Source organism: Arthrobacter sp. MDT1-48-3, assembly GCF_054511015.1.
The window spans coordinates 1-56,245 of record NZ_JBTNDL010000006.1 but is presented as its reverse complement, the minus strand read 5'-3'; the positions used below and the strand labels follow the sequence as shown (position 1 = coordinate 56,245).

Annotated in this window: 49 protein-coding genes, 4 tRNA genes and 1 pseudogene; 33 read left to right on the top strand and 21 right to left on the bottom strand. The window is 70.4% G+C overall.

Features of this window, described 5'->3' with window-relative positions:
- Positions 1 to 56: 56 nt before the first annotated feature.
- From ACX80L_RS13390 to bcp, 3 genes are all read right to left on the bottom strand, one after another.
- On the bottom strand, positions 57 to 764 hold the full coding sequence (locus tag ACX80L_RS13390; RefSeq protein WP_459290221.1) for a fasciclin domain-containing protein: 708 nt from the start codon (positions 762 to 764) through the stop codon (positions 57 to 59).
- 225 nt (positions 765 to 989) lie between these two features.
- Positions 990 to 1,071 (bottom strand) — tRNA-Leu (locus ACX80L_RS13385).
- Positions 1,072 to 1,138: 67 nt separating this feature from the next.
- Positions 1,139 to 1,612, bottom strand: a complete 474-nt coding sequence (gene bcp, locus ACX80L_RS13380) for a thioredoxin-dependent thiol peroxidase (RefSeq protein ID WP_133080793.1) — start codon at positions 1,610 to 1,612, stop codon at positions 1,139 to 1,141.
- A gap of 166 nt (positions 1,613 to 1,778) precedes the next feature.
- On the opposite strand from bcp, the gene ACX80L_RS13375 reads away from it, so the two are divergent.
- Positions 1,779 to 2,288, top strand: coding sequence for a MarR family winged helix-turn-helix transcriptional regulator (locus ACX80L_RS13375; protein WP_459290219.1), 510 nt, complete (start codon positions 1,779 to 1,781; stop codon positions 2,286 to 2,288).
- Between the two features lie 234 nt (positions 2,289 to 2,522).
- Entirely contained in the window at positions 2,523 to 3,332 is an 810-nt protein-coding gene (locus tag ACX80L_RS13370; RefSeq protein ID WP_133080791.1) for a sigma-70 family RNA polymerase sigma factor, read from the top strand.
- A 35-nt stretch (positions 3,333 to 3,367) separates the two neighbouring features.
- Here ACX80L_RS13370 and ACX80L_RS13365 read toward each other — a convergent pair whose 3' ends face one another.
- On the bottom strand, positions 3,368 to 4,405 hold the full coding sequence (locus ACX80L_RS13365) for a glycosyltransferase family 9 protein (protein WP_459290216.1): 1,038 nt from the start codon (positions 4,403 to 4,405) through the stop codon (positions 3,368 to 3,370).
- Between the two features lie 140 nt (positions 4,406 to 4,545).
- Here ACX80L_RS13365 and ACX80L_RS13360 point away from each other — a divergent pair, with 140 nt between their 5' ends.
- The 7 genes from ACX80L_RS13360 to ACX80L_RS13330 all read left to right on the top strand — a co-directional run bounded on the left by ACX80L_RS13360 (position 4,546) and on the right by ACX80L_RS13330 (position 11,328).
- On the top strand, positions 4,546 to 5,094 hold the full coding sequence (locus ACX80L_RS13360) for an HAD-IIIA family hydrolase (RefSeq protein WP_133080789.1): 549 nt from the start codon (positions 4,546 to 4,548) through the stop codon (positions 5,092 to 5,094).
- Positions 5,091 to 6,194 (top strand): glycosyltransferase family 9 protein, encoded by a 1,104-nt coding sequence (locus ACX80L_RS13355; RefSeq protein ID WP_459290214.1) that lies wholly within the window; start codon positions 5,091 to 5,093, stop codon positions 6,192 to 6,194. The genes ACX80L_RS13360 and ACX80L_RS13355 overlap by 4 nt, the downstream gene beginning before the upstream one ends.
- The gene (locus tag ACX80L_RS13350; RefSeq protein ID WP_459290212.1) at positions 6,191 to 7,192 is read left to right on the top strand and encodes a glycosyltransferase; all 1,002 of its coding nucleotides are present in this window, start codon (positions 6,191 to 6,193) and stop codon (positions 7,190 to 7,192) included. The genes ACX80L_RS13355 and ACX80L_RS13350 overlap by 4 nt, the downstream gene beginning before the upstream one ends.
- Positions 7,189 to 8,481 (top strand): glycosyltransferase, encoded by a 1,293-nt coding sequence (locus ACX80L_RS13345; RefSeq protein WP_459268661.1) that lies wholly within the window; start codon positions 7,189 to 7,191, stop codon positions 8,479 to 8,481. The genes ACX80L_RS13350 and ACX80L_RS13345 overlap by 4 nt, the downstream gene beginning before the upstream one ends.
- Positions 8,482 to 8,576: 95 nt before the next feature.
- Entirely contained in the window at positions 8,577 to 9,179 is a 603-nt protein-coding gene (locus ACX80L_RS13340; protein WP_133081028.1) for a D-sedoheptulose-7-phosphate isomerase, read from the top strand.
- Positions 9,176 to 10,543: a D-glycero-beta-D-manno-heptose 1-phosphate adenylyltransferase gene (rfaE2, locus tag ACX80L_RS13335; protein WP_459290211.1), complete on the top strand. Its 1,368-nt coding sequence runs from the start codon at positions 9,176 to 9,178 to the stop codon at positions 10,541 to 10,543. Before ACX80L_RS13340 ends, rfaE2 begins: the two co-directional genes overlap by 4 nt.
- 59 nt (positions 10,544 to 10,602) lie before the next feature.
- Positions 10,603 to 11,328, top strand: coding sequence for an SDR family oxidoreductase (locus tag ACX80L_RS13330; RefSeq protein ID WP_459268663.1), 726 nt, complete (start codon positions 10,603 to 10,605; stop codon positions 11,326 to 11,328).
- Here ACX80L_RS13330 and ACX80L_RS13325 read toward each other — a convergent pair.
- Positions 11,294 to 12,445: a glycosyltransferase family 9 protein gene (locus ACX80L_RS13325; RefSeq protein ID WP_459290209.1), complete on the bottom strand. Its 1,152-nt coding sequence runs from the start codon at positions 12,443 to 12,445 to the stop codon at positions 11,294 to 11,296. The genes ACX80L_RS13330 and ACX80L_RS13325 overlap by 35 nt on opposite strands.
- A 294-nt stretch (positions 12,446 to 12,739) precedes the next feature.
- On the opposite strand from ACX80L_RS13325, the gene ACX80L_RS13320 reads away from it, so the two are divergent.
- The 5 genes from ACX80L_RS13320 to ACX80L_RS13300 all read left to right on the top strand — a co-directional run bounded on the left by ACX80L_RS13320 (position 12,740) and on the right by ACX80L_RS13300 (position 17,882).
- A complete protein-coding gene (locus tag ACX80L_RS13320; protein ID WP_459290207.1) occupies positions 12,740 to 14,152 on the top strand; it encodes an aldehyde dehydrogenase family protein in 1,413 nt (470 codons plus the stop codon).
- On the top strand, positions 14,152 to 15,696 hold the full coding sequence (locus ACX80L_RS13315; protein ID WP_459290205.1) for a PfkB family carbohydrate kinase: 1,545 nt from the start codon (positions 14,152 to 14,154) through the stop codon (positions 15,694 to 15,696). The genes ACX80L_RS13320 and ACX80L_RS13315 overlap by 1 nt, the downstream gene beginning before the upstream one ends.
- On the top strand, positions 15,693 to 16,556 hold the full coding sequence (locus ACX80L_RS13310; RefSeq protein ID WP_459268667.1) for a glycosyltransferase family 2 protein: 864 nt from the start codon (positions 15,693 to 15,695) through the stop codon (positions 16,554 to 16,556). The genes ACX80L_RS13315 and ACX80L_RS13310 overlap by 4 nt, the downstream gene beginning before the upstream one ends.
- A 59-nt stretch (positions 16,557 to 16,615) precedes the next feature.
- On the top strand, positions 16,616 to 16,804 hold the full coding sequence (locus ACX80L_RS13305; RefSeq protein ID WP_133080780.1) for a DUF2795 domain-containing protein: 189 nt from the start codon (positions 16,616 to 16,618) through the stop codon (positions 16,802 to 16,804).
- A 64-nt stretch (positions 16,805 to 16,868) separates the two neighbouring features.
- The gene (locus ACX80L_RS13300) at positions 16,869 to 17,882 is read left to right on the top strand and encodes a cation diffusion facilitator family transporter (protein ID WP_459290203.1); all 1,014 of its coding nucleotides are present in this window, start codon (positions 16,869 to 16,871) and stop codon (positions 17,880 to 17,882) included.
- 2 nt (positions 17,883 to 17,884) lie between these two features.
- On the opposite strand, the gene ACX80L_RS13295 is transcribed toward ACX80L_RS13300, so the two are convergent.
- The 3 genes from ACX80L_RS13295 to ACX80L_RS13285 all read right to left on the bottom strand — a co-directional run bounded on the left by ACX80L_RS13295 (position 17,885) and on the right by ACX80L_RS13285 (position 19,456).
- On the bottom strand, positions 17,885 to 18,370 hold the full coding sequence (locus ACX80L_RS13295) for a VOC family protein (RefSeq protein ID WP_459290359.1): 486 nt from the start codon (positions 18,368 to 18,370) through the stop codon (positions 17,885 to 17,887).
- Positions 18,371 to 18,466: 96 nt separating this feature from the next.
- Entirely contained in the window at positions 18,467 to 19,174 is a 708-nt protein-coding gene (locus ACX80L_RS13290; protein WP_459290202.1) for a hypothetical protein, read from the bottom strand.
- Between the two features lie 39 nt (positions 19,175 to 19,213).
- Positions 19,214 to 19,456, bottom strand: a complete 243-nt coding sequence (locus ACX80L_RS13285; protein WP_133080777.1) for a hypothetical protein — start codon at positions 19,454 to 19,456, stop codon at positions 19,214 to 19,216.
- A 295-nt stretch (positions 19,457 to 19,751) separates the two neighbouring features.
- Here ACX80L_RS13285 and ACX80L_RS13280 point away from each other — a divergent pair, with 295 nt between their 5' ends.
- Entirely contained in the window at positions 19,752 to 19,889 is a 138-nt protein-coding gene (locus ACX80L_RS13280; RefSeq protein WP_208741437.1) for a hypothetical protein, read from the top strand.
- A 364-nt stretch (positions 19,890 to 20,253) separates the two neighbouring features.
- Here the strand turns inward: ACX80L_RS13280 and ACX80L_RS13275 are convergent.
- Positions 20,254 to 20,326 (bottom strand) — tRNA-Lys (locus ACX80L_RS13275).
- A gap of 105 nt (positions 20,327 to 20,431) precedes the next feature.
- Complete coding sequence (locus ACX80L_RS13270; RefSeq protein WP_459290200.1) at positions 20,432 to 21,559, bottom strand: PQQ-dependent sugar dehydrogenase; 1,128 nt, start codon at positions 21,557 to 21,559, stop codon at positions 20,432 to 20,434.
- A gap of 85 nt (positions 21,560 to 21,644) precedes the next feature.
- On the opposite strand from ACX80L_RS13270, the gene ACX80L_RS13265 reads away from it, so the two are divergent.
- Complete coding sequence (locus tag ACX80L_RS13265; protein ID WP_459290198.1) at positions 21,645 to 22,619, top strand: 2-hydroxyacid dehydrogenase; 975 nt, start codon at positions 21,645 to 21,647, stop codon at positions 22,617 to 22,619.
- A 5-nt stretch (positions 22,620 to 22,624) separates the two neighbouring features.
- Here ACX80L_RS13265 and ACX80L_RS13260 read toward each other — a convergent pair whose 3' ends face one another.
- Complete coding sequence (locus ACX80L_RS13260) at positions 22,625 to 23,092, bottom strand: hypothetical protein (protein ID WP_459268671.1); 468 nt, start codon at positions 23,090 to 23,092, stop codon at positions 22,625 to 22,627.
- A gap of 222 nt (positions 23,093 to 23,314) precedes the next feature.
- On the opposite strand from ACX80L_RS13260, the gene ilvD reads away from it, so the two are divergent.
- From ilvD to metG, 7 genes are all read left to right on the top strand, one after another.
- On the top strand, positions 23,315 to 25,018 hold the full coding sequence (gene ilvD / locus ACX80L_RS13255) for a dihydroxy-acid dehydratase (protein WP_459290196.1): 1,704 nt from the start codon (positions 23,315 to 23,317) through the stop codon (positions 25,016 to 25,018).
- Between the two features lie 362 nt (positions 25,019 to 25,380).
- On the top strand, positions 25,381 to 27,261 hold the full coding sequence (locus ACX80L_RS13250) for an acetolactate synthase large subunit (RefSeq protein WP_459268672.1): 1,881 nt from the start codon (positions 25,381 to 25,383) through the stop codon (positions 27,259 to 27,261).
- 1 nt (position 27,262) lies between these two features.
- Positions 27,263 to 27,775, top strand: a complete 513-nt coding sequence (ilvN, locus tag ACX80L_RS13245) for an acetolactate synthase small subunit (protein WP_133080771.1) — start codon at positions 27,263 to 27,265, stop codon at positions 27,773 to 27,775.
- A gap of 50 nt (positions 27,776 to 27,825) precedes the next feature.
- Positions 27,826 to 28,851 (top strand): ketol-acid reductoisomerase, encoded by a 1,026-nt coding sequence (gene ilvC / locus ACX80L_RS13240; RefSeq protein ID WP_208741431.1) that lies wholly within the window; start codon positions 27,826 to 27,828, stop codon positions 28,849 to 28,851.
- Positions 28,852 to 28,987: 136 nt separating this feature from the next.
- The gene (gene serA / locus ACX80L_RS13235; protein WP_459290194.1) at positions 28,988 to 30,580 is read left to right on the top strand and encodes a phosphoglycerate dehydrogenase; all 1,593 of its coding nucleotides are present in this window, start codon (positions 28,988 to 28,990) and stop codon (positions 30,578 to 30,580) included.
- Positions 30,581 to 30,591: 11 nt separating this feature from the next.
- Positions 30,592 to 31,521 (top strand): acetamidase/formamidase family protein, encoded by a 930-nt coding sequence (locus tag ACX80L_RS13230; protein WP_459290192.1) that lies wholly within the window; start codon positions 30,592 to 30,594, stop codon positions 31,519 to 31,521.
- Between the two features lie 45 nt (positions 31,522 to 31,566).
- Positions 31,567 to 33,141, top strand: a complete 1,575-nt coding sequence (gene metG, locus ACX80L_RS13225) for a methionine--tRNA ligase (RefSeq protein ID WP_133080767.1) — start codon at positions 31,567 to 31,569, stop codon at positions 33,139 to 33,141.
- 27 nt (positions 33,142 to 33,168) lie between these two features.
- Here the strand turns inward: metG and ACX80L_RS13220 are convergent, their stop codons facing one another.
- From ACX80L_RS13220 to ACX80L_RS13195, 6 genes are all read right to left on the bottom strand, one after another.
- Complete coding sequence (locus tag ACX80L_RS13220; RefSeq protein ID WP_133080766.1) at positions 33,169 to 33,708, bottom strand: hypothetical protein; 540 nt, start codon at positions 33,706 to 33,708, stop codon at positions 33,169 to 33,171.
- A 31-nt stretch (positions 33,709 to 33,739) separates the two neighbouring features.
- Positions 33,740 to 35,458: an ATP-binding protein gene (locus tag ACX80L_RS13215; protein ID WP_459290190.1), complete on the bottom strand. Its 1,719-nt coding sequence runs from the start codon at positions 35,456 to 35,458 to the stop codon at positions 33,740 to 33,742.
- Positions 35,459 to 35,516: 58 nt separating this feature from the next.
- Positions 35,517 to 38,075, bottom strand: a complete 2,559-nt coding sequence (locus ACX80L_RS13210; RefSeq protein ID WP_459290189.1) for an ABC transporter permease — start codon at positions 38,073 to 38,075, stop codon at positions 35,517 to 35,519.
- 1 nt (position 38,076) lies between these two features.
- Positions 38,077 to 38,862, bottom strand: a complete 786-nt coding sequence (locus tag ACX80L_RS13205) for an ABC transporter ATP-binding protein (RefSeq protein ID WP_459290187.1) — start codon at positions 38,860 to 38,862, stop codon at positions 38,077 to 38,079.
- Between the two features lie 161 nt (positions 38,863 to 39,023).
- Entirely contained in the window at positions 39,024 to 39,677 is a 654-nt protein-coding gene (locus tag ACX80L_RS13200) for a LuxR C-terminal-related transcriptional regulator (protein WP_459290357.1), read from the bottom strand.
- Positions 39,678 to 39,849: 172 nt separating this feature from the next.
- Positions 39,850 to 41,055: a sensor histidine kinase gene (locus ACX80L_RS13195; protein WP_459290185.1), complete on the bottom strand. Its 1,206-nt coding sequence runs from the start codon at positions 41,053 to 41,055 to the stop codon at positions 39,850 to 39,852.
- A 110-nt stretch (positions 41,056 to 41,165) separates the two neighbouring features.
- Between ACX80L_RS13195 and ACX80L_RS13190 the strand changes: the two genes are divergently transcribed.
- Both ACX80L_RS13190 and ACX80L_RS13185 read left to right on the top strand, forming a co-directional pair.
- Positions 41,166 to 42,218, top strand: a complete 1,053-nt coding sequence (locus ACX80L_RS13190; RefSeq protein ID WP_133080761.1) for a 3-isopropylmalate dehydrogenase — start codon at positions 41,166 to 41,168, stop codon at positions 42,216 to 42,218.
- Between the two features lie 97 nt (positions 42,219 to 42,315).
- On the top strand, positions 42,316 to 43,422 hold the full coding sequence (locus ACX80L_RS13185) for a branched-chain amino acid aminotransferase (RefSeq protein WP_208741415.1): 1,107 nt from the start codon (positions 42,316 to 42,318) through the stop codon (positions 43,420 to 43,422).
- A gap of 121 nt (positions 43,423 to 43,543) precedes the next feature.
- Here the strand turns inward: ACX80L_RS13185 and ACX80L_RS13180 are convergent, their stop codons facing one another.
- Positions 43,544 to 45,118 carry a putative bifunctional diguanylate cyclase/phosphodiesterase gene (locus ACX80L_RS13180; protein ID WP_459290183.1) on the bottom strand — a complete coding sequence of 525 codons (1,575 nt, stop codon included), beginning with the start codon at positions 45,116 to 45,118 and terminating at the stop codon, positions 43,544 to 43,546.
- Between the two features lie 436 nt (positions 45,119 to 45,554).
- Complete coding sequence (locus ACX80L_RS13175) at positions 45,555 to 46,595, bottom strand: hypothetical protein (protein WP_208740184.1); 1,041 nt, start codon at positions 46,593 to 46,595, stop codon at positions 45,555 to 45,557.
- A gap of 209 nt (positions 46,596 to 46,804) precedes the next feature.
- Between ACX80L_RS13175 and ACX80L_RS13170 the strand changes: the two genes are divergently transcribed.
- From ACX80L_RS13170 to ACX80L_RS13135, 8 genes are all read left to right on the top strand, one after another.
- Positions 46,805 to 46,942 (top strand): hypothetical protein, encoded by a 138-nt coding sequence (locus ACX80L_RS13170; RefSeq protein WP_208740183.1) that lies wholly within the window; start codon positions 46,805 to 46,807, stop codon positions 46,940 to 46,942.
- 220 nt (positions 46,943 to 47,162) lie between these two features.
- Positions 47,163 to 47,936 carry a fumarylacetoacetate hydrolase family protein gene (locus ACX80L_RS13165; protein ID WP_133080757.1) on the top strand — a complete coding sequence of 258 codons (774 nt, stop codon included), beginning with the start codon at positions 47,163 to 47,165 and terminating at the stop codon, positions 47,934 to 47,936.
- A gap of 119 nt (positions 47,937 to 48,055) precedes the next feature.
- Entirely contained in the window at positions 48,056 to 49,564 is a 1,509-nt protein-coding gene (gene gltX, locus ACX80L_RS13160; protein WP_459290180.1) for a glutamate--tRNA ligase, read from the top strand.
- Positions 49,565 to 49,567: 3 nt separating this feature from the next.
- Entirely contained in the window at positions 49,568 to 50,398 is an 831-nt protein-coding gene (locus ACX80L_RS13155; RefSeq protein WP_459290178.1) for an HAD family hydrolase, read from the top strand.
- Between the two features lie 69 nt (positions 50,399 to 50,467).
- Positions 50,468 to 50,539 (top strand) — tRNA-Gln (locus ACX80L_RS13150).
- A gap of 67 nt (positions 50,540 to 50,606) precedes the next feature.
- A tRNA-Glu gene (locus tag ACX80L_RS13145) sits at positions 50,607 to 50,679 on the top strand.
- A gap of 103 nt (positions 50,680 to 50,782) precedes the next feature.
- Entirely contained in the window at positions 50,783 to 52,585 is a 1,803-nt protein-coding gene (locus tag ACX80L_RS13140) for a dynamin family protein (protein WP_459290176.1), read from the top strand.
- Entirely contained in the window at positions 52,582 to 54,444 is a 1,863-nt protein-coding gene (locus ACX80L_RS13135) for a GTPase (protein ID WP_459290174.1), read from the top strand. Before ACX80L_RS13140 ends, ACX80L_RS13135 begins: the two co-directional genes overlap by 4 nt.
- A 105-nt stretch (positions 54,445 to 54,549) precedes the next feature.
- On the opposite strand, the gene ACX80L_RS13130 is transcribed toward ACX80L_RS13135, so the two are convergent.
- Both ACX80L_RS13130 and ACX80L_RS13125 read right to left on the bottom strand, forming a co-directional pair.
- Positions 54,550 to 55,197, bottom strand: a complete 648-nt coding sequence (locus ACX80L_RS13130) for an MBL fold metallo-hydrolase (RefSeq protein ID WP_208741401.1) — start codon at positions 55,195 to 55,197, stop codon at positions 54,550 to 54,552.
- A gap of 294 nt (positions 55,198 to 55,491) precedes the next feature.
- Positions 55,492 to 56,245 (bottom strand): annotated as a pseudogene (locus tag ACX80L_RS13125) (carboxypeptidase regulatory-like domain-containing protein); the annotation flags it as partial.

Below are 56,245 nucleotides of genomic sequence, written 5' to 3'. Positions count from 1 at the left end.
CGTCCGTAGTCCCTGGATCACGTTAGAGGACGACACCAGGGAGGTCTGCGTGGTCCTTAGCCGGCGGGGGGTGTGAGGACGGTGTCGATGAGGTAGACGACGGCGTTGGCGGTCTGGACGCCGCCGCAGACGACGTTGGCGTCGTTGACCTTGAGGTCCTGGCCGGAGCCGGTGACTTCGAGGTCGGCGCCCTGGACGGTGGTCTGGGTGGTGCCTTCGAGGTCGGCGGGCTGGATCTTGCCGGGGACGACGTGGTAGGTGAGGATGCTGCTCAGGCCCTCGGTGTCGGTCTTGAGTCCTTCGACGGTCTCGGGGGGCAGGGCGCCGAAGGCTTCGTCGACGGGTGCGAAGACGGTGAATTCGCCGCCGTTGAGGGTGTCGACGAGGTCGACGTCGGGGTTGATGCCGCCGGAGACGGCGGCGGTGAGCTGGGTGAGGATGGGGTTGTTGGAGGCGGCGGTGACGACGGGGTCCAGGGCCATGCCGGCGACGGATCCTGCGCCGTCGGGGACGGTCTCGGCGTAGCCGGCGCAGCCGGGGCCGACGAGGTTCGCGGCGGGGTCCATCATGGCGTCGGCCGAGGCGGAGGGGGCCATGCTGGCTTCGGGGGAAGCGGACTCGGCGGCCATGCTGGTCTCGCTGGCCTCACTGCTGGGAGTGGCCTCGGCGGCGGATTCGTCGCCACCGCCACAGGCCGCGAGACCGAACATCGAGACTGCTGCGATCCCGAGGATCGAGAGGTTCCTGCGCTTGGTGATTTCCATGAGATGTCCTCCGTTGATGAGACCCGGCGGGTGCCCGTGGTCTGGAACTGTTTGCTGAAACACATCGTGTCGATGTCTCGGAGGTACTTCGGGCGACGCGTAGGAGTGGATGGGTGGCATCTGCAGGAAAGGTACGCACACGGTCGTCGCCGGACATGGAAGGGCCCCGCCGGGCGTGCGGCCCGGCGGGGCCTGGAGGTCGGTCCGGAGACCGGTGCTGCTCTGTGCGCAAGAGGGGACTTGAACCCCTACGTCCGAAGACACTGGAACCTAAATCCAGCGCGTCTGCCAATTCCGCCACTCGCGCTCGGGCTGCTCCGCTGGAAGCGGCCCGTCCTTTCACTGTAACGCGAAAGCTGGCACCCTCCCGAGCCCTACCGGTCGATGCCGAGGTCCCGCCTGAGCTTCGCCACGTGGCCGGTGGCCTTGACGTTGTACTGCGCGAGGGCCACCTTCCCGTCGGGGTCGACGACCACGGTGGAACGGATGAGCCCGTCGTAGGTCTTGCCGTAGTTCTTCTTCTCACCCCAGGCGCCGTAGGCGTCCGCGACCGCGTGGTCCGCGTCGGACAGGAGGGGGAACGTGAGGGACTCCTGCTCGGCGAAGGACGCCAGCTTGGCGACAGGGTCCGGCGAGATCCCGAGCACGCGGTACCCGGCCGCGCCGAGCGACGCGAGATTGTCGCGGAAGTCGCAGGCCTGGGTGGTGCAGCCGGGCGTGGCAGCAGCGGGGTAGAAGTACACGACGACGCTGCTGCCCCGCTGCGAGGACAGGGTCACCTCGTTGCCTTCGGCGTCGTTGAGCGTAAAGTCGGGGGCACTATCACCCGCGGCGAGTCGTTGCGACATGAATACTCCTTCAGGTTCGTTACTCGGCCGGAGCGGGATGCGCCCCCCGGATCGGCCTGTCCGGCCGGCTGGGAGGAATGGACCAACCCGCCTAGCTATCATAGGTGGAAGATCCGACGCCGACGGTGGCAGCCGGTCCTGCAAGCGAGAGGAAGTGCACTGTTTTATGCCCGATCTGGATCAATGGCCCACCGGTCGCCTGCTGACCACGGCAGCCCGCCTCGTCGAGCACGCCTGGAACGAGCGCCTGGTCGACATCGGGGTGACCCATGCCGGCGTGATCGCCCTGGGGGTCCTCGCGAACCAGGGCGCGATGACGCAGGCGAGCCTGGCGCAGATCGTGCGCGTGCAGGCGCAGACCATGGGCAAGACCCTCTCCCGCCTCGAATCCCGGGGACATGTGAGCCGCGTGCGCAATGACCTCGATCGCCGCTCCCATCTGGTCTCCATCTCGCCCGACGGACGGAAGGTGCTCGATGCCGCGGACGATATCGAGCGCACCCTGGTCGCGGGCGGTGGACTCGTCTCCGACGAACTGCGGAACCACCTCCAGACGGTCATCCGGCAGCTGGGCGCTCCGCGATGGAACTGGGTGGCGTCGGATGCCGCCGTGCAGGAGGACGTGGCGCTCGGTGAGTCCGGCGCTCCGGGCCCCGCTGCGACCGTCCTCGGCTGAACTGCCCCGGCGGACGGCCGGCCACTCAGGCCCTGGATCGAAGCCCCTTGCCATCCGGCGGGGGGCTTTTTGCGCGCATCGGGAGCGCTCCGGCGAGCTGCTGCCACTACTCCTCTCCTGAAGAAAAGGGAAGGCATTGCCCGGAATCGGACATTTCGGGACGATGGGTTGCGTACTAAGCAGGCTGATGTTTTGTTGGGAACCGTGAGTGCCCAACGCCAGACGGAGAACAGCATGCAGACGACCGCCGAGCACGAGGTGTCCGACGGAGGCCCCCGACGGGACGTCGCGGGGCAGGCGACCGCCACGTATCCGGAGCGGCCCCTGGCGGCGGCCCTGCAGGACGACATCGCCCTGCGGCACATGGACATCGCGGAATCGGTGGCACGGTCCTTCGCGGCCTCCGGTCCGGAGGCGTCCGACATCCGTCAGGTGGCCTACCTCGGACTCATCAAGGCCGTGCAGCGCTTCAACCCGGCGCGGGGCGTTCCGTTCGCGTCGTTCGCCGTACCGACGATCAACGGGGAGATCAAGCGCTACCTGCGGGACTCCTGCTGGGTGGTCCGGCCGCCGCGCGAGGTCCAGGACCTCCGGACGGAGATCGCCCGGGCAGCTCCCGCCATGGCCCAGCGGCTCGGCCGCGAGGCGACGGCACGCGAACTCGGGCTGGAACTGGGCTGGTCCGAGGACAAGATCCTCGAGGCGCAGGCGTCGCATTCCAGCCTGCGCCCCGACTCGCTCGATGCGCCCTTCGAGGGGCGCAGCTGGGCCGACACGCTCGCGAGCGACTCCAACGGCATGGAACGCAGTGACGACATGATCTCCCTGCGCAGCGCGGTCAACGAACTTGACAGCAGCGAGAAGGAACTCCTCTACCGCCGCTACTTCATGGAGCAGACGCAGCAGGGCATCGGGGACGAGCTCGGGATGTCCCAGATGCAGGTCTCGCGGACCCTCGCGCGGATCCTGGTGAAGCTGCAGAAGAGGCTCCTCGCCGCGCCGGCGGCCCCGGAGCAGCGGCCCTCGCGGTCCGGTATCGCCTAGCAGAAGCGCCGGGCAGGCGCGCCGGGGGGACGCTCCTAGGCGATGCCGTGGTCGGCGGCGGCGGCCAGGACCTGCTCCACGGTGACGGCCATCAGGGCCGGATCCGGGGTGGGGGAGAAGGTTTCGCCGACGCGGAGCGATGCATCCGTCAGGACGGTGTGGGGTCCGGGCGGTGGCCCCCAGGAGGACACCGGCGCCGGCCCGAAGAGGATGACCGACGGTCTCGCATAGGCCGACGCGAGGTGGGCCGCCCCCGTGTCCGCGGAGATGACGAGGGACGCACCCGCGATCAGTCGTGCGAAGCGGTCGAGTGGGAGCTCCCCTGCCGCGACGGACTCCTCGGGCAGCCCTGCGGCGTCGGCGACCGCGAGGGCGCGTGGACGTTCCTTTCCGCTTCCCGTGAACACCACCCGGTGACCGGCGGCGGCCAGGGAATGCGCCACCGCGGCGAACCGCTCCACGGGCCAGAGGCGGCTGCCGTAGGCCGCCCCGACATGGATGACGACGGCGTCCGGGGCGGGACTCTCGCCGTCGGGTACCCGGAGGCGGCAGTCCAGCGGATCGGCAGGGACGCCGTGCCAGCTGACGAGCGAGGCCCAGCGCTCGCGTTCGAGGGCGTCGTTGTCCCACTCGGGACCGTCCCAGCCCGGTGAACGGTGTCCCATGCGGCGCCGTGCCCCGATCTCCTCGAGGCGTCCCCTGCTCTCCGCACCGTTGCCGTGCAGGTTGACGGCCAGGTCGATCCGGCCGTGCTCGATCGGCAGCGGGTCGTCGAGACCGTGCGTGGGCAGCAGGTCGTCGACGGCGTCGGTGAGCGCCACGACAGGGCGGAGCCACTCCTGTGCCGCGTAGAGGATGCGGTGCTCGGGGAAGGCTCGGCGCAGTCCCCGGAGAGCCGGCACCGCGACGAGGAGGTCCCCGAGCTTCAGCGCCCGCAGGGCCAGGATCTCGGGGCGCCCGTCGGGCGGCGGTGTCGTGGCGGGGACCGTCGTGGCGGACGCCGCAGGGGTGGCTGGTGGGTGCTGCTGCGATGCGCGCTCGGCGCTCGTGGCACGGGTGCCCTCGGAAGTCATGCGAATCATCCTGCCAGAGGCAGGCGGGTGCCCGTCGTCGTTGCCCCGTCCAGGGCGCGTCCGGCGGTGCGGGGATCCCCGAGGAGAAGAAGTTCGGTGCGAAGTGTTTAGTACTGCTCCTTCCCGGGAACTAAGCCTGTATGCATACTTCGGCCGAACGATCGCGGACAGCCCCCCGGGCGGTCCTGTTCGACCGCGACGGGACCATCGTCGTGGACGTCCCGTACAACGGGGACCCGACCCTCGTGCGACCCATGCCGGGTGCCCGGGAGGTCCTCGACGGCCTCCGGTCGCGGGGGATCCCGGTCGGCGTCGTCACGAACCAGTCCGGCATCGCGCGCGGCTTCGTGACGCGCGGGCAGGTGGACGCCGTCAACGCCCGCGTGGAGGAACTGCTCGGGCCGTTCGACGTGTGGGAGGTCTGCCCGCACGGGGCGGCGGACGGATGCGCCTGCCGCAAGCCGGGCCCCGGCATGATCGTGTCGGCCAGCGAGCGCCTCGGGCTCGACCCGTCCGACGTGGCCGTCATCGGGGACATCGGAGCGGACATGGGCGCGGCAGCGGCCGCCGGCGCACGCGCAGTGCTGGTGCCGACCGACATCACGCTCGAGGACGAGATCCGCGCGGCCCCGGCCGTCGCGGGCGACCTGGCCGGGGCTGTCGCCTCCCTCTGGGCGGGTACCCCGTGAGGCGCCGCGTCCTGGTCGCCCGCCTCGACAGCGCCGGCGACGTGCTCCTGGCCGGGCCGGCCGTCCGCGCCATCGCGGCGGGTGACCACGGCGACTCGCCGAACGACGTCGTCATGCTGTGCGGACCGCAGGGCGCGGCAGCCGCACGGCTGCTGCCCGGCGTCGTCGACGTCGTCACCTGGTCCGCGCCCTGGATCGTGGATCCCGCCCCCGACCCGACGCCCGACCTCATCGGTGAGCTCCACGACCGGGTCGTGGCGCTCGGTGTCGACGAGGCCGTGATCCTGACCTCGTTCCACCAGTCGCCCCTGCCGCTCGCGCTGCTGCTCCGCCTCGCCGGCGTGCGGCGCATCGCCGGAGCATCCGTCGACTACGCGGGATCGCTCCTCGACGTGCGGCTCAAGCCGGGGGAGGACTTCCCGGAGGACCAGCCGGAGGCCGAGCGTGCCCTCGGCATCGCGGAGGCCGCGGGGTACGCCCTGGCTCCCGGCGACGACGGCCGGCTCCAGGTCACCGACCTGGTCGACGCCGCGGACCTCGTGGGCCGCGGACCCTACGTCGTCGTCCACCCGGGGGCGTCCGTGCCCGCCCGGGCCTGGCCGCCCCTGCACCACGCGGCCGCCGTCGAACTCCTCACCGCCGCCGGGTTCCGGGTGGTCGTGACCGGCGGCCCGGACGAGACGGACCTGACCTCGACCGTCGCCGGCCCGGAGGCCCTGGACCTCGGCGGCCGGACGGACCTGGCCACACTGGGCTCCGTGCTCGCCGGGGCCACCGTCGTGATCACCGGCAACACCGGCCCTGCCCACCTCGCAGCCGCCGTCGGGACACCGGTGGTGAGCCTGTTCTCGCCCGTGGTGCCCGCGATCCGCTGGGCCCCGTACCGCGTGCCCGTCGAACTGCTCGGTGACCAGGACGCGGCCTGCGCCCTCAGCCGCGCCCGCATCTGTCCCGTCCAGGGCCATCCCTGCCTGTCCAACGTCTCGCCGGAGGACGTCGTCGACGCCGTCCTCCGGCTCAGTTCCGGAATATCGTCGCTCGGCTCGCGCCGCAGCATCGGCCGCACCGACGGCCGCAGAACAACGAGGGGAAACCGATGAGGATCCTGCTATGGCACGTCCACGGAGGATGGACCGACGCCTTTGTGAGGGGCACGCACACCTACCTGCTGCCCACCACGCCCGACGGCGGAGCATGGGGGCTGGGCCGCGCCGGCCGTGACTGGCCGGCCTCCGTCGTCGAGGTGGCCCCGCACGACCTGCGGGACGCCGACATCGACGTCGTGGTGCTGCAGCGGGTCGAGGAGATCGCCGAATGCGAGCGGCTCCTCGGACGGACGCCGGGCCGGGACCTCCCCGCCGTCTTCCTCGAGCACAACACACCCCGGCGCGACATCGTCGGCACGGTGCATCCGCTGGCGGACCGCACGGACATACCGATCGTCCACGTCACGCACTTCAACGAGCTCTTCTGGGACAGCGGGATCGCGCGGACCCGGGTCATCGAGCACGGCATCGTCGATCCGGGCTACCTGTACACGGGTGAACTCGAGCAGCTCGCAGCGGTCATCAACGAACCCGTCCGGCGCGGCAGGATCACCGGCACGGACCTGCTCCCGCGGTTCGCGGGCGTGGCTCCGCTCGAGGTCTTCGGCATGGGGACGGACCGGCTCGCCGCCGCCCTCGACCTCGGTCCGGCGGAACTGCGGATCGGCGGGGACCTGGGCATGGCGGACCTGCACGCCCGGCTCGGCCGGTCGCGGGCCTACGTGCACCCGCTGCGGTGGACGTCCCTCGGACTCTCCCTCCTGGAAGCCATGCATGTCGGGCTGCCCGTGCTGGCGCTGGCGACCACGGAGGCGGCGCGCGCCGTGCCGCCCGAGGCAGGGGCGATCTCGACCAGCATCGACGACCTCGTGCGCATGGCGGCACGACTCATCGCGGACCCGGACGAGGCCCGCACACGGGGACTTGCTGCACGGGAAGCGGCACTCGCGCGGTACGGGCTCGCCCGGTTCCTCGCCGACTGGGACGACGTCCTGGCGCAGGAACCGACGCGGCACCCGGTCCTGGCGGTAACAGAAAGGAAAGCGCAGTGAGGATATCGATGGTGTCTGAGCATGCAAGTCCACTCGCGGCCCTGGGGGGCGTGGACGCCGGCGGACAGAACGTGCACGTGGCCGAACTGTCCCTCGCGCTCGCCCGCCGCGGACACGAGGTCACGGTGTACACGCGCCGCGACGACCCTGCGCTGCCGGATCGCGTCCGGACCGACCCGAGGCTCGAGGTCGTGCACATCACGGCAGGCCCGGTGCGGAGCGTCCCGAAGGACATGCTCCTGCCCTACATGGGCGAGCTCGCCGACGGCATCGTGGCGGACTGGGGCACCGAACCGCCGGATATCGTGCACGGACACTTCTGGATGTCGGGACTGGCCGCCCTGAACGCCGCCGGGCAGTCGCGTGCCGCCGGCCGGCCGGTGCAGGTCCTCCAGACCTTCCATGCGCTCGGCACGGTCAAGCGCCGCCACCAGGGGGCCGAGGACACCAGCCCCTCCGAGCGGCTCATGCTCGAGACGATGGTGGGCCGCAGCGCCGACCGGATCGTCGCGACCTGCTCGGACGAGGTCTTCGAGCTCAAGGCGATGGGCGTGCCCGGCAGCCGCGTGTCGATCGCCCCCTGCGGCGTGGACCTCGAACTGTTCACCCCGCACGGACCCGTCGAGGACCGCGGGCAGCCGCACAGGATCGTCAGCGTGGGCAGGCTCGTCCCGCGCAAGGGCATGGACCTCGCCATCCGCTCCCTGCGTGAACTCGCCGTGATGGGCCGCGACGACGTCGAACTCGTCATCGTCGGTGGAGCGGGCAACTCGACCGGACTCGAGGACGACCCCGAGGCGCAGCGGCTCCGCGCGCTCGCCGTCGAACTCGGCGTCGCCGACCGGGTGGTGCTCCGGGGCCAGGTCTCCCGCGCCGAGATGCCCGCGGTCCTCCGGAGCGCCGATGCCGTCGTGTGCGCGCCGTGGTACGAGCCGTTCGGCATCGTCCCGCTCGAGGCGATGGCGTGCGGCGTCCCGGTCATCGCGGCTGCCGTCGGGGGCCTGGTGGACACCGTGGTGGACGGCAAGACCGGTCTCCATGTCCCCCCGCAGGACCCGGCGGCCATCGCCGCCGCCATCGCCGACATGGTGGGCGATCCCGAGTGGGCGCGTGAACTGGGCGACAACGGCTACCGCCGCGTGAAGGCCCGCTACTCGTGGAGCCGGATCGCCGCCGACACCGAGAAGGCCTACCAGACGGCCCTGGGCGCCGCAGCACCCGTCCAGCAGACCCCAGCGCGGCGGAGTGCCGCGCGTCGACTCGAAAGCACGGGAGGCAGGGCACTGTGACCACGCATTTCTCCGACGTATACACCGGCGCGCGCACCGATCCGGGAGTACCGGCCCGGGGTGCGGGTACTCCCGCCCCGACCGCCGCAGGCACACTGGACCAGGTCCAGGTGGACTCCCGGCGCCTCGTCCTGGACCACCTGCGGGCGGTCACCCCGGCCGTGGAATCCCTCGTCCAGAACGCGGGCACGCTCGCCGGCTGGGGCGTGGAGATGGCCGGCCGCCTGCTGGCCGGACAACGCCTCCTCGCAGCCGGCAACGGCGGCTCGGCCGCCGAGGCGCAGCACCTCACCGCGGAACTGGTGGGCCGGTTCGACGGCGAGCGCGAGCCGTTCTCGGCGATCTCCCTGCACGCCGAGAGCTCGGCCGTCACGGCCATCGCGAACGACTACGGTTTCGACCGGATGTTCGCCCGGCAGGTGAGCGCCCATGGCCGCCCCGGCGACATCCTGATGCTCCTGAGCACGAGCGGCAAGAGCCCCAACCTGCTGCACGCCGTGGAGGCCGCGAGATCGGCCGGCATCACGACCTGGGCCCTCACGGGGGTGGGCCCCAACCCGTTGACCGAGTGCGTGGACGACTACGTGGCGATCGATGCGGCGTCGGCCAATGCGCAGGAGGGCCACCTGATCGCGCTGCACGCCATCTGCCGGGCCTTCGACGCCGAGGTCCGCCGCTACCGGGAGGCCCAGCGATGAGGATCGTGGTGGTCGGGGACGTCCTGCTCGACACGGACCTCTCGGGCGGCGCCGGCCGGCTCTCACCCGACGCGCCCGTCCCCGTCGTCGACGTCGACGCGGTCCAGCGCCGTGCGGGAGGAGCGGGCCTCGTGGCCCGCATGCTGCAGGCGGACGGGCACGACGCCGTCCTGGTCACCGTCCTCGGCGAGGACGACGCCGCAGGCCTGCTGCGCGCCGAACTCGACGGCGTGACCGTTGTCGCCGGCCCCTCCGGGGCGCCCACGCCGGTGAAGACACGCGTGCGCGCCTCGGGCCAGCCCGTGGTGCGTTTCGACGAGGGCTGCGCTAAGCCACCCCTCCCGGGCTGCACGGCGGACATGCTCGCGGCGCTCGACGGCGCCGACGCGATCATCGCGGCGGACTACGGCCGCGGGCTCCTCGCCAACGACACACTGCGCGCCCGCCTCGAGGCGCTGGCCGCCTCGGTGCCCGTCGTGTGGGACCCGCATCCCGCCGGCGCGCGACCGGTCCCGGGAGTCGCCGCGGTGACGCCGAACATCGGGGAGGCACTCCACTTCGCCGAGGTCGAGGGCTCCGGCACGCAGGCCGCCGCCGCGGCCGCCGACGTCCTGCTCCGGACCTGGGGGAGCCGGGCGGTCCTCGTCACGATGGGGGAGCACGGCGCCCTCGTGGCGGCGGCCGGCCTGCTGCCCCAGGTGGTGCCCGCACCGCGCGTCACCGCGTCCGACCCGTGCGGGGCGGGTGACCGCTTCGCGTCCGCGCTCGCCGTCGGGCTCGCAGGCGGAGCCGCGATCGACGTCGGCGCACAGCAGGCGACCGAAGCAGCGGCACACTTCCTCGCCTCGGGAGGTGTCGGCGCGATGGGCCGCAGCCGCGAGGAGGCGCCCGAGCAGTTGCCCGTCGACGGCCTCGACGCACTCATGGTGGCCCGCCGGACGCGGGAATCGGGTGGCACGGTGGTCGCGACCGGCGGGTGCTTCGATCTCCTGCACGCCGGCCACGCCCGCACACTCGCGGCGGCCCGACGGCTCGGGGACTGCCTGATCGTCTGCCTCAACTCCGACGAGTCGGTGCGGGGGCTGAAGGGCGAGCACCGGCCGATCATCAAGCAGGAGGACCGCGCCGAGCTGCTCGCCGCACTCGAGTGCGTCGACGCCGTGCTCGTCTTCGGTGAGTCCACACCGGAGAACGCCATCTCGCGCCTCCAGCCGGACATCTGGGTCAAGGGCGGCGACTACGCGGCGGAGGACCTCCCCGAGGCCGCCCTCGTGAGCAGTTGGGGCGGCAGGACGGTCACCGTCCCGTACATCCCGGCACGCTCCACCACCAAACTTGCAGCCGCGCTGGCACGCGTCGGCTGACGGGCTGCAGATCCGTGCCCGGCCTGATTGCGCCGGGCGCACGCAACGAAAGGAACAGCATGACTGAGAACGCAACCACCACTCCGGGGACCAGCGGCTACAACCCGGGACGGGTCCTGGTGACGGGCGGGGGCTCGGGCCTCGGCGCGGCCATCGTCCAGGGCGTCATCGCCGCCGGCGGCACCCCGGTGGTGCTCGACCGCGACATCAGCCGCGTCACGGGCGTCAAGGCCTTCGAGGTCGACGTCGCGGATCGTGCGGCCGTCGAGGCAGCCGTCCGGGAGGCCGCCGAGACGATGGACGGCCTGGACGCCGTCGTCACCGCGGCGGGCATCGACCGGTGCGGGGCGCTCGACACCGTCCCGGCCGACCAGTGGGAGAAGGTGATCGGCGTGAACCTGATGGGCACGGCCTCCACTGCCCGCGCCGCCCTGCCGTACCTGAAGGAGTCGCACGGCCGCGTGGTCACTATCGCCTCGACGCTCGGCATCAAGGCCGTGGGCGACGCGACGGCCTACTGCGCCTCCAAGTTCGGGGTGATGGGCTTCTCGCAGGCCCTCGCCGCCGAGACCGCCGGCCAGATCGGCGTCACGACGATCATCCCCGGCGGCATGAAGACGCGTTTCTTCGACGACCGCGACGAGCAGTACAAGCCGCAGGACGATTCACGCCTCAACGACCCCGAGCGGGTCGCCGAGGCGATCCTCTTCGCGCTCTCGCAGCCCAAGAGCTGCGAGATCCGCGAGATGGTCATCGCCCACGCAGAAGAAGGCTCGTGGCCCTGAGTTCGGCCACGTCCGGATAGACGACGGCGGGCTGGACGGCCGCGACGAACGAGTCATCGTGCTCGCATCGCTCGGCCGTCCAGCCCACCTGCGTGACGTCCACGCCGCACACCGGGCACCGCGTCACCCAGGAGAAGTGGACGCGGTGCAGGGTGCGTCCCATCGCCCCCGCGTTGATGACGTTACCGATCCAGTAGACGCCGACGGTCGGCGTGCCGACGGCCTGCGCGAGGTGCCGGGGGCCGCTGTCGTTGCCGACCATCACGGCGCTGCGATCCAGGACCCCGGTCAGCTCGCCCAGCGACAGCTGTCCGGCGAGCGACCTCACATCGGCCGCCGGGTCCTGCTCGAGCGCCAGGCGTACGATCTCCTCGGCCGCCGGGACGTCCGTCCCGTCACCCACGACCAGCACCTCGCAGCCGTCCGCCGCTGCGCGCACCGCGACCTCGGCGAACGACGACGACGGCCACCTCCTGCGCGGGTCGGTGGCACCCGGGTGCAGTGCGACCACGGTGCCCTCCCCGGTCAGCCGGGCCGCCCGTTCGACCTCCTGCGGCAGCACCTGGATCCTCGGTTCCAGATCGGTCGGCACCGCCCCGGCCAGGCCGACGACCTCGAGGGCGCGGAACACCTCGTGCTGGTAGTAGACGTACGGGATCGTGCGTTCCAGCCCGACGGCGTCGGGCGTCCGGGTACCGACGGTGTGCCGTGCCTGAAGGCGCAGCAGGAACGGATTGGAGTTGCGCCCGCCGCCGTGGAGCTGGACCGCCAGGTCGAAGGACCCGCGGACCCCGTCGAAGAACCGCTCGACCGCGTCCGGATCCTCGGCACCGGGACGGACCCCGGGGAAGACCGGCAGCTCCAGGACCGCGGACACCGGTCCCGGCCTGCCCTCGAGCAGCGCGGCGTGACCGGGCATGCCCAGCACCGTGATCTCGGCCTCCGGATAGCGGTTCTTGAGCGCGGCGATGGCCGGCATCGCGAACATGAGATCGCCGAGGCCGCCACCCCGCAGGACGGCGATCCGCCGGATGTCCCGGAACGGGGCGAGCACGGGGCCCACCGACCTCGCCGTGTCGTGCCGTCCGCCGAAATCCGCCGTCGTGTCCTGCTGCATCGGATTCTTCCCCGTTCCTGTCCCTGCCGGCCCATGGCCGTCCGCTTCCGTGGCAGCGCGGGCGCGCGCCGGCTGTTCCCCACCTCTACACAGCGCTGCTCCCGCTGTCCATCGGCCGGTGCCGGGAAGCGCGGCCCGCCGCTGCTTCTCCCGCCACATTATGCTAAGCGTGCTGATGGATGCGCCGGGCGCAGAAATCGGCCGACGGCGTGTGTGAACACGCGGGAGCGGGGTACGGGACCACTAGCCGCGTGGTGGAACGAGCTGCGGCGGTACACGACATCAAGGAGCGCAATGTCCATCAACTCCCAGGCACACATCGTGCTTGATGTGCAGGACGACACGTCCCTCACCATCCTCGATCCCCGGGACGGCAGCGAGGTGGGGACCCTGCCCTGCGCCGTCCGCGAGCAGGTCTCCCTCGCGGTCTCGCTGGCCCGCTCCGTGCAGCCCGAATGGGCGGCCACGAGCCCGGCCGATCGCGGTGCGGCCCTGCGCCGTGCGGCCTCCGCGCTGCGGGACGGCGCGCAGGAACTGGCGGAACTGAACACCCGGGAGACTGGCAAGCCGCTGGCGGATGCGCTCGGCGGCATCGAGGCCGGCATCTCCACCCTCGAGCAGTACGCGGAACTCGGCCCGGTCCACCGTGGCCTGAGCCTGCGGGGAGCTGTGACGGCCACGGACTACACCGTCGCGGAACCGCGCGGCGTCGCGGCGCTCCTGACTCCCTGGAACGACCCGGTGGCGGTTGCCGCCGGACTCATCGGCGCTGCCCTCGTGACGGGCAACACGGTTCTCCACAAGCCCAGCGAACGGTGCCCGCACGTGGGTGAGCTGCTCGGGCGGCTGCTGCAGCCGGCCTTCCCGGACGGTGTCCTCACGACGTTGACCGGTGGCGCCGAGGTGGGCCAGATGATCACGATGGAGGCGGACGTGGACGTCTTCGCCCACGTCGGCTCGAGCGCCACCGGCTCCCGGATCGCCCGCGCCGCGGTCCTCACGGGCGCGCACGTGATCCGCGAGAACGGCGGCAACGACCCGCTGATCGTGGACGCCGACGTCGACCCGGTCTGGGCGGCGGGCCAGGCGGCGCTCGGAGCCTTCGCCAACGCGGGCCAGATCTGCACCTCGGTGGAGCGCATCTACGTCCATCGGGCCATCGCGGAACCCTTCCTGGCGGCCCTCACCCTCGAGGCCCGGCAGCGCAACGGGAGCGGGACCTTCCCGCCGCTCGTGGACCGGCGCATGCGCGAGTCCGTCGACGCGCAGGTCGGCGAGGCCGTCAGCCTCGGTGCGGAGTGCCTCGAGGGTGGAGTCGTGCCGGCCGGCGCCGGATCGCACTACCCCGCGACGGTGCTCGCGGGCTGCACGGAGACCATGACGATCATGGCGGAGGAGACCTTCGGACCCGTTGCGCCCGTGACCGTGGTGGACAGCTTCGACGAGGGGCTGCGCCTCGCGGCGGCGGGTCCCTACGGGCTCGCCGCATCGGTCCTCACCGGCAGCATCGCGCACGCGCAGCGGGCGATCGCCGGGCTGTCGGTCGGCACCGTCAAGGTGAATGCGGTGTTCGGCGGTGCACCCGGCGGCTCCGCGCAGCCCCGCGGCATCAGTGGGGCCGGCTTCGGCTACGGACCCGAACTGCTCGACGAATTCGCCCTCGTGAAGGTGGTCCACATCAGCGCTCCGCCGCAGGACGGCGCCTGATGGGTGACGGGCTGCAGGACCATCCCGAGGGCGGCCGCGACGGGGCCGACCTCTCGGACGTGCGCGGGCTTGCTGCGTGGGTGCCCGCCGCGATCGCCGACCGTGCCCCGCACGTCACCGTGGTCGGGGACGCGATGCTCGACGGCTGGTGGAGTGGCACGATCGAACGCTTCTGCCGTGAGGCCCCTGCGCCCGTCGTGGACATCACCCGACGGGACTACGCCGCCGGCGGTGCCGCCAACACGGCGATGAATCTCGCCGCACTCGGGGCGAGGGTGCGGATGTGCGGGCTGATCGGCACGGACGACGCCGGGCGACGCCTCCGCGCGATCCTGGACGACGCCGGGGTGGACACCACCGACCTCATGCAGGACCCCCGCGTCGGCACCACCACGAAGTACCGGATCCTCGGCGGTGACCAGGTCATGCTCAGGATCGACGACACCCCCGAGCAGCTGTCCGCGGCAGCCGTCACCGCGTTCGCCGCACGGATCCCCGGCGCCGTCGCCGGGGCGGACGCCGTCGTCGTCTGCGACTACGGGTCCGGCGCCCTCGGCGAGGAGGTGCGCGCGGCGCTCGGCCGTGCGTCGAGCATCGACCCGGGGACCCTCGTGGTCGTGGACGCCCATGACACCGCGAGCTGGGCCGTACTCGGACCGGACATCGTCACGCCCAACGCCCAGGAGGCCGCGCAGGTCCTGGCGACGCGCCTCGATCCGCGGTCCGACAGGGCCGCGACGGTGACGGAGCGGCGCCGGGAGCTCCTCGCGGCGACGAACGCGGCAGCCGTCGTCGTGACCCTCGACCGCGACGGCACGGTACTGCTCGGGCAGGACGGCGAGGAGCACCGGACGTGGGCCAAACCCGCGACCGAGAAGCAGGCGTCCGGCGCGGGCGACACCTTCGTCGCCAGCCTCACCGCCGCCCGCGCGGCAGGCCTGCCGCTCACCACCAGCCTGGACCTGGCCCAGGCCGCGGCCGACGTCGTCGTCCACCGGCCCGGTACCTCCGTGTGCACGACCGCAGACCTCACCGGGCACCTGCATCAGTTCGCGGACACCGCGCTGGCCACCGCGGACCTGCTCAGGAAGGTGGAGGAGGACCGCGCCGCCGGCCGCCGCATCGTCCTGACCAACGGCTGCTTCGACGTGCTGCACCGCGGACACACGCGCTACCTCAACCAGGCGAAGCAACTCGGCGACGTCCTTGTGGTCGCACTCAACGACGACGACGGCGTCCGTCGGCTCAAGGGTCCCGACCGGCCGATCAACCCCATCGCCGACCGGGCGGGCATCATCGCGTCCCTGAGCTGCGTCGACTACGTCACCGTGTTCGGGACGGACACGCTGGTCCCCCTGATCGAGCTGCTGAAGCCCGACGTGTACGCGAAGGGCGGCGACTACACCGCCCAGATGCTCGAGGAGACCCCGGCCGTGGAGGCCTGCGGCGGACGGGTCAGCATCCTGGACTACGTGCCGGAACGGTCCACCGCCGCCATGGTGCGGAAGATCCGGTCCACCCCGCTCGCGGGGGATGTGCCGTGACCAGGCGCTGGTCGGGGGAGTGGGCGATGGATGCTCCGGGAGACGATCCCGTCGTCGACGTGCTCATCCCCTCCTTCGGCCGGCCCGCGGAACTGGCCGTCACGCTGTCGGGGCTCGCCGCGCAGGAGGGTGTGCCGTTCCGCGTGATCGTGAGCGACCAGACCGAGGGAGAGGCGGAGTCCTTCCTCCAGCCCGCCGTGAGCGCGATGGTCCGGGTGCTCCGGGCGCAGGGGCGGGAAGTGCACCTCGAACGCCACCTGCCGCGCAGGGGGCTGGCGGAGCACCGGCACTACCTGCTGGACCTGGCCGGCGCTCCGTTCGTCCTGTTCCTCGACAACGATGTCTGGCTCGAGCCCGGCTCGCTGGACCGTATGTACCGGGCGCTGCGGGCGGCCGGGTGCGGATTCGTCGGATCAGCGGTCCAGGGCCTGTCCTACCTCCCGGACTCCAGGCCGCACGAGCGCTCCGGGCTGTCCCTGTGGCCGGGCGACGAGGTGTCGCCCGAGCGCATCCGCCCGGGCTCGGAGGGCTTTGCCCGCTGGCCGCTGCACAACGCCGCGAACCTGGCGCACGCCGCAGCCGAGCTCGCGATCCCGCCGGGCGAATGGCGCCTCTACCGCGTCGCCTGGGTCGGAGGATGCGTGCTGTTCGACCGCGCGGCACTCGTCGAGTGCGGGGGATTCGACTTCTGGGACCAGCTCCCACCCGGGCACGCGGGCGAGGACGTCGCCGCCCAGTGGCGCGTCATGGAACGCTACGGCGGAGCAGGCATCATCCCCTCGGGGGCCGTACACCTCGAGGCCCCCACCACGGTGACCGACCGTGCCATAGACGCTGCCCACGTGATCCTGGGCCAGTGACGGTGCTCCCGCACCGGGAGCACGTGCAAGGGAACCGAACCGATACGAAGGAGCGCACCATGGCAGATCCGAGTCCGATCGACATCCAGAAGGCACTGGGCGGCATGGACTACCCCGCCTCGAAGGAGGACCTCGTCAAGCACGCAGAGGACAAGGGGGCCGACGACGCGGTCCTCGAGACGCTCAGGAACCTTCCCGACCGCGAGTTCGACTCGCCGACGGATGTGAACAAGGAAGCATCCAAGTAGCACCCGACCGCCGGCGGTACTCCTGCAGGAGTGCCGCCGGCACCGGGCGTCCCGGAAGGACGGCATGAAGAACCAAGCATCCCCCGCAGGGCAGGGGACACGGACCGGCGAGAACGGACCGCGGAAGGAGTCACCGGGTGGCGAGGGCCCGCTGACCGTCGTCATCGCCTTCGTGGCCAACTTCCTCGTCGCTGCTGCGAAGACGGTGGCAGCGGTCATCACCGGGTCGGCCTCGATGACCGCCGAGGCGGCCCACTCGTGGGCGGACACCGGCAATCAGATCTTCCTCCTGATCGCCGAGCGCAAGTCCAGGCGCCGACGGGACCCCTCCCATTCCCTGGGCTACGGGCGCGAGGCGTACGTCTGGTCCATGTTCGCGGCGTTCGGGCTGTTCACGGCCGGCGCCGTCGTGTCCATCACGCACGGGGTCCAGCAACTGATCGAGCCCGAGCCGGCCGCGGACTACGGCATCGCCTACATCGTCCTCGCGCTGGCCTTCGTCCTCGAGGGAGTCTCCTTCACGCAGGCCTTCCGCCAGGCGAGGAAGACGGGCCAGGAGCGGGGCACCAGCACGCTGGAGAGCGTCTCCACGACGTCGAACCCCACCCTGCGCGCCGTCTTCGCCGAGGACTCCGCGGCGCTGATCGGGCTCGTCATCGCGTTCCTCGGGATCCTGCTGCACCAGCTCACCGGCTCTCCCGTGCCCGATGCGGTCGGCTCCATCCTGGTCGGCGTGCTGCTCGGCGTGATCGCCGTGATCCTGATCGACCGCAACCGCCGCTTCCTCGTCGGCCAGGCCGTCTCGCCGGCCCTGCTCGAGTCGGTCGCGCAGCGGTTGGGAGCGCACGACAGCATCGAGCGCGTGACGTACCTGCACCTCGAGTACGTCGGGCCGGAACGCCTGTACCTCGTCGCTGCCGTGGACCTGGTGGGAGACCACCCGGAGCACGACGTCGCCGTCGTACTCCGCGCGGTGGAGCGCGACATCGAGGATCACGAGCGGATCGAGGAGGCCGTCCTCACGCTCTCCACGCCGGACGAGCCCACACTGCGCTTCGAGGCGGGCGCGGCCTCCTGACCTCAGACGCCGCTCGGCTCGTCCACCGCGTCGGACCGGGCGCCGGTGCTCCCGTCCTCCGACGGACCGGCGGCAGCCGGAGCGCCGGCGATGTTGACCATCCACGTGACACCGAAGCCGTCGATGCACATGCCGAAGCTGTCGCCCCAGGGCGACTGCGCCAGCGGCACGATCTCGCTGCCGCTTCCGGCGAGTGCCTCCCAGTAGCCCCGGAGTTCCGCCTCGTCGTCGCCGCTGACCGACAGCGAGTGCCCGGCGGGAGCGCTGTACTCCATGCTGTTCGGTGTATCCGCGGCCATCAGGACCTGACCCGACGGCGTCGTCAGCATGGAGTGCATGATCTTGTCCTGCTCCGCCGGGTCCTCGCTCACCTGGTACTCGGCGAACGTGCTCCGCTGCAGCTCACCGCCGAAGACGGACTGGTAGAAATCCATCGCCTGTGCGGCGGTGTCCTTGAAGTTGAGGTAGGTGTTGATCGTCGCTGCCATGGTGTCCGCCTCCTGCCGGGTGGCTTCCGCCACGCCCCTGTCATGATGCTGGAATTATTGTCCAGCACGGGCAGGGAGGGAAGGGTGCCGCTGGGCTCACGACGGTGAGGGCTCGGGGCGCGGACCGATCGCTCCGGCCACCTTCTCCTCGAGCGAGGTGATCGTGGCATCGGGCAGCACGATCAGTCCGTCGAGCTCCCGGCGGGCACGGCGGTAGGCGGTCTGGCGTTCCGCGGCCGTGGCGGCGTCGTCGACGGCAACCGTCACGAGCTTCCGGGCCGTGTCCAGACGCTGGCGCTCCTGCACGCTGAAGCCGCTCGCGCGGACACGCCGGGCCTCGGTCTCGGCGATCTGGAACGCGACATCGTAGGACGTGACGGCGGATCGGTAGGCGGCGAGGTCCTCCGCCGAGACCGTCGAGGGGTCCTCGGGACGGAGGGCGTCGGCTTCGCGCTTCGCCCGGAGGAACGCCACCGTGAGCGGTTCCCGGACGTCGGTCATCATGGGGTAGTCGATGAGCTTCGCCGCATCGAGTTCGTAGGACAGCCATCTCCTGTCGACCTCGTCGTGCATGCGCTCGACGTGCTGCACGTCGCGCTCGGGGCGGCGCACAGGTTCGGATTGCCCGGCCTGCACGTGCGCGCCGTGCAGGACGCCCGGATGCTTCAGGCGGTACAGCTCCATCTTGCGCTGGTGCCGTCGCTCGCTCGCCTCCGACCAGTGCCGCCCCCAGACGGCGAACACGCCGGACAGTGGGAAGACGAGCCACCAGTAGCTGCCTGCGAAGGACAGGATTTCGTTCACGCGTCCATCGTAGGCCCGCGCAGGGCGGGGCCGGGGGAGTCAGTCGTTCGCGTCCTCGCGGTGGGAGTGCTGCCTGCGGGCCCGTCGGAAGAACGAGACGAGGACCAGCACGCTGACGAGGAAGTGCAGGAAGGACAGGGAGGGCAGGACCGTCAGGAGGAGGATCATCACCAGCGTGAGCAGCGCCGCGACCTGCAGGAACGCGAGGTACTGCGCCGGGATCGGTCGCGGCCAGGGATGGAATTCGATGGTGGGCGGTCGATCCGCCGCGTTCCTGAACATGGTGGTCCTCCGGGAGTGGGATACCAGCCATCGTGCACGCGCCCGGAAAGCCGGTGCAACGCGCGGTGGAACCGGAGAGGGCCCTTGACGGGCGGCAGGGCGGCGTCCCGCGGGTCGACGGCAATTGCGGTGGGGGCCGCCGTGGGGACCGCCGTGGCGATGCAGCGCGTCCTTACGCACCCGGAAACTCCGACGGGGCTCCGGTGTGCTGCGTGCCGATCGCTGTACAGTTCCTCCAACGGCTCTCGCAGCCGGTGCCGGTCTCCTCTTTCTCCTCGCACGATGGGTCTCAGCCATGAAGGAATTCGCCACCCTCGCCCAGTTCCGCCTGTCCTCCCCGGGCGGCAACGATCTCGACCACAAGGCGGCCCTGCTCCTGTTGCTCGCGCTTCCCCGCGCCATGGGGGAGGACGGCTGGCAGAACCAGCCGTAAGGGGCGCGTCCCGGCGCGGTGGCGGTCATGCACGGCGCGGCCCGGAGGTCGAGCAGTGCGTTCCCAGCGGGCGCCGAGGTTCTTCCGCTATAAAAGACAGGGGGCTTACTGTCGGTACCGGGAGAGGTTGGTCGAGAACGATGAAGTTTCTGAGAAGGGGCACTATCGCCCTCAAGCGGTGGATCCGTGGAGTGCGGAACAACGCCGTGGTCCTCGCAGGACCCGACGAACCGCTGTACTGATCCGGCCCGTCCTGTCGAGCACGAACGCGCCTCATCGTCCGCGGAGGATGGGGCGCATTCGTGCTGGGCAAGACAAAACCCCGCATCCCAGGCGGCGAGACCTGGAACGCGGGGTCCTGTTGTGCACCCCCCGGGACTTGAACCCGGAACCCATTGATTAAGAGTCAATTGCTCTGCCAATTGAGCTAGAGGTGCGTGGCGTTTTCCCTCCCGATTTCACCGGTTCAGGTCATCCGCAACAGCATGAAACTCTACCAGCACTTCGGCGGAAACATGAAACCGAGCCGCTCGGCCCCGATCTCAGCCGGTCCGGACGCGCAGGATCCTCGCGTTGCCGGGCTCGTTCGTCGCGACCAGCAGGGAGCCGTCGCTGCCGGCCACCACGTCCCGCAGCCGCCCGTAGGATCCGTCGAAGTGGCTCACCGGCTCGCCCGCCGTCCCGGCGACCAGGGGGACCTGCCACAGGCGCTGCCCCCGCAGGCCGCCGATGTACGCCACGTCGTCGACGATCGCCATACCGCTCGGCGAGGACGACGCCGTCGACGGCCACACCACCTGCGCATCGACGAAGCGGGAATCATGCGGCGCCCCCGTGACGTCCGGCCAGCCGTAGTCGGCCCCGGGTTCGATGAGATTCAGCTCGTCGTCGACCTCCGGCCCGAACTCCGTGGCCCAGAGCCTGCCCGCCGAGTCCCACGCGAGCCCCTGCACATTGCGGTGGCCGACGCTGTAGACCGGGGAACCGGGCGTCGGGTTGTCGGCGGGTACCGCGCCGTCGGCCGTGATGCGGAGGATCTTGCCGCCCAGGCTCGACGGGTCCCGGGCGTTCCCGCGCACTCCCGCATCGCCCGTGCCGATGTACAGGTGGCCGTCAGGACCGAAGGCGAGCCGGCCACCGTTGTGGATGTCGCCTGCAGGGATTCCGGTCAGGACCGGTTCGGGCGCTCCGAGCCGTCCGTCGGACCATGGCAGCCGGACCACGCGGTTGTCGGCGGCCGACGTGTAGTACGCGTAGATCGCCCCGGGAACCGGACCGGGCTCGACGGCGAGACCGAGGAGGCCGCCCTCACCGCCCGCCGAGGCTGCCTCCGGGATGCTGCCGATGACCTCTCCGGCCGTGCCGTCGTAGCGTTCGATCTCTCCGGTTTCGCGTTCGGCGACGAGGAGGGCGCCGTCGTCGAGCACCACGACGGACCAGGGCAGGTCGAGGCCCGTCACGGCGTCGCCTGCGTAGGACAGGGCGGGCAGGGCCGGAGGCTGCTTCGTACCCGCGGTGGTGGACGCCCCGGCGTACACCGGTTCCTCCCCGGCCGGGTCCGAGCAGCCGGGGACGACGAGCAGGATCAGCAGGACGGCGCCGGCCGGGGAGAAGGCGCGGATGTGCGCGCGGGATGCGGCCCGGGCGGATCGCCGTGCTGCGGCTGACATGGTCCGACCCTAGGCCGGGGTGGAGGGGGTGTCCACCGATCGCCGACCGGGCGGGAGGGCGACGCCGCGACACTAGGCTGGCGCCATGACGAATTCCGCACCGGCCGCCCCTGTCCAGACCGTCCGCACCCTCAGCGTCCCGTCCGCCGAGCTGCGGGACGCACTGACCGACGCCTCGCCGGGCGTCGAGATCGTGCTCTGGGACTTCGCGACGCCGCCCGAGGACTTCGACCTGGCGGACCTCGACGCCGCCGTCCTGCCCTACACCGGGCGCGCCCATCTGGACGGCGCCCTCGATGCCGCTCCGAACCTCCGGCTCGTGCACACCCAGTCGACGGGGTACGACGGCGTCGCGGACCTCGTGGGGCCGGACGTCGCGATCGCGACGGCCGCCGGCGTGCATGCAGCGGCGACCGCCGAACTCGCGGTCGGCCTCGCCCTGGCCTCGCTGCGCGGGATCGACGACGCCGTGCGGCAGCAGGCCGAGGGACGGTGGCACAGCGCCCGCTATCCGGGCCTGGCGGACCGCCGCGTGCTCCTGGTGGGCGTCGGGGGGATCGGTGAGGAGATCCGCAAGCGGCTCGCCACCTTCGAGGCGGTGGTCACGAGGGTTGGCAGTACCGCACGCGAGGACGACCTGGGGCAGGTCCACGGCAGCGACGAGCTGGTGGACCTGGCTCCGCACCACGACGTCGTGATCGTGATCACGCCGCTCACCGATGCGACGCGGGGACTCGTGGGACGCGAGGTGCTGGCAGCCCTGCCGGACGGGGCACTCGTGGTCAACGTCGCGCGCGGCGCGGTCGTGGACACGGAGGCACTGACCCGCGAGGCCATGGCCGGGCGCCTGAAGGCCGCGCTCGACGTGGTCGATCCGGAGCCGCTACCCGAGGGCCATCCGTTGTGGAGCGCTCCCGGGGTGATCATCACTCCGCACGTCGGAGGCAACACCGGAGCCTTCCCGCCGAGGATCCTCGCGCTGCTGCGGCGCCAGGTGGAACTGCTCGGCAGCGGACAGGAGCCGACCAACCTCGTGCGGCGCGGGGCCTGGGGGCACTAGGCGGGTCACGCCATCGCGATGAAGGCGTCCATGAACGAGGTGAAGTCGATCAGGTCCTCGTCCTGCGCCAGCCGCAGGGGGGTGCCCGGGCCGATGTCGAGGACGGGAGCGGCCAGCACGCCGAAGCGGAAGATCCGGCCGGTGCTCGTGCCCACCTCGTAGGAGGTGTCGTCCCACTGCAGGGCGTGGGCGAGGTTCGTCATGTTGACCTCCACGGGCACGCCGGCACCGGTGATCGCCGTCAGGTCCACCGGCGCGATCATCAGTTCCGCGGGCTTCCATCGGTAGCCGACCACGTAGCCGACGGCCGCCGTCCCCGCATCGCGGACGCCGCGGGACTGCTGGGCCGCGAAGACGAGGTTGTAGTCGCCGTAGTTCGGGATCTGCCCGTCGAAGACACGGCGCAGGGCGTTCTTCAGTCCCTGTCCGCCGTCGAGCGGTCGGGTGGCTGCAGGAGTCTCATCGGGAGTCATATCACGCCGTTGCGGTAGGGGCTGTCGGTCGGGTCCCCGCGGGGAGTTCGTGGTGCGGCCTGGCCGTTTCCCGCCCACGAGATCCACACTGTACCGGAGCGGAATCGGGCAGCACGAGGAGTCACGCCGCACCGCGCAGGGTCTTCCGCGGACTCCGCAGGAGGCTGTAACAGCGGGGTCACATGGCGAAACCCGCCTGCAACACGGGCTTAGGCTTTGACCATGACCGTGGAAACAACTCCAGACATCAAGCCAAGAAGCCGCGTCGTCACGGACGGCATCCACGCGGCACCGTCCCGCGGGATGTTGCGTGCCGTGGGCATGGGCGACGAGGATTTCGCCAAGCCCCAGATCGGCGTCGCCAGCTCCTGGAACGAGATCACCCCCTGCAACCTGTCCCTCAACCGCCTCGCGGAGGGAGCCAAGGAGGGCGTGCACGACGGCGGCGGGTTCCCCATGCAGTTCGGCACGATCTCGGTGTCCGACGGCATCTCGATGGGCCACGAGGGGATGCACTTCTCGCTCGTCTCCCGTGAGGTCATCGCGGATTCGGTGGAGACGGTGATGCAGGCCGAACGCATCGACGGCTCCGTCCTCCTCGCGGGCTGCGACAAGTCCCTGCCGGGCATGCTCATGGCTGCTGCCCGCCTCGACCTCGCCTCCGTGTTCCTGTATGCGGGAACGATCATGCCGGGCTTCGCGAAGCTCGAGGACGGCACCGAGAAGGAGGTCACCCTCATCGACGCCTTCGAGGCGGTCGGCGCCTGCGCCGCGGGCAAGATGAGCCTGAAGGACCTCGACAGCATCGAACGCGCCGTCTGCCCGGGTGAGGGCGCCTGCGGCGGGATGTACACGGCGAACACCATGGCCTGCATCGGTGAGGCCCTCGGGATGTCCCTGCCCGGCTCGGCAGCACCGCCCTCGGTCGACCGCCGCCGCGACATGTACGCGCGGAAGTCCGGCGAGGCGGTCGTGAATCTGCTGCGCCTCGGCATCACGGCTCGCGACATCATGACGAAGAAGGCCTTCGAGAACGCCATCGCGGTCACCATGGCCTTCGGCGGCTCGACGAACGCCGTCCTCCACCTCCTGGCGATCGCCCGCGAGGCCGAGGTGGACCTCACGCTCGACGACTTCACCCGCATCGGCGACCGGATCCCGCACCTCGGCGACCTCAAGCCCTTCGGCCGCTACGTCATGTTCGACGTCGACAAGGTGGGCGGCGTGCCGGTCATCATGAAGGCGCTCCTGGACGCAGGACTGCTGCACGGGGACTGCCTGACCGTGACCGGCAAGACGCTCGCGGAGAACCTCGCGGAGATCGACCCGCCGGACCTCGACGGCAAGATCCTTCGCGCGCTCGACAACCCGCTGCACAGGACCGGTGGCATCACCATCCTGCACGGCTCCCTCGCCCCCGAGGGTGCCGTCGTCAAGAGCGCCGGCTTCGACGCCGACGTCTTCGAGGGCTCCGCCCGCGTGTTCGAGCGTGAGCAGGGCGCCCTCGACGCGCTCGATGCCGGCGAGATCCAGGCCGGTGACGTCCTCGTCATCCGCTACGAGGGGCCCAAGGGCGGCCCGGGTATGCGCGAGATGCTCGCCATCACCGGCGCCATCAAGGGTGCCGGGCTCGGCAAGGACGTCCTCCTGCTGACCGACGGCCGGTTCTCCGGAGGCACCACCGGTCTGTGCATCGGGCACGTGGCGCCCGAGGCGGTCGACGGCGGCCCCATCGCCTTCGTGCGCGACGGCGACCGCATCCGCGTCGACATCGCGGCGAAGAGCTTCGACCTCCTCGTGGACGAAGCGGAGCTCCAGCAGCGCAGGGTGGGGTGGGAGCCGCTCCCGGCCCGCTACACGAAGGGTGTCCTGGCGAAGTACGCGAAACTCGTGCACTCCGCCTCCATGGGCGCGTACACGGGCTAGGGGGCGTCGCCGGCGAGGTCCGGGCCGGAGGCGATCTCCGGCCCGGGCGCCGCTCGCGTTAATGTCCACTAACTGGACGCTGTGTCCATCATGTGAGACGGGAAGGGGAGCGTTTGACACCCTTTCACGGGGGCGTGGAAACTACAGGTATGCAGCTCCAACCCGTAGTCGTCGTCCTTACCCAGCGCGTGGCCTGAAGCCCGTCCGGTAGACGACTGCAGTCACGCGCAACCCCTCGCAGAGCCCGACAAGGCTGAGGGGTTTTTTTGTCGACACACCCTGTCAGCGAGGAAGAAGCGCGCGGAAGTCCGTCCGCAGTCAGAACTGCAGCAGTGCAGCGAACGCTCCAAAGGAAGTCGAAGATGTCCAAGGGATCGCCCATCAGTCCAGCGTTGCTGGCAGCAAGGCCAGCACCTCCCGCAGCACCCGCGCGCGAGACTCCGCCCGCCGTACCGGCGAGTGCGGTCCGCGGGCCCAACCGTGTCGTGGGCCCCGTCGAGATGCTCGGCTCCGCGGCGATCGTCCGGTCGCTCGAGGAACTCGGCGTCGACGACGTCTTCGGCCTTCCCGGCGGCGCGATCCTCCCGACGTACGACCCGCTGATGGCCTCCACGAAGCTCCGGCACATCCTGGTGCGGCACGAGCAGGGCGCGGGACACGCGGCCCAGGGTTACGCCATGGTGACGGGCCGGCCGGGCGTCTGCATCGCGACCTCGGGCCCCGGGGCCACCAACCTCGTGACCGCCATCGCGGACGCCCACATGGACTCCGTTCCCATGGTGGCCATCACGGGCCAGGTCTCCAGCGCCTTCATCGGCTCCGACGCCTTCCAGGAAGCGGACATCGTCGGCATCACCATGCCGATCACCAAGCACTCCTACCTCGTCACGAACGCCCAGGACATCCCGCGCGTCCTCGCCGAGGCGTTCCACATCGCCACCACGGGACGCCCCGGCCCGGTGCTGGTCGACGTCGCCAAGGACGCCCAGCAGTCGAAGATGAGCTTTTCCTGGCCGCCGAAGGTGGACATCCCCGGCTACCGGCCGGTGGTCCGCGGGCACTCCAAGCAGGTGCGCGAGGCCGCACGCCTGATCAGCGCCTCGCAGCGCCCGGTCTTCTACGTGGGCGGCGGCGTCGTCAAGGCCCATGCCGCGGCCGAACTGAAGGAACTCGCCGAACTCGTCGGCGCGCCCGTGGTCACCACGCTGATGGCCCGCGGCGTCTTCCCCGACTCCCACGACCAGCACGTGGGCATGCCCGGCATGCACGGCTCGGTGTCGGCCGTCACGGCCCTGCAGCAGGCGGACCTCCTGATCACGCTCGGCGCACGCTTCGACGACCGCGTCACCGGCGTGCTCTCCAGCTTCGCCCCGAACGCGAAGGTCATCCACGCGGACATCGATCCCGCAGAGATCTCCAAGAACCGTACGGCGGACGTCCCGATCGTCGGCTCGGTCAAGGAGATCATCCCCGAGTTGACCGCCGCGGTCCGTGACTCGTTCGAGGCGCAGGAGCGCCCGGACATCTCGGCCTGGTGGAAGACCATCCGCCACCTGCGCGAGACCTACCCGGTGGGCTTCACCCAGCCCGACGACGGCCTGTCGGCTCCGCAGCAGGTCATCAAGCGCATCGGCGAGCTCACGGGGCCCGAGGGCGTCTTCGTCTCCGGCGTGGGCCAGCACCAGATGTGGGCGGCGCAGTTCATCCAGTACGAGCGCCCGCACGCCTGGCTCAACTCCGGCGGCCTCGGCACCATGGGGTACTCCGTGCCGGCCGCGATGGGCGCCAAGGTCGGCAACCCGGACCGCGTGGTCTGGGCGATCGACGGCGACGGCTGCTTCCAGATGACCAACCAGGAACTGGCCACCTGCGTCATCAACAACATCCCGATCAAGGTCGCAGTCATCAACAACTCGTCCCTCGGCATGGTGCGGCAGTGGCAGACCCTCTTCTACGAGGGCCGGTACTCGAACACCGACCTGAACACGGGGCACGACACCGTCCGCGTCCCCGACTTCGTGAAGCTCGCGGACGCCTACGGCTGCGTGGGCCTGCGCTGCGAGCGCGACGAGGACATCGACGCCACCATCGAGCAGGCCCTGGCGATCAACGACCGCCCCGTCGTCATCGACTTCGTGGTGAGCCGCGATTCCATGGTGTGGCCGATGGTCCCCTCCGGCGTCAGCAACGACCTCATCCAGATCGCCCGCAACATGACCCCGACCTGGGAGCAGGAGGACTGACATGGCACGACACACCCTTTCCGTGCTCGTCGAGGACGTACCCGGCGTCCTGACCCGCGTGGCCAGCCTGTTCGCTCGGCGCGCGTTCAACATCAACTCGCTTGCGGTCGGACCGACCGAGGTCGCGGGCATGTCCCGCATCACCGTTGTGGTGGAAGCCGAGGGAGACCTCCTCGAGCAGGTCACCAAGCAGCTGAACAAGCTCATCAACGTCATCAAGATCGTCGAACTGACCACCGAGCAGTCGGTGCAGCGCGACCACGTCCTGATCAAGGTCCGGGCCGACGCGGCCACGCGCCTGCAGGTGACCCAGGCCGCGGACCTGTTCCGCGCGTCCGTCGTCGACGTGGCGATCGACTCGCTGATCATCGAGGCGACGGGAACGCCCGAGAAGCTCTCGGCGCTCCTGTCCGTCCTCGAGCCCTTCGGCATCCGCGAGATCGTGCAGTCGGGCACCCTGGCGATCGGCCGCGGCGCCAAGTCGATGAGCGACCGCGCCCTGCGCAGCGCCTGACGATCCGTTCCACACCTTTCCAGCAGCACCCACCCCAAGGAGAAATACCCGTGACCGAGTTGTTCTATGACGACGATGCAGACCTTTCCATCATCCAGGGCCGCACCGTGGCCGTCATCGGCTACGGCAGCCAGGGCCACGCCCACGCGCTGAGCCTGCGTGACTCCGGCGTCGACGTGCGCGTCGGGCTGAAGGAAGGATCCGCGTCGCGCGCCAAGGCCGAGGCCGAGGGGCTCCGGGTGCTCTCGGTCGCCGAGGCGACCGCGGAGGCCGACCTCATCATGGTGCTCACGCCCGACCAGGTGCAGCGCCACGTGTACAAGGACGACATCGCGCCGAACCTGCAGGCCGGCGACGCGCTCTTCTTCGGGCACGGCTTCAACATCCGCTACGGCTACATCCAGCCCCCGTCCGACGTCGACGTCGCCCTCGTGGCACCCAAGGGACCTGGACACATCGTCCGCCGCGAGTTCGAGGCCGGCCGCGGCGTCCCCGATCTGATCGCCGTCGAGCAGGACGCGTCCGGCACCGCACGCGACCTGGCCCTGTCCTACGCCAAGGCGATCGGCGGCACCCGCGCGGGCGTCATCGAGACGACGTTCACGGAGGAGACCGAGACCGACCTGTTCGGTGAGCAGGCCGTCCTCTGCGGTGGTGCCTCGCAGCTCATCCAGTACGGGTTCGAGACGCTGACCGAGGCCGGGTACAAGCCCGAGGTCGCGTACTTCGAGGTACTGCACGAGCTCAAGCTGATCGTCGACCTCATGGTCGAGGGCGGCATCGCCAAGCAGCGCTGGAGCGTCTCCGACACCGCCGAGTACGGCGACTACGTCTCCGGCCCGCGCGTCATCACCCCCGAGGTGAAGGAGAACATGAAGGCCGTCCTCGCGGACATCCAGAACGGTGCCTTCGCCCAGCGCTTCATCGACGACCAGGACGCCGGAGCGCCCGAGTTCACCGAGCTGCGCAAGAAGGGCGAGGACCACCCGATCGAGAGCACGGGCCGGGAGCTGCGCAAGCTCTTCTCGTGGATCAAGACGAACGACGACTACACCGAGGGTTCCGTAGCGCGCTAGCGCCCGCCCTCCCGCCGGCAGGACACGTGGTCAACGCTCAGCGACGAGCAGGTGTCCTGCCGGAGGTCTGTCCGGCCCCTGAACCGGGCCGGATCCGTCCCGCTTGAACCGCCGAAATCCGCAGAAGGAACCTCCCGTGACCCCCAAGCCCGTCGTCCTCCTCGCCGAGGAACTCTCACCCGCCACCGTCGAAGCACTCGGCCCGGACTTCGAGATCCGCAGCACCGACGGAGCGGACCGCTCCCAGCTGCTGGCAGCACTCGTCGACGTCGACGCCGTCCTCGTCCGCTCGGCGACCCGGATGGACGAGGAGGCCATCCGCGCGGCACCGAGGCTGAAGGTCATCGCCCGCGCGGGAGTGGGCCTCGACAACGTCGACATCAAGGCGGCCACCCAGGCCGGCGTGATGGTCGTCAACGCACCGACGTCGAACATCATCTCCGCCGCCGAGCTCACCGTCGGGCACATCCTGAGCCTCGCCCGGAACATCCCGCAGGCCAGCGCCGCCCTGAAGGCGGGGGAGTGGAAGCGGTCGAAGTACTCGGGCACCGAGCTGTACGAGAAGAACATCGGCATCATCGGGCTCGGCCGCATCGGTGCCCTCGTGGCTGCACGCCTCCAGGGTTTCGGCACCCAGATCCTCGCGTACGACCCCTACGTCACCTCCGCGCGGGCGGCACAGCTCGGCGTCCGTCTCGTGTCCCTCGACGAACTGCTCCGCGAGGCGGACTTCGTGACGATCCACATGCCCAAGACGCCCGAGACCGTCGGGATGCTCGGCGCGGAGGCCTTCGCCCTCATGAAGGACACCGCCTACGTGGTCAACGTGGCACGCGGCGGCCTCGTCGACGAGGATGCACTGCACACCGCACTCGAGCAGGGCCAGATCGCCGGAGCCGGCGTCGACGTCTTCGTCCAGGAGCCCAGCACCGACCTGCCGTTCTTCGCGCACGACAGCGTCGTGGTGACACCCCACCTCGGGGCGTCCACCGAGGAGGCCCAGGAGAAGGCCGGGATCTCGGTCGCCAGGTCCGTCCGCCTGGCCCTCGCGGGCGAGCTCGTGCCCGACGCCGTGAACGTCGCGGGCGGGGTGATCGATCCGGCCGTGCGTCCCGGCATCCCGCTCATGGAGAAGCTCGGCCGCATCTTCACGGCGCTGACGCATGCCTCCCTGACCCGGATCGACATCGAGGTGGCCGGCGAGATTGCCTCCCTCGACGTCAAGGCCCTCGAACTGGCCGCGCTGAAGGGCGTGTTCACCGACGTCGTCTCGGAGCAGGTCTCCTACGTGAACGCGCCCGTCCTCGCGGAGCAGCGCGGCATCACCTCCCGGCTCGTCACCACGCCCGAATCGGAGGAGTACCGCAACGTCCTCCGGCTGCGCGGGGCCCTCTCCGACGGCAGCCAGATCTCCGTGGCCGGGACGCTGACCGGACCGAAGCAGGTCGAGAAGCTCGTCGGGGTCAACGGCTACGACCTGGAGATCCCGATCAGCGACCACCTGCTGGTGCTGCTGTACACCGACCGCCCCGGCGTGATCGGAGCACTCGGGCGGCTCCTCGGTGAGCGGGACATCAACATCGCCGGCATGCAGGTGGCGCGGAACAAGGAGGGCGGCCAGGCGTTGTCCCTGCTCACCGTCGACAGCTCCGTGCCGCAGGACGTCCTCGACGCGATCCGCGCCGAGATCGGTGCCACCGTGGCCCGCGAAGTGGACCTCCAGGACTGAGGGGACCCTTCATGGCCACGCACCACCTCGCAGCCGAGCAGTCGACCGCGGTGCAGGTGCTGTCGCGGGACACGCCGCCCGTCCTCCGCATCGACCCGGGGGACCGCGTGGTCGTCGAATCACTTGACGCCTGGGGGCACCTCGAGCGGCAGCAGTCGCCGGGAGCCGTGACGCCCTACCGCTTCCCGGACCGGCGCGGACATGCCCTCACCGGCCCCATCGAGGTCATCGGGGCCGAGCCGGGCGACGTGCTCGCCGTCCGTCTCGAAGCGCTCGAGACCGCCGACTGGGGCTGGACGGTGACCGGGAAGCGGGACGACGCGTTCACGCGCAGCCTGGGCCTCGAGGGGACGGACCCGGCGTGGCTGCTGTGGGACCTCGACCGGGACGCCGGGACCGGGACCAACCAGTACGGGCACGTCGTCCGCCTCGCCCCGTTCCTCGGCCTGGTGGGGCTGCCGCCGGCCGAGCCGGGGGACCATTCGACGACGCCGCCGCGGGCGGCGGGGGGCGGCAACATCGACTGCCGGGAACTGACGGCCGGCTCCACCCTGTTCCTGCCCGTCACGGTGCCCGGCGCGCTGCTCCACCTCGGCGACGGGCATGCGGCGCAGGGCGACGGAGAGGTGGGCGGCACGGCCATCGAGTGCGGCATGACGACCACCGTCACGGTCGACCTCGTGCGCGATGCGCCGCTGGCGAGCATCCACGCGCTCACCCCGTCGGCCCGCGTCACCTTCGGGTTCGATGCGGACCTCAACCGGGCGACGGCGCAGGCGCTCGGCGCCATGCTGACCTGGCTCCAGCAGTTGTACGGCCTGGAGCGGAAGGCGGCCCTGGCCCTCGCCAGCTCCGTCGTCGACCTCCGGGTCACGCAGATCGCCAACCAGACCTGGGGTGTGCACGCCGTGCTCGGGCTCGACGCCGTCGGGGTGGCCTGACGCCGCGCTTGGGCAAATCCGTGCGGGCCGGGGTAATTTCATAGGGTGACCTCCGCAGCTGACGCAAAGCCCTCGTTCTACATCACCACGGCCATCTCCTACCCCAACGGGGTGCCGCACATCGGGCACGCCTACGAGACCATCGCCGTCGACGCCATGGCGCGCTTCAAGCGCCTCGACGGCTTCGACGTCATGTACCTGACGGGCACGGACGAGCACGGCCTGAAGATGCAGCAGGCGGCGGACCGGGAGGGCATCCCGGTCCGGGACCTGGCAACGCGCAACGCGCTGGCGTTCCGGGAGATGAACGACGTCGTCGGAACCTCCTACGACCGGTTCATCCGGACCACCGACGAGGACCACTACGCCGCCGCGACCGAGATCTGGAAGCGGATGGAGGCCAACGGGGACATCTACCTCGACAAGTACGCCGGCTGGTACTCGGTGCGCGACGAGGCCTTCTGGGCCGAGGACGACACGGAGGTCCGCGAGGACGGCGTGCGGTACGCGAAGGAGACCGACACCGAGGTCACCTGGACCGAGGAGGAGAGCTACTTCTTCCGGCTCTCGGCCTACCAGCAGAAGCTCCTCGACCTGTACGCGGCGCAGCCCGAGTTCGGTGCGCCGCAGCCCCGGTTCAACGAGGTCATCTCCTTCGTGCGGCGCGGCCTGGAGGACCTCTCCATCAGCCGCACCACCTTCGACTGGGGCGTCCCGGTCCCGGGCGATCCCCGGCACGTCATGTACGTCTGGGTCGATGCGCTCACCAACTACCTGACCGGCGTCGGATTCCCCGACACCGAGTCCGAGCGCTTCCGCAGGTTCTGGCCCGCGGACGTCCATGTTATCGGCAAGGACATCTCCCGCTTCCACGCCATCTACTGGCCCGCCTTTCTGATGTCCGCAGGCATCGAGGTGCCGAAGCGCGTCATGATCCACGGCTTCCTGCACAACCGCGGGGTGAAGATGTCCAAGTCGCTCGGCAACACCGTGGCACCGGCGGACTGGGTGGATCAGTACGGCCTGGACTCCGTGCGCTTCTTCCTCCTCCGGGAGGTACCGTTCGGTGCGGACGGCTCCTACAGCCACGAGGCCGTCGTCGGACGCATGAACTCCGACCTCGCCAACAACTTCGGCAACCTGGCCCAGCGCTCGCTCTCGATGGTCGCCAAGAACTGCGGCGGCGCGGTACCGGAGCCCGGGGAGTTCGGGTCCGCCGACACCGCGATCCTCGACCAGGCGCACGCCCTGCTGGAGGCCAGCCGGGCGGCCTACGACAGGCAGGAGTTCTCCCGCGCACTCGAGGCCGTGTGGACCGTCCTCGGCGACACGAACGCGTACTTCGCCGACCAGCAGCCATGGGTTCTCCGGAAGACCGATACCGAGCGCATGAACACGGTGCTGTACGTGACCCTGGAGGTCCTGCGGGTGGTGGCGATCCTGGCCCAGCCGGTCATGCCCGGCAGCGCGGGGCGGATCCTGACAGCCCTCGGGCAGGGGACGGAGCACGACGACGCCCTGCGCCGCTTCGCCGCACTCGGCCGGCGGATCGAGCCGGGGACGGACCTTCCCGCACCGTCCCCGGTCTTCCCCAAGTACGAGGAGCCGGGCGAGTCCTGAGGCCCCTGGGTCCGGGCCGGCCGGGAATCAGGTCCGGAGGAACCGAGCTGCCGCAGTCTCCGTCATGACACGCGCCACCGTGTCCTGCTGACGCTTCGACGCGACGAGCAGGCGCTCCAGGGCGGGCCGGTTCAGCACGGGATCCCCCGGAGCGGCGTCCGCGGACGGCGAGAGCGCGAGGAGTGTGGACCAGAGGGACTCCTTCCCCCGGAGCAGTGATTGCAGGGCCTCGAGTTCCAGCTGCGCACCGGTCGTGGCCCTGCGCCTCTGCGGGTTGAGCGGGTCCAGGTCCGCCACGACGGACATGGCCCGCGCGAGGGTCATCTTGACGACGCCCGGGCGGTGCCCGAGCGCCCGGATCAGTCTCTTCAGGAACGCACGCTCCTCGCGGATCTCGTCCCGCAGTCGGGTGAAGTCCTCCTCGTAGGGCGTCCCGGCCCAGGAGACCCGAGCGGCGCTGAACAGCCGGACGCCGTTGGTGGCGCCGACCAGATGCAGGTCGAGATAGGGCAGAAGCGTCTCCAGATCCAGCTGATGGACCGGGATACCGACCGCGGCGCGCGTCATGGGGTGTTCCTTCCGGGATGTGTGCGGCTCATCAGCCTACGGCAGCGGGATTCAGCAGCGGAAGCGTGATGGCGACCGCCGTTCCGGCGCCCAGCCTCGATTCGACCGTGATAGTCCCATGGTGTGCCTCGAACGTCTTCCGTGCGACGGAGAGTCCCACACCGGCGCCCGGCAGCACCTGGTTGGAGTTCGCGGCCCGGTGGAACGAGTCGAAGAGGTGCGGCAGGTCGTCCGGCGGGATGCCGATCCCCGTGTCCCTGACGAGGACGACCACGTGCCCCGGATCGAGGGTCAGGCCGACCGCCACGCTGCCGTCCTCCTGCGTGAACTTGATCGCATTCGACAGGACGATGGCGATCGCCGCCGAGAGCTGGTCGCGGTCACCGGAGACGGTGATGGCATGGTCCGGCAGGGTGCAGTCGAGGGTGAGGCCGCCCGCCGAGGCCTCGAGCACGGCGCGGCTCGTGAGCTGGGACACGAGGTGGACGATGTCCACGGGCCCGTAGTCGGACGCGTCGGTCTCCCGGGAGGAGAGGGCCGAGATGTTCTCGATCAGCTCGCTCAGCTTCGTGGTGTTGCGTTCGACGGCGTGGAGCATGGTGCTCGCCTCCGGCGGCAGTTCCCCGCCGACGCCGTCGATGATCATCTCGAGGTATCCGGCGATCGACGCGAGCGGCGTCCTCAGCTCGTGGTTGACGGTGCCGACGAAATCGCTCTTCGCCTGGTTCAGGGCGCGCAGCTTGCGCACGGCCTGCTGCTGGCGGGAGATGAGCTGCGCCTGGATCAGGCCGTGGGCGAGGTTACCGAGGACGTGGTGCGTCAGGGCGCCCTCCACCGAGGACCAGACGAGCGGGGTCCCCTCGCGGATGATCCAGAGCAGCCCGAAGGGGGTGTCCCCTTCGCCGAGGGCCGCGACGACCCCGCTGACCGTGCGCTCCCGTCCGACGGCGTCGAGGAGCCACCCGGGGGTGCGGATGTCGCCGGCCTCGGGGGCGGCGTCGGGATCCGCGGCGGGTCCGGCACGGAATCCGGCGGTGGCGGAGTCCTCCCACAGCTTCAGGGCGAGGGTGAGGGCGGAGTCCTGCTGCAGGTGCGACGGACCCGCGAGGGACGCCCTCGCCGTGCCCTCCCCGCTGCTCCAGGTGCTGCTGCGGGCTGCGACACGATCGTCGTCGAAGACCTGGAGCGCGAGGTGGTGGGCGCCGAGGGCCCGCCCGACGGCGGGGAGGAACTGGTCCACCATCACCACGGGATCGTTCGTGGCCCTGATGCGGGCGGAGATGCGCCTCATGTCCTCCCTCAGTCGTGCAGAGGAGGCACGCTGCTCCTGATGGCGCCGCCGTCGTGCGATGGCGGCAGTGAGCCTGTGGAGCAGCTCGGCGGGGCGGACCGGGCGGAACACGACGTCCGACACGTAGGGCGCCAGGCCGGCCGGGAGCGTCCCGCCGCCGCCCTCGGGGAGCAGGAGGATCACCGGAAGGCCGGTGAGGTGTGCATGCTCCGCGACGATGCCACCCAGGGTGCCCGCGTAGGCCGCCGCGATGGACAGGTCCACGAGGAGCACGTCCGGGTGGATCGCCAGGACGTTCTCCAGCAGGGCCTCCGGGGAGGTGACGGTCCGGGCCGAGAGGCCCTCCGCCACGAGGTGTGCCTCGAGCTCACCGCAGTCCTGCAGGGACGGCGAGGCGATGACGGCCAGCGCTCCGTGTCCTGCTGTCTCGTCCTGCCCCACGACGTCCTTCCGACCCACTGCTGCGATCTCCCTAATATATGCCGGTCGCAGCGGGAACCGAGGACGCCGTGCGGGGTCATTCCATCGCGAGTCCGGCGACGGGCGAGAGCCGTGCTGCCCGGCGGGCGGGGAGCACGGAGGCCAGCAGCCCCGCGGCGACCGCCACGGCGAGGACCGCTGCGATCTGGCCGACCGGCACCGACGGGCTGACCGCCGCGATCCCGCCCAGCGCCGACTGCGCCCCCAACCAGCCGTACAGGACGCCGAAGACGGTGCCCAGGAGCGCCGCGACCCCCGCGACGAGCACCGCCTCGACCGCCAGCATCCCGCGCAGCTGGGCCCGAGTGAGGCCGAGGGCGCGGAGGAGGGAGTTCTCCCGGCGCCGCTCCAGCACGGACAGGGACAGCGTGTTGGCGACCCCGATCAGTGCGATCAGGACGGCGACGGCGAGCAGGGCCGTCACGATCAGCAGCAGCACGTCGATGATCTGGTTGTAGGCCGCCCGCTCGGCGGCTGCTCCGGTGACCTGGTACTCGGAGACCCCGGTGGCCGCCACGATCCGCGACTGGACGTCAGCTACCGTCGCGGCGTCCCGCGCGTCGTCGAGCCCGAGCCAGAAGGTCGGGCCGACGTAGGTGGACAGCGACCCCTGCACCTCCGCCGGGTCCGTTGTCCCATCGGCCCCCAGGTAGGTGGACAGGGCGCCGTCCGGGGTGCCTCCGAGCGCCTCCGCGGTGGCGGTGGTGATCAGCGGGAGGAAGAACGTGGAGTCGGTGGGGGTGACGGGAAGGGTGGCAGGACCATTCGCGCCCTCCACGGTCACGTCGCTCTGGATCCAGTCCTGGGGCGCAAGGACCATCCCGTCCGTCAGTGCCACGCCCTGGGCCCTCAGCACGTCGGCGATCGCCGCCGGATCGGCGGCATACACCAGGGACCCGCCGTCCTCGGCGCTCGTGAGCAGCACCGGGGTCAGTTCGACGGCCGTCCGGACGCCGTCCACCTGCAGCAGAGTTGACGCGTCCACGCGCGTACCGGGCACCGCGGCCGCAGTGCCGAGCCCCGAGACCTCGAGGTCCACGGCGTAGTTCCCGTCCAGCTCGCGGTCGAACGACGTCCGGGCGGTCTGCGCACCGACCATCATCATGGTCACGAGGGTCACGCCGACCATCAGCGCCGCCGACGACGCGGTGGTCCGCGCCGGATTGCGGACGGCGTTCACGGATGAGAGGGTGCCGGCGACCCCGAGCGGGCGGGCCGACCTGCCGACGGCGGCCACGCTCACGGGGACGAAGAACGGGGCGAGGAGGATGATGCCGAGGAAGGACACGGCGCCGCCTGCCACGGCCGGCAGGATCGCGACCGACACGGCACCGAGGAGGAGGAGCGCCGCCCCGCCGCACACCGCCACCACACCCGTGAGGAGGCGGACGCGGCCGTTCGTGCTCCCGGTGGTCGGCGGGTCCGACGGACGGAGCGCGGCCAGGGGCGCGACGCGTGTCGCGGCCCGCGCGGGCACGACCGCCGCGAGCAGCGTCATCAGGACCCCGACGCAGACGCCGATCACCGCGGCCGACGGCGGAACGGCCAGGACGGCGAAGGACCCGAAGCCCGTCCGGCGGGCGAGCCCCACGAGGACGGCCATGACGCCGACGGCGAGCAGGACGCCGAGCACCGACGAGACCAGGCCCACGAGGGCGCCCTCGGCCAGCACCGATGCCCGGACCTGACGCCGCTCGGCGCCGATGCAGCGCAACAGGGCCAGTTCACGCGTCCGCTGTGCCACCAGCACCGAGAACGTGTTCGAGATGACGAGTCCGGCGACGAGGACGGCCACGGCGGCGAAGGCGAGGAGGATCCCCGTCAGCGAGTCTCCGCCGTCCGAGAGCGCCGCGACATCCGTGAGGGTCTGTTCGGCTGCGGTCCGCACCACCAGCTCCGAGGCCCCGTCGGTCGATGACGCGGCGAGGGAAGCGGTGACGGCCGAGGCGACCGCCCCCGGATCGGCGTCGGGCGACAGCGCGAGCTGGACGGAGCGGTAGGTCGCCTCACCCTCCTTGAGCTCGCGGACCACGGAGGAAGGGGCGAGGACCTGCGCCGCCCCAGAGAGCATGGGATCGGCACTCGGCGCGGTGAGTCCCGTGACGGTGAGCGCATGGCCCGGGGAGGTGGGCGCGGCTCCGGAGTCGACGGCGAGCGTGTCGCCGGGGACGACGCCCAGACGCACTGCCGAGGCCTCGTCCAGTGCCACGTCACCCGGTCCCGAAGGGTAGGAGCCCTTCGTCACCCTCGTGGTCTCGAGCCGGTCCGGTGCCGTCGCGGTCAGGACGGCGAGCGCGGTGGCAGACCCGGTGGTGACCCGGGTGTAGGCGCGCTCGAGCCCGTGGACGACGTCCACCCCGGGGACGGACGCGAGCTCCCCGACGATCCCGGCGGGCACCTCCGGGCCCTCCTGCCCGGACACCACGAGGTCAGCCTTGGCATAGGAGGCGCCGATGCTCTCGCCGAGGCTCGCCCTCGTGGTGGCACCGACCATGAGGGTCGCGGCGAGGAAGGCCACGCCGAGCATCACGGCGAGGCCGACGGCGAGAAAGCGCCGTGCGTGGACGCGGACCTGCGCCAGGGCTACCTGCAGCACGCTATGCCCCCAGCTTCGCGAGTGCACCGAGGATGGCCTCGGGGGTGGACTGCTCGAGTTCGCCGACGAGCGCGCCGTCCTCGAGGAGGACCACGCGGTCGGCGTAGGAGGCCGCGACCGGGTCGTGGGTGACCATGATGATGCTCTGGCCCATCTCGCGGCAGCTCCGCCGCAGGAGGGACAGGACCTCCGCGCCCGTCGCCGAGTCGAGATTTCCCGTCGGCTCGTCGCCGAAGATCACGTCGGGCCTCGTCAGGAGGGCGCGGGCGACGGCGACCCTCTGCTGCTGTCCGCCGGAGAGCTCGTGGGGACGATGGGACAGCCGGTCCGCCAGTCCCAGGGAGGACGAGATCTGCTGCAGCCACGCGGTGTCCACGCTGCCACCGGCGAGGGCCACCGGCAGGGTGATGTTCTGTTCCGCGGTCAGGGTCGGCACGAGGTTGAAGGCCTGGAACACGAAGCCGACGCGCTCACGGCGCAGTCGGGTGAGCGCGGTGTCGGGCAGCCCGGTGATGTCGGTCCCGCCGATCCAGAGCCGTCCTGCATCGATGCTGTCGAGGCCGGCGAGGCAGTGCATGAGGGTCGACTTGCCGGAGCCGGACGGACCCATGATCGCCGTGAAGCGTCCCCGGTCGAAGTCGACCGAGACGTCGCGAAGTGCGTGGACGGCGGTCTCGCCGCGGCCGTAGCGCTTGGAGACGCCCCTGGCGGAGACGGCGGCTGTCGGAGCGGGCGAGCCGTCCCCGGGAATCGCCGTCGAGCCGGCGGGATGCATGGAAGTAGTCATGCCTCCACGCTATGGACGCTCGGGGCCCTGCGGATCGGCGCCAGGTCCGGGATTGTGGCGCAGCTCCTCATACCGGGGGATGAGCGGGACGGGCCGGGACCTACGACCGTGCCGCCGGTATCTACGGCTGTACCGGAGGCACCCTGCCGTCCGGGGCGGTGTCAGGGGCGGACGATGCCCGTCTCGTAGGCCATGACGACGGCCTGGACGCGGTCCCGCGCCTCGAGCTTGGCGAGGATGTGGCCCACGTGCGTCTTCACCGTGGCCTCGGAGAGGAACAGCTTCAGGGCGATCTCCGGGTTCGAGAGCCCCTGGGCGATGAGTTCGAACACCTCGCGCTCGCGGGTCGTCAGCCGCGCCACCGCTGCCGCGTGCGCGTCCTGCGTGGCCGAGGGCAGGCGCAGGAGCGGCGCCACGTGGTCGAGCAGCCGGCGCGTGGTGGACGGGGCGATGACGGCGTCCCCCCGGTGTACGGTCCGGACCGCCTCGAGCAGTTCCTCGGGCGGGGCGTCCTTGAGCAGGAAGCCGCTCGCCCCGGCGTGGATCGCGGACAGGGCGTACTCGTCGAGGTCGAAGGTCGTCAGGACCACGATGCGCGGGCCCGCATCCCCGCCGCCGGACGGGGTGGACGCGGCCGGTGGACGGCGGAGGTGCTCTGCGAGGATACGGCGCGTGGCCTCGATGCCGTCCATGCCCGGCATGCGCACATCCATCAGGACGACGTCGGCCCGCGTGATCGCCAGGGCACTCACCGCCTCCTCCCCGTTCGCGGCCTCGGCCACCACCTCGAGGTCGGGCTGCGAATTGATCAGCATGGCGAAGCCGCTCCGCACCAGGTGCTGGTCGTCCACGATGGCGATGCGGATCGGAGACGGGGCGTCGACGGCCGACGGGATGCCGGACGGGGCGGTGCTGCTGGCGGTGCTGTCCACGGTGGTGTCGCTCTCCTGTGCTGTCCTGGGTGGGCTGCTGGGCGGTCTCCCCAGCCTAGGCCTGGGTGTACGGGATGAATGCCTCCACGCGGTAGCCGCCCCCGGTGCGCGGCGCGGCCGAGACCGTGCCGTCGTAGAGCCGGACCCGTTCGGTCATGCCGATGATGCCCTGGCCCGCCCCCGCCGTGGCAGGATCCGGAGCGGCCCCGCGCCCGTCGTCGTCCACCGTGATGGTCAGTCCGCGCGGGCCGTACTCGAGCGACACCTCCGTGGACGTGGCCGATCCCGCGTGCTTGAGCACGTTCGTGAGCGATTCCTGCACCGCCCGGTACGCCGTGAGCTCGGCTCCGAGCGGCAGGGGCCTGCGCGGCGTGCCGATGCGGCGGCAGTCGATCCGCACACCGGATCTGCGGACCGACTGGATGAGGGAGTCGATGTCGTCGAGCGTGGGGAGCGGCCGGGTGGACGCACTCTCGTCACCGCGGAGGACGCCGAGCAGCCGCCGCATCTCGCGCAGCGAACCCCGCCCGGTGTCGGCGATGGTACCGAGCGTCCGGACGGCGATTTCGGGTGCGTGCGCGCTCGCATACCGTGCGCCGTCGGCCTGCGTGATGATCACCGACAGGGAGTGCGCCACGATGTCGTGCATCTCCCGGGCGATGTGGCTGCGCTCGTCGGCCGCGGCGAGGTCGCGCTCCTGCTGCCGCTCGACCTCGAGCCGCCGGTTCCGGTCCTCGAGCGCACGGTACGTGAGCCGCCGGGACCGGGCGAGGTCGCCCATCGTCCAGGCGAGGAGCGCGAGGGACTCCACGAAGAACAGCAGGATGAGGAACAGGGGCACCGTCGTCAGCACGGAATCACTTCCGCTCACACCCAGCAGGTCGCCGTACCGGACGAGGCCGATCGCGGCCCCGGCGATGGCGAGGCCGAGGCCCCCGAGGCTCGCCCGCCGCGGGCCGAAGGCCGCCAGGGTGTAGATCGTGACGAGGATGACGAACTGGGCGGGGACCGGTTCGATGCCGGTGACGAGCTGCAGTACGGAGACGCCCGCGATGACCGAGGCAGAGAGCACCACGCGCGAACGGCGCCACGCGAGGGGGAGCACCAGGGCCACGGACACGACGACGGTCGGGCTCATGCCCCCCACGCCGCTCGCCGCGAACGGCAGGACGAGGAAGACGAAGATCCCCAGCGCGAGCCATGCATCGATCGTCCCGGGGTGCGCTCGGACCCAGCGTGCCAGCCGCAGGTGGATGTCCATGGGGACCAACTCTAGGTGGGGCCCCGCCGTCGTACATCCGACCACGGGTGGAGCCGTCTCACCCTGCGGACGGATTGTCGCGGGTTCTGGCGCTTTCCTACGCTGGGAGCATGACTGATGCCGCGCACCACATCGACCTCGCCGTCATCCCCGGAGACGGGATCGGACCCGAAGTGACCGCCGAAGCGGTGAAGGTCCTGCTGGCGGCCGTCGGGAACGCCGTCGATGTCGCGCTGACCGAGTACGAGCTCGGCGCCGAGCACTGGCTCGCCACAGGGGAGACCCTGCCGGATGCCACCCTCGAGCGACTGCGGAGCCATGACGCCATCCTCTTCGGGGCGGTAGGTGCCGCCCCGGGCGACACCCGCATCCCCTCGGGCCTGATCGAACGGGAATTCCTGCTGAAGCTCCGCTTCTCGCTCGACCACTTCGTGAACCTGCGCCCCTCGAGGCTGTACCCGGGCGTCCCCAGCCCGCTCGCCGCCCCCGGCACCATCGATTTCGTCGTCGTCCGTGAGGGCACGGAAGGTCCCTATACGGGCAACGGCGGAACGCTGCGTGGCGGAACACCGCACGAGGTGGCCACCGAGGTCTCCCTCAACACCGCCCACGGTGTGGAGCGCGTGGTCCGGGATGCCTTCGTGCGGGCCTCGGGACGCCGGAAGAAGCTCACGCTCGTGCACAAGCACAACGTGCTGGTCTACGCGGGCCACCTCTGGAAGCGCACCGTCGAGGCGGTCGCCGCCGACTTCCCCGACGTGAGCCACGACTACCTGCACGTGGACGCGGCGATGATCTTCCTCGTCACGGATCCTTCGCGCTTCGACGTCATCGTCACCGACAACCTGTTCGGTGACATCGTCACCGACCTCGCCGCCGCCGTGTCGGGAGGGATCGGCCTCGCCGCGTCCGCGAACCTCAACATGGACCGCACCGCGCCGTCCATGTTCGAGCCCGTCCACGGATCGGCCCCGGACATCGCCGGCCGACAGGTGGCCGATCCCACGGCCGCGATCCTGTCCGCGGCCCTCCTGCTCCGGCATCTCGGCCACGACGCTCCTGCGGAGCGGATCGAGCAGGCCGTGGAGCAGGACATCGCCGCCCGTTCCGGGGCCCGCAGCACGTCGGCCGTCGGCGATGCTATTGCCGCTGCCGTGTCCTAAGGTGGTTACACATCATTAACCCAGTGCCGGAGCACTGACCACCGACGGGCGACGGCGGCCACGCCGCACGTGCAGTCCGTTCCAGCGCGGAGGAACCATGACAGCCACCGATACCCAGTTCGCCCAGCACCTGTCGACGCAGCGGGCGTCGGCCGAGGAGCGCGAGGCGGTGCTGGCGAATCCGGGCTTCGGCAATTTCTTCACCGACCACACGGCCGTCGTCGACTTCCGCGTGGACGAGTCCGGCGTCGGCGGCTGGCACGATGCACGACTCGAGCCCTACGGTCCGATCGCGCTCGATCCGGCGGCCGCCGTCCTGCACTACGGCCAGGAGATCTTCGAGGGGATGAAGGCCTACCGGCATGCCGACGGTTCGGTGTGGACGTTCCGCGCCGATGCGAATGCCGCCCGCCTCAACCGCTCCGCAGCCCGCCTGGCACTTCCCCAGCTGCCCGAGGAGCTGTTCCTCGAGTCCCTGCGCCAGCTCGTCTCGGTGGACGCCGACTGGATCCCTTCCGGGGACGGCGAGAGCCTCTACCTCCGGCCGTTCATGATCGCCACCGAGGCGTTCCTCGGGGTCCGGCCCGCCCGCGAGGTGTCCTACCGGGTCATCGCATCACCTGCGGGCAACTACTTCGGCGGCGAGGTGAAGCCGGTGGACATCTGGGTGTCGCGCAACTACGCCCGGGCCGGGCGCGGCGGAACCGGCGCAGCGAAGGCCGGCGGCAACTACGCCTCGTCGCTCGCCGCCCAGCTCGAAGCCGAGGCGCACGGCTGCAAGCAGGTGCTGTTCCTCGACCAGTTCAACGACAACGCCGTCGAGGAGCTCGGCGGCATGAACGTCTTCTTCGTCTTCCGGGACGGTTCGCTCGTCACTCCTGCCCTGTCCGGCACAATCCTGGAGGGCATCACCCGGTCCTCGATCATCCAGCTCGGACGCGACCGGGGGCTCACGGTCAGCGAACGCAAGATCACGCTCGACGAGTGGCGTGACGGCGTCGCCGGCGGCGACATCACGGAGGTCTTCGCCTGCGGTACGGCGGCCGTGATCACGCCGATCGGACAGCTGCGCGACGGCGACGAATTCATCGGTGCCGCCGGCACGCCCGCCGGAGAGGTGACCATGTCGATCCGCAGCCAGTTGCTGGGCATCCAGACCGGGACCGTCGAGGACACGCACGGCTGGCTTACGCGCCTGGTCTAGGAGCCACCGCGGGCGGCGTCCGTTCCACCCGGAAGGGCTGGGCGGGCGCCGTTCCCGTACGTCGCGGTACGACCGTCGCGGGGGAGCGCGGTCCGGTTCCGTCCCCGTCCGTGCGCAGGGATCAGCGCGACGCCGCGGTCTCCGGGCCGTCGACCCCTTCGCCGACCCGCAGGTACCGCGTGGTGGACAGGAGCGCGCCCGTCTCCTCCGCAGGCATCGGGCGGCTGAAGTAGTAGCCCTGGCCGCTCGCGCAGCCCAGTGCCCTCAGCTGGTCCGCCTGCTCCCGTGTCTCGATGCCCTCGAAGACCGCTTCGAGTCCGGCGGCCCGGATGAGCTGGAGGATCGCCGCGACGAACTCCAGCTGCCCCGCCCGGGTGTTCAGTTCGACGAGGAGCGAGCGGTCCACCTTCACCATGCTCACGGGGAGTTCCCGGAGGTAGCTGATGGAGGAGTAGCCGGTACCGAAGTCATCGATCTCGATGCCGACACCGAGCTGCTGCAGGCTCAGCAGGGAGTACATTTCCACTTCGCCCCGCGTCACGATCGCCGTCTCCGTGATCTCGACGACCAGGTTGCGGGCGGGCAGGTCGAGCTCGCGCAGCAGGGTCCGGATGTGGTCCACGAGGTCGAGCTGTTTCAGTTCGACGGCCGAGAGGTTTACGCGCAGCTGGAAGTCGTCGTCGAGGACGAAGTCCCTGCGCCACTGGGCGAGCTGCCGCAGCGAGGCGGACATCACCCATCGGTCGAGGTCGTGGATGACCCCGATCTCCTCGGCCAGGGGGATGAACGTGTCCGGCGGGATGAGTCCGCGCAGGGGGTGCTGCCACCGCACGAGGACCTCGACGCCGAGGATCCTGTTCGTCGCCAGTTCGACGACGGGCTGGTAGTGCAGCACGAGTTCGTCCGAGCTGATGGCGCCGCGCAGTTCCGTCGCCATCTGGCTGCGGAGTTGCCGGGAGTACAGCATGACGGGTTCGAAGACCTTGATGATGCTGCGGCCCTCGCGCTTCGCGGCATACATGGCGGTGTCCGCGTCCAGCAGCAGTTCCTCGGCCGTCTGGTCGGCGGTGCCGAGCCGGACGCCGATGCTCGCGCGGGAGTGGACGTAGAGGGAGTCGAGGCGGATCTGCTCGCCGAGGACCTCCAGGGCCCTCCGGGCGACCTGCATGGCGATGTCCATGGTCGCGGCCGGCAGCAGGATCGCGAACTCGTCCCCGCCGAGCCGTGCCACGAGGTCGGTCTCGCGCACCACGCTGTTGAGGCGGTTGGCCACTTCCTGAAGGACGCGATCGCCCGCGTCATGACCGAACCGGTCGTTGACGTTCTTGAAGCTGTCGAGATCGAGGAGGAGGAGGGCCGGTGGCGGGGCGCCGTTGGCGGCCTGGGTGAGCGCCTCCTCGATGCCGTCCATGAGTGCCACACGGTTGGCGAGCCCGGTCAGGGCGTCGGACATCGCCATCTTCATCATGTCGAGGTGCGCCTGGCGGAGCATCGCCGTGCGGCTCTCGACGCGCTTCTCGAACTGCTCGTAGACCTGTTCGAGTTCCTCAGCGAGCAGGTTCACGCCGGTGATGACGGCGTCGACCTCGTCCCGTGCGCTCGACGGCTCGATGCGGCTGCTGAGTTCTCCACGGGACAGGCGGACGATGCTCTCGACCAGCATGGCCAGCCGGGGGTCCTTGTGGTCAGCGCTCATTTGTCCCAGCGTACAGTCCGGAGGCGGAGCTTCCCCGTGAGCGGAGCCCGGCGGGGCGGAAGCGGGCGCAGGGCGCGGGGACGGCGACAACCAGCCATGTCGATACCCCCGAATCGTCGCCGTCGAATCACGTGGTCCACGCCGGCCGGATGGGCGGCGTGTCCTGTGTCGCGTGTACCTGGAGCGCAGTGCCGAGGCGCTACGTGACGGGGAAAGGTTAGCACTGTGCATCGGCACTTCCCGGCCGCGCGGTGGACGCCGATCCATCGAGCACCGGCCACTCGTCCCCCGGCAGCAGGAAACCCCGGTCGGGGTGGGAGTAATGGGGGGAAACGCCCAGCCCGACCGGGGCCTGCGGACGAGTCTACGGCAGAAGTGTCGAGGGCACGTCCCGAGGCGGGGTCAGGAACTCCTTGACATCGCACCGGGAGCCGGTTCAGGGCCGGGACGCTCCGATGTCCCGGATCAGTGCCCTTGCGGTGGAGGCCCTGTCCTCGGCGCCGGATTGCAGGAACAGGTCCTCGCTCAACTGGAGATTCGGGATGGCCTCCGCATTGCTCCCATGGCCGGACAGCGCCTGGCCCAGAAGGAAGTGTGCCTGTGCGGCGACGTGCGATGCGAGGAGCTGCTTGCGGGCGATGATCGCGGTGAGCTGTTCGACGGCAGCCTCGAACTGCCCGGTCAGGACGTGCCATTGCGCCCGGATCAGTTTCAGTTCGAGGCGGTCACGTTCCGTCCCCCCGACGATCGAGCTGGCAAGTTCCGCCCGCTCGATGCACTCGAGTGTCTCGGGTTCGAGCACGCCGGCGGCGAGGCGGAAATCCGCCGAACCGCGATTGAAGCGGGCCCAGAGATCGAGATCGTTGGTGGGGGACAGGGTCTTCGCTGCGAGCTCGTGGTAGGACACGCCCTCGCTGATATTCCTGAGAAGGAAGGCCACGTTGCCGATCGCCCAATAGGACTGGCCGGCGTACTTGTTGTCCTGGTCCTTGTCGAGGAGGTCGGCGAGGATGCGGCACTCACTCCAGGCACTCTCGAGCTGGCCGCTCTCAGCCAGAGCCGCGATCAGCGCATTCTGAGCCTCGATGACGATGGTGTTCTGGTTGGGTTCGAGCAGTGCTTCCGAGACAGCACGACGCGCTGCTTGAACTGCTGAGGCGAGATCGCCGCTTCCCTGCAGGGCGAAGGCCTGGAGGGTGAAGACCCGTGCACTGAGCGCCTTCGACCGCTCCGTCAGGGAATGCGCAGCCAGTTCATCGGCAATGGTCTGCGACTCCTGCATCAGACCTTGTTTCCGAAGGCATTCCCCGACCAGGAACGTGGCGTTCCACCAGCCCAGATCGTCCCCGTCCTCACGGGCCGCGGATGCCAATTCCATCGCGAGACTCTGGGCGGCCACGTAGTCCCGCTGGTTCCAGGCATCACGAGCACGGAACTCGAGGAGCAACCGCTGGCCCGGGCCTTCCCTGTATGACATGCGCACCCTTCGGCTTTCCGTGTGGTCGGTTGCTCATCCCATTATTCGGTGTACTAGGTGCAAGAACCATCCGCTGGAAAAATACTCCGAAAAAATCCTCTGAAAATGTTACTAAAGTGGCTGGAGTGGCTTACGATGATTCTCGAGTCGCCTGTGGTAATAAGGCGGCTCGCCACCACCACTGTTGATCAAGCCAAAGGACCACCGCTATGAAGCGCCTCACCTCCGCACTCCTCCTCGCAACCCTCCTCGTCACCGGCGGTGCAGCGGCAGCGAACGCCGCCCCCGCCAAGGCCGGCACCGGCACCGTCACCTCGCCCGATCGCGTCGGATCCTGGCCGTTCTGATCCACTCTCGGCTGTACACCGCCATCCGTTAGGCGGACGGCACCAGTAGGGCTTGAAATGCAGTACTGATACCGCGGGCACCCTCGATTCTGGGGAGGGAGTGCCCGCGGTATCTCCTTTTGAGCGTTCCGCCGGACGTCCTCGGGCCCTGCTCGTGTGCCGACGATGGCAGCGGCAGGCGCCGCGCCGGGCGCCGATGCCTCACGCTAGGCTTGGCCGCATGCGAATTGCACGCTTTGTCGTAAATGATGACCCACTGTTCGGTGTCGTGGAAGGTGCGGCGGGAAGCGAGGAGGTGGCCGTCATCCAGGGCGACCCCTTCTACGCCGGCGTCCAGCTGACCGGCGTCCGCCATGCGCTGGAGGACGTCCGGCTCCTGGCCCCCGTGATCCCCCGCAGCAAGGTGGTGGGAATCGGCAGGAACTATGCGGACCACATCCAGGAGATGGGCAGTGAGACGCCTGCCGCACCGCTGATGTTCCTCAAGCCCAACACGTCGGTCATCGGTCCTGGCGACCCGGTCATGCTCCCGTCCTTCTCCGACCAGATCTCGTACGAGGCGGAACTGGCCGTCGTGATCGGCAGGATCTGCAAGGACGTCCCGCTCGAGCGGGTCGACGACGTCGTCTTCGGGTACACGTGCGCCAACGACCTGACGGCGCGTGACGTGCAGAAGACGGACGACCAGTGGGCGCGGGCGAAGGGCTTCGACACGTCCTGCCCGATCGGTCCGTGGATCGAGACCGACCTCGATCCCGAGAACCTCACCGTCCGCGGATCGCTCGACGGCGAACTCCGCCAGGACGGCTCCACGAGCGACATGATCTGGGGCGCCCGGGAACTCGTCGCCTACGTCTCGCAGGCGTTCACCCTCCTTCCCGGAGACGTCATCCTGACCGGGACGCCTGCCGGCGTCGGTCTGATCACGGACGGCCAGCGGTACGACGTCGAGATCGAGGGCATCGGCCGCCTCTCCAACCCGGCCCGCCGCTGACGGTTCCGCGCCTGGCCGCTCCGCGCCTCCTGGTCCGTCGTCGGCCACTCACTGTCAGGCCCGACGACGGACCCGCGGCTCGCGCGGCGCCTGATGGTCCCACCTAGACTGGGATCATCATGACTACTGCCGCAGAGATCCCCACCGTCACCGATGCCACGTCCGTCCGCGTCCGATTCTGCCCGTCGCCGACGGGTACGCCCCACGTCGGGCTGATCCGGACCGCCCTCTTCAACTGGGCCTACGCGCGCCACACCGGTGGCAAGCTCGTCTTCCGCATCGAGGACACCGACGCCGCCCGGGACAGCGAGGAGAGCTACCAGCAGCTCCTGGAGGCCATGAGGTGGCTGGGCATCGACTGGGACGAAGGCGTGGAGGTCGGCGGACCGCATGCGCCCTACCGCCAGTCGCAGCGCGGCGAGCTGTACCAGGACGTCATCGAACGGCTCGTCGCCGCCGGGCACCTCTACGAGTCCTTCTCCACGCCGGAGGAGGTGGAGGAGCGCCACCGCGCAGCCGGCCGTGACGTCAAGCTCGGCTACGACAACCACGATCGCGACCTGACCGACGAGCAGAAGGACGTATTCCGGTCCGCCGGGCGGCCCGCCGTCCTTCGCCTGCGCATGCCGGACGAGGACATCACCTTCACCGACCTCGTCCGCGGCGACATCACGTTCCGCGCCGGCAGCGTGCCGGACTTCGCCGTCGTGCGTGCCAACGGGGCGCCGCTCTACACGCTCGTGAATCCAGTGGACGACGCGCTGATGGGCATCACGCATGTCCTGCGCGGAGAGGATCTGCTGTCCTCGACGCCGCGCCAGGTCGCGCTCTACCGTGCGCTGATCGACATCGGTGTGGCCCGCTACATGCCGCTGTTCGGACACCTGCCCTATGTCATGGGCCAGGGCAACAAGAAGCTGTCCAAGCGGGATCCCGAGTCCAACCTCTTCCTGCACCGTGAGCGCGGCTTCATCCGCGAGGGGCTGCTCAATTACCTGTCGCTGCTGGGCTGGAGCCTGTCGGCCGACGAGGACATCTTCTCCGTGGAGCAGCTCGTCGAGAAGTTCGACGTGCGCGACGTGCTCGCCAACCCCGCGCGCTTCGACCTCAAGAAGGCAGAGGCGATCAACGGGACGCACGTGCGGCTCCTCGATCCCGCCGAGTTTCGCTCCCGGCTCCTGCCCTACCTCGCCACCGCCGGGCTGATCGCCGCTGAGCCCTCCGAGGAGGAGCTGCGCATCATCGCCGAGGCCGCCCCGCTCATCCAGGAGCGCATCACGCTCCTCGGCGAGGCTCCCGAGATGCTGGCCTTCCTGTTCAAGGCCGACGACGCCGTGGACGTCGCCGACGACGCCCGCAAGGGCCTGCCGGACAACCTCGGCGAGGTGCTCGACGTCACGCTGGAGGCCCTCGAGGGCTGCGAATCCTGGGACGCCGAAGCGCTGCAGGCCGCGCTCCGGGGTGCCCTGGTCGACACGCTCGGACTCAAGCCGAGGCTCGCGTTCGGACCGGTCCGCACGGCGATCTCCGGACGCAGGATCTCCCCGCCGCTCTTCGAGTCGATGGTGATCCTCGGCCGCGAGTCCTCGGTCGCGCGCGTGCGTGCGCTGCGCGCCACGGTGGACTGACCCGTGCCTGATCCGGCAGCCGAAGCGGCGGGGGGCATCGGCCCCGGGGTCGACGGCGTGCTCTTCGACATCGATGACACCCTCGTGGACCTCGAACAGGCCATGGGACGGACGCTCCAGGCGATTCCCGATCCTGCGCTCAGCCACCTCACCGATGACGACTGGGCGCGCTACAAGGCCCTGTACACCGGCGACCCGCACAGGCACTACGACCGCTTCCTCGCGGGGGAGCTGACGTTCGAGGAGCAGCGCGTCCACCGCGTGCGCCACGCGCGCTCCGCATTCACCCCGGAACCCTTCCTCGGCCGGGTGGCGGACGAGTGGGTCCGTGAGTACGAGCGCACCCTGCCGCTGCATTTCCGGGCGTACGACGACGTCGGGCCGCTGCTCGACGAGCTCGACGCGCGCGGGATCCCCTACGGAGCGGTGAGCAACAACGTCCACGACTACCAGCGGGCAAAGCTGGACCGGGCGGGGCTGTCCCGCGTCGAGGTGCTCGTGGGCATCGACACCGTCGGGGTGGCCAAGCCCGAGCCCGGCATCTACCTCGAGGGCGCACGACGGATCGGCACGACGCCGGCCCGCACCCTCTACGTCGGCGACAACCGGCTGGTCGATGCCGTGGGTGCACGGTCGGCCGGACTGGTGGGGGTCTGGCTGGACCGCGCCGGGACGGGGCGGGAATCCGGGACCGATTCCGGGGCGGGCGCCGCGGCGGACGTGCCGTCCGGGGGAGTGCCGGTACCGGGCCGGGCCTCGGCGGAGGACGCCCTGGAGGTGCCCCGGATCACCGGGCTGGCGGCCGTTTTGCAGTTCCTGCCCTCTGTCCGGTAAAGTTATATCTCGGCGCGGAGCGGTTACGCGATCGAAACCCAGCACCATCGGGGCTTCGGGAAGTGCCATTGGGGTATGGTGTAATTGGCAACACACTGGTTTCTGGTACCAACATTCTAGGTTCGAGTCCTGGTACCCCAGCGCACTCCCGTCCTCGCGGACGGGATGGCACAAGCAGTAGAAAAACAGTAGTAGGATGAAAAGTACTGGCCCCATCGTATAGCGGCCTAGTACGCTGCCCTCTCACGGCGGTAACGCGGGTTCGAATCCCGCTGGGGTCACAACGGTCCGCAAGGACACGACGGGAAGTCCCGGACATCAACACGATGTCCGGGACTTCTTCGTTGGTGGGGTGCGTCTCCGGGCGGCTGGCATGATGGAGCCATGAGTGCACCGATCACCGCCGGCGAGCCCCGCGGGCTGTCACCGCTGCTGCGGGAGGTGCGCGCCGCACTCGAGGACCTCGTGTTCCCCCTCGCCCTGCCCGGTTCCGTGGAGGCACGCGAAGCGGCCACCGCAGCCCGGGCCCAACTGAACGACTACATCCTCCCGCGCCTCGCCAGCCTCGACGCGCCGCTCATCGCCGTCGTCGGGGGATCCACCGGTGCTGGGAAGTCCACCCTGGTGAACGCCCTGGTCGGGCGGCCCGTCTCGGTGACGGGTGCGGTGCGGCCCACCACGCGCCAGCCCCTCCTGCTCCACCATCCCGAGGACGGCGCGTGGTTCGACGACACACGCGTGCTGCCGACCCTGAGCCGCGTGCGGATCGCGGACGACGACGGCGCCGACCAGGATCCGGACGGGCCCTCGACCCTGCCTGCACGCATCGGGCAGGCAGCCGACGCGAACACGCTGCTGCTGCGCCCCACGCGGTCCCTGCCCGCCGGGCTCGCCCTGCTCGATGCCCCGGACGTCGATTCCATCGCCGACGAGAACCGCAGGCTCGCCGGACAACTCCTCGCAGCGGCGGACCTCTGGCTCTTCGTCACGACCGCCAACCGCTACGCGGACGCCGTGCCCTGGAAACTGCTGGCCGAGGCAGGTAGGCGCGACGTACTGGTGGCGATCGTCCTGGACCGCGTCCCGCCCGGGGTGGAGGAGGAGGTCAGGAGCGACCTGCTGACACTCCTGTCCGCCGAGAACCTCGGGCACGCACCCATCTTCGTCGTCCCGGAGACGCCCCTCGTGGGCCCTGCGAAGATGCTGCCCGCCGGCGCCGTCGAGCCCATCACCCGCTGGCTCCACGCCCTGGCCGCCGACGCGGAGGGGAGGCGGGACATCGCACGGCGCACGGTGGGCGGCGCGATGCGCGCGCTGGCCGGGCGCATCGACTCGATCGCCGCTGCAGCCGCGCAGGAACAGGCCGCCGGGGATGTACTGCGCGCGGCGGTGGACGGCGCGTACCGGGACGCGCTGGCGGACGTCCTCGCGGCGACCGAGGACGGCAGGCTGCTGCGCGGCGAGGTCCTCGCCCGCTGGCAGGATTTCGTCGGCACGGGAGAATTCATGCGGGGACTCGAGTCGAGGATCGGACGCGCGCGTGATCGCGTCAGTGCCTTCTTCACGGGAAGGCCGGCTCCTGCGGCGACCGTGGCCGAAGCCATCGGGAGCGGCCTGCAGACGGTCATCGTGGAGCAGGCGGCCCGGGCCGACGAGGTGGCCAGGCGACGCTGGCTGGCGGAGCAGGCCGGGAGCGCGCTGCTCGCCGGCGTGCCCTCCTGGCGTGCCGAGGACTTCTCCACCGCGGTGGCCCGCGAGATCCGGGCATGGCAGCAGGACCTCCTGCAGCTCGTCCAGGCCGAAGGAGCGGACAAGCGGTTCACGGCACGCATGCTGTCCTTCGGCGTCAACGGGATCGCCGTGGCCCTGATGGTGGTGGTGTTCGCGTCCACCGGCGGACTCACGGGAGGCGAGCTGGGCATCGCGGGCGCATCGGCGATCGCCGGACAGAAGCTCCTCGAAGCAGTCTTCGGTGACGACGCCGTGCGGCGCCTCACCGTTACGGCACGCAGGAACCTGTCGCAGCGCGTCGACGGACTGTTCCGCCAGGAACGCATCAGCTTCGACCGCTGCCTCGACCCGCTGGCACACCAGACGCCGGCGGAGACGCTGCGGGTACTGGCCCGGCAGCTGCGGACAGCACTGCCGGGCGGGCAGCAGCCGACGACTATCGAGGACGACGCATGAGCCGACCGGGGGACGCAGCGGTCCAGACACCGCTCGCGTCATCGCTCACGGACGCCCTCGACCGGCTGGCGACGGCCTACGACCTCGGTGTGGACCGGTTGCCGCCGGAACGGCTGGAGAGGCTGCACGCCACACTCGACCGCGCCGGCTCCCGGCGATCGCTGTCCGGGAACCACACGGTCGTCGGCGTCTTCGGGCCCACCGGCAGCGGGAAGTCCTCCCTCGTGAACGCGCTGAGCGGAACGGGCGCCGCACGGGTGGCAGTGCGGCGGCCGACGACGTCGGAACCGCTCGCACTGGTCTGGGAGAGCGCGGGAAGCGGCGAGCTGCTCGACTGGCTGGGCGTCGGCCAGCGCGTGGAACTGCCGGCCGGGGCGCCGCTCCTCCGGGGACTCGACCTGCCGGGACACGACGGCGCAACCGCGGATTCCGGAGAGCCCACGCCGTCCGCCCTCCTGCGGGAGGAACCGGACGGTGCGCGAGGCGCCGGCGACACGCGACGGGGACCGGCGAAGGAGTCCCGCGGAGTCCTGCGCAGGATCTTCGGCCGGCGGCGCAGGGGCGCGGTGCCGTCCCGACGGGACGATCCCTCCGGATCCGCGGCGCCAGTGGCGGCAGCTGACGCCGCAGGTTTGATCCTGCTGGACCTCCCGGATTTCGACTCCACCGCCGCGGCGCATCGCGACGTCGTGGAACGGCTCGCCCGGCAGGTGGACGTCCTGCTGTGGGTCGTCGATCCCCAGAAGTACGCCGATGCGGCGCTCCATCACGGTTTCCTCCGTGGACTGGCGTCCCACGAGGCCGTGACCCTGGTCGCGCTCAACCAGGCGGACCGGTTGGAGCCGGCGGACCTCGACGCCGTCACGTCATCGCTGGCCGGGATCCTCGCGGGGGAGGGGCTCCCCGGCGTGGCCGTCCTGCCGGTGTCCGCACGCACGGGAACGGGCCTCGACGCGCTCGCCGCGGCGATCAGGGCCCATGCCGAGAGCCGCGCCGCCGCCACGAGACGGCTGTCCGCCGACGCCGCGGGAGCGGCCACCGAGCTCCTGCCCTTCGTCGCGGAGGAACCGGTGCCGCTGCCCGCAGCGGACGCGAGGTCCACGCTGTCGGACGAACTCGGTGTCGCCGCCGGTGTCCCGGTGGTCGTCGACGCGGTGCGGGCCGCCTATCGCCGGGACGCGCACGCCGCCGCGGGCTGGCCCGTGACGCGCTGGCTGGCGAGGCTCCGTCCCGACCCCCTGCGACGCCTCAACCTCCGGAGCCAGGATGTCGTCCCCGAGGTGCGCCGGTCGTCGCTACCGCTCGGGCAGCCTGCCCAGCGCGCACGCGTGGACCACGCACTGCGGGTGTTCGGCGATGCATCGGCGCAGGGCGCACCCGAGCCCTGGCACACCTCGATCAGGGACGCGGCCCGCGGGACGGCGGGGGAGCTCACGGATGCCCTCGATGCCGCCGTCACCGGCACGGACCTCGAGACGGATCGACGCTGGTGGTGGGGGGTCTTCGGTGTCCTGCAGTGGGTCGCCTTCGCGGCGCTCGTCACCGGACTGGTGTGGCTCGGCGTCCTTGCCGTCCTCGGGTTCCTGCAGCTGCCCGCTGTCGACGTGCCCCGCGTCGAGGGGTTCCCGGTTCCCACGCTCCTGATCCTGGCAGGCGGCGCGGCCGGCATCCTGCTGGGGATACTCGCCGCGCTGCTCGCGCGGTGGGGAGCGGCCCGGCGCGCGACACGGGTGCGCCGGCGACTCCTGGCATCGTGCTCCCGCGCTGCCCGGGACATTGTGATGCTGCCCGTGGAGGGCGAGGTGGGGCGCTGCAACGACTTCCGGGCAGCGGTGCTGGGGGTACTCCGGCGGACCTAGCGGCTGTCCGGCCCGGTCGGTCCTACTGCGGTGGCCGAATCCGGCGGAAGGGTCTCGTGCAGCGGGCGGGACGACGCCCGGTAGGGGACCGGCCGTCGAGGCGGGTTATGGCGTCTGCGCGCTCGTCCGCGCCACCGCGTTGTGGCCCGAGCAGATCCAGTCGACGGAGCCCGAGCGGATGCGCTCGGCGAGCAGCTGGACGGTGCGTGCGGCCACGGGCTTGTCATTGATGACGATCGCGTAGAAGTCGCTGACGGTGCCGTCCGCCGACACCTTCGCGGCGTCGCCGGTGAAGAGCACCCCACGCCACTGGTACGCGTAGTGGCCGGGCGTGTGCCCCGGCGTCGGGAAGTACTCGAGTCCGGAGAAGATCTCGCCCGACCCGTCCAGCTCCCGGGCACCCTCGGGGAAGGGGACGCGCGCCACCTTCTTCAGGACCTTCCGGAAGACCGTCCTCGGCTCGACCCTGCCGCGAAGGATGTCGGCATCGGCGGCGCCGATCCATACCGTCGCCCCGAGCGTCTCCTGCAACCGCTGCGCGACCTGCGCGTGGTCGGCGTCGTAGTGGGTGAGGACGATGTCCGTGATCGGCCCGGTCGTCGACTCTCCGGCGCGCAGTTCGGCGACGATGCCGTCGAACCCGGAGGACATCCCCGGGTCGATCACCGCCGCGCGACCGGCTCCCGCCACGACGAACCCGTGCGAACCCTTCTGGTGTTCGAGCTGGTAGCAATCCTGGGCGATGAGGCGCATGGGTATCCTTCGGCTGGTCCTGGGCCGACCTACGGTCCCGGTCGGCCTGCGGATGGTCACACTGTAGCGCTGCCCGTCTGGCGGGTAAGGATCGCGGACCGGAACAGTTCCACCGGCGGACGAGGCCTACTTGCTGATTCTGGTGGTCCGATGGTCATCCATGAAAGTCGATCCACGGCCCGACCTCGGTGTCGAGGCGCCTTTCGAAGCGCTCGACTAATACCGCTCGTGCCGCATTGGATGAGAGTTCGGCGGAGCGCCGGAGGGGAATTGCGGTCCGACCACCATCAGAAGCTAGCCGGTCTTTATCAGCGAAGTAGCTGCGGAAGTTTTCACCGCGGTGTTGTAGGCAGTTTTCTTTCCGGTCACGCTGACGGTAATCGTTTTTCCGGCGTCGGCTGTCGTCAATTTATAGCTGGTAGCGGTAGCACCTGGGATGAGGGCCCCGGAGCGGTACCACGTGTACTCGAGGGTCACGGGGCTCGGCCCCCATACGCCGGGGTTGGCCGTGAGGATCGATCCCACGGTGGTCGTTCCGGTGATGACAGGAGTTCCCGCCGTCAGGGTTCCGGCCTTCACTGGGGCGGTCGCGACTGAGGCCTTGGTCGTAGTGCGGTATCCGGTCCTGCTTCCGGTGACCTTCACCGTGATGGTCTTGTCCAGATCAGCAGCAACAAGGGCGTAGGTGTTCTTCGTCGCGCCCGTGATAGCCGTCCCGGAACGGAACCACTGGAAACGCAAGGCGGTCGGGGTCGGAGCCCAGGCTCCGGCCGCCGCTGTCAGCGTTCGACCCACCTGCGGTGTTCCGGAGATTGTCGGGACAGGAGTCGCAGACCACAGCATCGCCGTGTTGAGGGTGTAGGTCTTGCCCCAGCTTGCCTGGAGCCTCTCGCCGTAAACCTTGATGTAGCTTCGCCCAACAGGCAGATTGATTTGTTGGGCGGCGAGTCGGATTCCGTCGGAGTCTGCACCGGTGAGGTCGAAGTTGTAGAGGCTGGCGCCGTTGGCATTCAGGATGCTGAGCGTATAGAGCCTGCCGGTGCCAAGA

What these genes read in the sequence shown, in the direction of transcription:
- ACX80L_RS13390 (WP_459290221.1), bottom strand. Translation starts at nt 764, where the DNA reads ATGGAAATCACCAAGCGCAGGAACCTCTCGATCCTCGGGATCGCAGCA.
- bcp (WP_133080793.1), bottom strand. Translation starts at nt 1,612, where the DNA reads ATGTCGCAACGACTCGCCGCGGGTGATAGTGCCCCCGACTTTACGCTC.
- ACX80L_RS13375 (WP_459290219.1), top strand. Translation starts at nt 1,779, where the DNA reads ATGCCCGATCTGGATCAATGGCCCACCGGTCGCCTGCTGACCACGGCA.
- ACX80L_RS13370 (WP_133080791.1), top strand. Translation starts at nt 2,523, where the DNA reads ATGCAGACGACCGCCGAGCACGAGGTGTCCGACGGAGGCCCCCGACGG.
- ACX80L_RS13365 (WP_459290216.1), bottom strand. Translation starts at nt 4,405, where the DNA reads ATGACTTCCGAGGGCACCCGTGCCACGAGCGCCGAGCGCGCATCGCAG.
- ACX80L_RS13360 (WP_133080789.1), top strand. Translation starts at nt 4,546, where the DNA reads ATGCATACTTCGGCCGAACGATCGCGGACAGCCCCCCGGGCGGTCCTG.
- ACX80L_RS13350 (WP_459290212.1), top strand. Translation starts at nt 6,191, where the DNA reads ATGAGGATCCTGCTATGGCACGTCCACGGAGGATGGACCGACGCCTTT.
- rfaE2 (WP_459290211.1), top strand. Translation starts at nt 9,176, where the DNA reads ATGAGGATCGTGGTGGTCGGGGACGTCCTGCTCGACACGGACCTCTCG.
- ACX80L_RS13330 (WP_459268663.1), top strand. Translation starts at nt 10,603, where the DNA reads ATGACTGAGAACGCAACCACCACTCCGGGGACCAGCGGCTACAACCCG.
- ACX80L_RS13325 (WP_459290209.1), bottom strand. Translation starts at nt 12,445, where the DNA reads ATGCAGCAGGACACGACGGCGGATTTCGGCGGACGGCACGACACGGCG.
- ACX80L_RS13320 (WP_459290207.1), top strand. Translation starts at nt 12,740, where the DNA reads ATGTCCATCAACTCCCAGGCACACATCGTGCTTGATGTGCAGGACGAC.
- ACX80L_RS13315 (WP_459290205.1), top strand. Translation starts at nt 14,152, where the DNA reads ATGGGTGACGGGCTGCAGGACCATCCCGAGGGCGGCCGCGACGGGGCC.
- ACX80L_RS13305 (WP_133080780.1), top strand. Translation starts at nt 16,616, where the DNA reads ATGGCAGATCCGAGTCCGATCGACATCCAGAAGGCACTGGGCGGCATG.
- ACX80L_RS13300 (WP_459290203.1), top strand. Translation starts at nt 16,869, where the DNA reads ATGAAGAACCAAGCATCCCCCGCAGGGCAGGGGACACGGACCGGCGAG.
- ACX80L_RS13295 (WP_459290359.1), bottom strand. Translation starts at nt 18,370, where the DNA reads ATGGCAGCGACGATCAACACCTACCTCAACTTCAAGGACACCGCCGCA.
- ACX80L_RS13285 (WP_133080777.1), bottom strand. Translation starts at nt 19,456, where the DNA reads ATGTTCAGGAACGCGGCGGATCGACCGCCCACCATCGAATTCCATCCC.
- ACX80L_RS13280 (WP_208741437.1), top strand. Translation starts at nt 19,752, where the DNA reads ATGAAGGAATTCGCCACCCTCGCCCAGTTCCGCCTGTCCTCCCCGGGC.
- ACX80L_RS13270 (WP_459290200.1), bottom strand. Translation starts at nt 21,559, where the DNA reads ATGTCAGCCGCAGCACGGCGATCCGCCCGGGCCGCATCCCGCGCGCAC.
- ACX80L_RS13265 (WP_459290198.1), top strand. Translation starts at nt 21,645, where the DNA reads ATGACGAATTCCGCACCGGCCGCCCCTGTCCAGACCGTCCGCACCCTC.
- ACX80L_RS13260 (WP_459268671.1), bottom strand. Translation starts at nt 23,092, where the DNA reads ATGACTCCCGATGAGACTCCTGCAGCCACCCGACCGCTCGACGGCGGA.
- ilvD (WP_459290196.1), top strand. Translation starts at nt 23,315, where the DNA reads ATGACCGTGGAAACAACTCCAGACATCAAGCCAAGAAGCCGCGTCGTC.
- ACX80L_RS13250 (WP_459268672.1), top strand. Translation starts at nt 25,381, where the DNA reads ATGTCCAAGGGATCGCCCATCAGTCCAGCGTTGCTGGCAGCAAGGCCA.
- ilvN (WP_133080771.1), top strand. Translation starts at nt 27,263, where the DNA reads ATGGCACGACACACCCTTTCCGTGCTCGTCGAGGACGTACCCGGCGTC.
- ACX80L_RS13230 (WP_459290192.1), top strand. Translation starts at nt 30,592, where the DNA reads ATGGCCACGCACCACCTCGCAGCCGAGCAGTCGACCGCGGTGCAGGTG.
- ACX80L_RS13220 (WP_133080766.1), bottom strand. Translation starts at nt 33,708, where the DNA reads ATGACGCGCGCCGCGGTCGGTATCCCGGTCCATCAGCTGGATCTGGAG.
- ACX80L_RS13205 (WP_459290187.1), bottom strand. Translation starts at nt 38,862, where the DNA reads ATGACTACTTCCATGCATCCCGCCGGCTCGACGGCGATTCCCGGGGAC.
- ACX80L_RS13200 (WP_459290357.1), bottom strand. Translation starts at nt 39,677, where the DNA reads ATGCTGATCAATTCGCAGCCCGACCTCGAGGTGGTGGCCGAGGCCGCG.
- ACX80L_RS13195 (WP_459290185.1), bottom strand. Translation starts at nt 41,055, where the DNA reads ATGGACATCCACCTGCGGCTGGCACGCTGGGTCCGAGCGCACCCCGGG.
- ACX80L_RS13190 (WP_133080761.1), top strand. Translation starts at nt 41,166, where the DNA reads ATGACTGATGCCGCGCACCACATCGACCTCGCCGTCATCCCCGGAGAC.
- ACX80L_RS13185 (WP_208741415.1), top strand. Translation starts at nt 42,316, where the DNA reads ATGACAGCCACCGATACCCAGTTCGCCCAGCACCTGTCGACGCAGCGG.
- ACX80L_RS13180 (WP_459290183.1), bottom strand. Translation starts at nt 45,118, where the DNA reads ATGAGCGCTGACCACAAGGACCCCCGGCTGGCCATGCTGGTCGAGAGC.
- ACX80L_RS13175 (WP_208740184.1), bottom strand. Translation starts at nt 46,595, where the DNA reads ATGTCATACAGGGAAGGCCCGGGCCAGCGGTTGCTCCTCGAGTTCCGT.
- ACX80L_RS13170 (WP_208740183.1), top strand. Translation starts at nt 46,805, where the DNA reads ATGAAGCGCCTCACCTCCGCACTCCTCCTCGCAACCCTCCTCGTCACC.
- ACX80L_RS13165 (WP_133080757.1), top strand. Translation starts at nt 47,163, where the DNA reads ATGCGAATTGCACGCTTTGTCGTAAATGATGACCCACTGTTCGGTGTC.
- gltX (WP_459290180.1), top strand. Translation starts at nt 48,056, where the DNA reads ATGACTACTGCCGCAGAGATCCCCACCGTCACCGATGCCACGTCCGTC.
- ACX80L_RS13140 (WP_459290176.1), top strand. Translation starts at nt 50,783, where the DNA reads ATGAGTGCACCGATCACCGCCGGCGAGCCCCGCGGGCTGTCACCGCTG.
- ACX80L_RS13135 (WP_459290174.1), top strand. Translation starts at nt 52,582, where the DNA reads ATGAGCCGACCGGGGGACGCAGCGGTCCAGACACCGCTCGCGTCATCG.
- ACX80L_RS13130 (WP_208741401.1), bottom strand. Translation starts at nt 55,197, where the DNA reads ATGCGCCTCATCGCCCAGGATTGCTACCAGCTCGAACACCAGAAGGGT.